Source organism: Celeribacter sp. PS-C1 (assembly GCF_019429625.1).
GTDB lineage: Bacteria > Pseudomonadota > Alphaproteobacteria > Rhodobacterales > Rhodobacteraceae > Celeribacter.
In genome coordinates this window covers 1-53,963 of the sequence record NZ_JAHXRW010000006.1, presented here as the reverse complement: position 1 = coordinate 53,963, position 53,963 = coordinate 1, and the positions used below count along the sequence as shown (strand labels likewise).

Genomic DNA, 53,963 nt, shown 5'->3' with positions numbered 1-53,963 from the left:
CGCATGTCGCCGATCTTTGAATATGCACCGCAGACCCAGATGTTCGTCATCTACATCGGTGCGACCACGGCCTTCTTTGCCGCCACCGTCGGTCTGGTGCAAAACGACATCAAACGCGTGATCGCCTATTCGACCTGTTCGCAGCTCGGCTACATGTTCGTGGCCGCAGGCGCGGGCGCTTACGGTCCGGCGATGTTCCACCTTTTGACGCACGCCTTCTTCAAGGCCATGCTCTTCTTGGGCGCGGGCTCGGTCATCACCGCGATGCACCACGAACAGGACATGCGCAACTACGGCGCGCTGCGTAAAAAGATCCCCTTCACTTTCTGGATGATGATCATCGGCACGCTGGCGATCACCGGCGTTGGCATCCCGCTCACGCATTTCGGTTTCGCCGGCTTCCTGTCGAAAGACGCGATCATCGAGAGCGCCTATGCGTCTGGTGTCGGCTACGCCTTCTGGATGCTGGTCATCGCGGCGCTGTTCACGTCCTTCTATTCCTGGCGTCTGATCTTCCTGACCTTCTACGGCAAGGCGCGCGGCGATCATCATGCGCATGACCATGCGCACGAAAGCCCGCTTGTCATGCTGGTGCCGATCGGAACGCTGTCCTTGGGCGCGATCTTTGGCGGCATGATCTGGTATAACAGCTTCTTCGGCGATCATGATAAATTCGTTGAGTTTTTCGCTCTGCCGCATCACGCGGAAGTCGAGATGGTCGATGGTCATGGCGAAGCTGCTGCGGATACGCACGGCGAAGCGGCGGACACTCATGCGGTGGCTGCTGATACGCACGGCGAAGAGGCCGCGCATGGCGAGGCTGGCATGGCTCCTCAGGGCGCGATCTTCCTCGCTGCCGACAACACAGTTCTGGACGACGCGCACCACGCGCCGACCTGGGTCAAGGTGTCGCCCTTTGTCGCTATGGTCCTCGGCTTCCTGATCGCCCTTTGGTTCTACATCTGGAAACCGGAAACGCCGCGCAAACTGGCCGAAAGCCAGCCCGTTGCTTACCAGTTCCTGCTGAACAAATGGTATTTCGACGAGCTCTATAACGCGATCTTCGTGCGTCCCGTTCTGGCCCTTGGCCGCTTCCTCTGGAAACGTGGCGACGAAGGCACCATTGACGGCGGGATCAACGGTCTTGCGCTTGGCATCGTGCCCTTCTTCACCCGCCTTGCTGGCCGGGCGCAGTCGGGCTTCATCTTCACTTACGCTTTTAGCATGGTTCTGGGGATTGTGATCTTGGTAACCTGGATGTCGATCGGCGGGGGGGCACACTGATGGAAAACGTGCTTTCTTTCGTCACCTTCCTTCCGACGGTGGCCGCCCTCGTGCTCGCGCTTTTCCTGCGCGGCGAGGATGCGGTGGCTCAACTCAACGCAAAACGATTGGCTCTCTTCGCCACTGTAATCACCTTTGTGATCTCTCTGTTCATCCTCTTTGGCTTTGATCCCGAAAACACCGGGTTCCAGATGGTCGAAGAGGCCGACTGGATCATGGGCCTCAAGTACAAGATGGGCGTCGATGGCATTTCTGTGCTCTTCGTGATGCTCACCACCGCGCTCATGCCGCTGGTGATCTGGTCCGCATGGGATGTGAAAACTCGCGTCAAAGAGTACATGATCGCTTTCCTTCTCTTGGAAACGCTCATGCTCGGCGTGTTCTGTGCTCTCGACCTGATGCTCTTCTACCTCTTCTTCGAGGCGGGCCTCATTCCGATGTTCCTGATCATCGGCATCTGGGGCGGCAAGAACCGCATCTATGCTGCATTCAAGTTCTTCCTCTACACCTTCTTGGGCTCCGTTCTGATGCTCGTTGCCATGGTCGCCATGTATATCGATGCAGGCACCACCGACATCGTGCAGCTCATGGCGCATGACTTCTCGTCGGAGACGATCCAGGTGCTGGGCTTCAACATCATCGGCGGGTTCCAGACGCTTGCCTTCCTCGCCTTCTTCGCCTCTTTCGCGGTGAAGATGCCGATGTGGCCGGTGCACACCTGGTTGCCCGACGCCCACGTTCAGGCACCGACCGCCGGTTCCGTGGTTCTGGCTGCGATCTTGTTGAAGATGGGCGGCTACGGCTTCCTTCGCTTCTCGCTTCCGATGTTCCCGGTGGCCTCCGCCAACCTCGCGGATTTCATTCTGATCCTCTCGGTCATCGCCGTGGTCTACGCGTCGCTCGTCGCCTTGGTGCAGAGCGATATGAAAAAGCTGATCGCCTATTCCTCGGTCGCCCACATGGGCTACGTCACGGCAGGTATCTTTACATTCAACCAGCAGGGTCTCGATGGTGCGATCTTCCAGATGATCTCCCACGGTTTCGTCTCCGGCGCGCTCTTCCTTTGTGTGGGTGTGATTTACGACCGGATGCACACCCGTGAGATCGACGCTTTCGGTGGTCTCGTGAACAAGATGCCGGCCTATGCGCTCGTCTTCCTGTTCTTCACCATGGCCAACGTCGGCCTCCCGGGCACCTCCGGCTTCATCGGCGAATTCCTCACGATCATCGGCATGTTCCAGGCCAACACCTGGATCGCTTTGGTCGCTGCCTCCGGTGTGATTTTCTCCGCCTGCTACGCGCTCTGGCTCTATCGCCGCGTCGTTTTGGGTGATCTGATCAAGGAAAGCCTCAAGACGATCAAGGATATGACCCCGCGCGAGAAATGGATCTTTGCGCCGCTCGTGGCGATGACGCTCCTCTTGGGCGTCTACCCGGCGCTGGTGCTCGATCTGATCGGGCCGTCGGTCTCTGCATTGATTGACAATTATCACGCTGCTCTGCCGATGATGGCAGACGTCGCCACCCACTAAAGGACACCGGGATATGACCTCTACTGACTTTTCCATCGTCCTGCCGGAAGTTCTCCTCGCCATCTACGGCATGGCGGCGCTCTTGTTCGCCGTCTACACCGGCAAGGACAAACTCGCGGCTCTGATCACCTGGGCGACCGCCGCTGTCTTCGTCATCATCGCGCTGATGATCGGCTTGGGCGGCGAGGGCTCTCGTGCTGCTTTCGGTGGCATGTTCATCGACGATGCCTTCTCGCGCTTCGGCAAAGTGGGCGTGTTGCTCGCGGGTGCTGCTGTGCTCGTGATGTCCTGCGACTTCTTGGACAAACGCGGCTTCGCCAAGTTCGAATACCCGATCCTCGTGCTGTTCTCCACGATCGGCATGATGGTCATGGTATCTGCAGGCGACCTGATGGCGCTTTATCTGGGCCTCGAGCTGATGTCCTTGGCGCTCTACGTCATCGCATCCTTCCGCCGCGACAGCGTGAAATCCACCGAAGCGGGGCTCAAGTATTTCGTGCTGGGCTCTCTGTCGTCGGGTCTGCTGCTCTACGGCTCGTCCCTGGTTTACGGCTTTTCCGGCACCACCTCTTTCGCGGGCATCATCTCTGTCGTGCAGAACGACGTGCCGGTGGGCGTGCTCTTTGGCCTCGTCTTCGTGATGACCGGCCTTGCGTTCAAGGTTTCCGCCGTGCCGTTCCACATGTGGACCCCGGACGTCTATGAAGGCGCTCCGACGCCGACCACCGCCTTCTTCGCCACCGCGCCGAAACTCGCCGCCATGGGCCTCTTCGCCCGCGTGCTGCACGACGCTTTCGGCGGCATCGTTGGTGACTGGCAACAGGTGCTCGCGGTCATCGCCGTGGCCTCCATGTTCTTGGGTGCCATCGCCGGGATCGGCCAACAGAACATCAAGCGTCTGATGGCCTATTCCTCGATCTCCCACATGGGTTTCGCGCTCATGGGGCTCGCGGCTGGCAATGCCGAGGGCGTGCAATCCGCGATGATCTACATGGCGATCTATGTGACGATGAACATCGGCACCTTCGCCTTCATCATGACGATGGAGCGTGATGGCAAACCGGTCACCGACATTTCCGCGCTGAACCTCTACTGGCGCAACTCGCCGACGAAAGCACTGGCCCTTCTGGTCCTGATGTTCTCGCTCGCGGGCGTGCCGCCGATGCTCGGTTTCTTCGGGAAACTGGCTGTGCTTCAGGCCGCTTGGGGCGCGGGTCTTGTCTATCTCGCCGTCTTCGGTGTGATCGCTTCCGTGATCGGTGCCTTCTACTACCTGCGCATCGTTTACTACATGTACTTCGGCGCTGAGACCGATCCGCTCGACAAAGTGTCTAGCCCGGTCACCTTCGCGCTCCTCACCATCTCCGCTCTCATCATGCTTGTCGGTATCGTCAACATGTTCGGGGTCGATGGTATGGCGGCGCTTGCGGCGGATGCGCTGGTCAAGTGAGCCCCGCTGACACACGTCATACATGGCCCGAAGGGGTAGGGCGGATCGTCCTCCCCTCCGTGGACAGCACCATGTCGGAGGCCGCGCGTATCGCGGCCTCTTCCACATTTCCGCAATGGATCATGGCCCAGACCCAGACGGCGGCACACGGTCGACGCGGGCGCCCCTGGACCATGCCGGAAGGCAACTTCGCCGCGACCCTGTTGATGTTCCCGCAGGAACGCCCCGAGTTGATTGCGCTGCGCAGTTTCGTGGCCTCTTTGGCGCTCTATGACGCCTTCGTCGCCGTCACTGGCCGCTCCGATCCCTTCTCTTTGAAATGGCCCAACGACGTGCTTTTGAACGGCGGCAAGGTTGCGGGTATCCTGTTGGAGCGCGGCCCTGCGCATCTGGCGATTGGCATCGGCATCAACCTCGCCGAAGCACCGCCCCTGTCAATGGTCGAAGAGGGGGCAACACCGCCCGTGTCCTTGGCGCATGAGACCGGCGCTTTGGTGGCGCCCGAAGAATTCCTCGACCAACTGGCGCTCAGCTATGCCCATTGGGAGGCGCAGTTCACCACCTACGGTTTTGGCCCGATCCGCGAAGCCTGGCTCGCGCGTGCGGCGCGTCTCGGCACAGAAATCCGGGCGCGCACCATGCGTGAGACGCATCACGGCACGTTCGAAACCGTGGACGCCTTTGGCAATCTCGTGCTTGCCACCTCCAAGGGCACGCTCACCATACCAGCCGCAGAGGTCTATTTCTGATGCTTCTCTGTATCGACACCGGCAACACCAACACTGTCTTTTCCATCTGGAACGGCAGTGAGTTCATCGCCACATGGCGCACCTCGACCGAGCACCAGCGCACGGCAGATCAGTATTACGTCTGGCTCTCGACCCTGATGAATTTTCAGAAAATCGAGGCGGATATTTCCGAGGTGATCATCTCCTCGACCGTGCCGCGTGTGGTGTTCAACCTGCGGGTTCTGGCGAACCGCTATTTCAATTGTCGCCCCCTCGTGGTCGGCAAACCCGAATGCCTCTTGCCGCATATGCCGCGTGTCGATGAGGGCACCACTGTGGGACCGGACCGCCTTGTGAACTCCGCCGGGGCCTTTGATCGCTTTGGTGGCGATCTCATCGTGGTAGATTTCGGCACGGCGACGACCTTCGACGTGGTGGCCGAAGACGGCGCCTATGTCGGCGGTGTGATCTCGCCGGGAGTGAACACCTCGCTCGAAAGTCTCCACCTCAAGGCCGCCGCTCTGCCGCATGTCGATGTCACCATGCCGGAGAAGGTCATCGGCACCAACACAGTCGCCTGTATGCAATCGGGGGTGTTTTGGGGTTATATTGGTCTCGTGCGCGAGACTTGTAACCGCATCAAGGCCGAATATGGCCGTCCGATGCAGGTGATTTCGACCGGAGGCCTTGCGCCGCTCTTCGATCAGGGTCACAAACTCTTTGACCATTTTGACGAATTTCTGACGATCCACGGCCTTGTCGTGATCCACAACTATAACAAGGACATGGGCAACACATGAGCGAACGTCTTCTCTATCTCCCTCTGGGGGGCGCCGGCGAGATCGGCATGAACTGCTATGTCTATGGCTACGGGCCTGCGGGCAATGAACGCTATATCGTCGTCGATCTGGGTGTCACTTTCCCCTCAATGGACGGCACACCCGGCGTCGATCTGATCTTTGCCGATGTTGCCTGGCTCGAGGAGCGCAAGGACCGCATCGACGGCATTTTCATCACCCATGCCCACGAAGACCACGTTGGCGCCGTTGGCCACCTCTGGCCGCGTCTCGATGCGCCGATCTATGCCCGTGCGTTTACCGCCCATCTGGCACGTCTCAAATTCGAAGAACACGGCCATGACGAGTTGCAGATCAAAACCGTCTCCGCCTGGCCCGAACAGATCAATGTCGGCCCCTTCACCGTGGGCTTCGTGCCGATCTCGCACTCGATCCCGGAATCCTCCGCGCTTGTGATCGACAGCCCGGCCGGCCGCGTGATCCACACCGGCGATTTCAAAACCGACGAAAACCCGGTGGTGGGCGAGCCTTTCGACCGGGCGCTGTTCGAAGAGATTTCCAAGAACGGCGTCAAAGCGCTGGTCTGCGATTCCACCAACGTCTTTTCTCCTATTCCGGGCCGCTCCGAGTCCGAGGTTATCGGCCCGCTAACCGATTTGATTTCCTCGCTCGACGGCATGGTGGCAGCGACCACCTTTGCCTCGAACATCGCGCGGGTGAAGACGCTGGCCGAAGCGGGGTCCAAAGCCGGGCGCTCCGTCGTCCTGCTGGGGCGCGCCATGCGCCGGATGATCACGGCGGCGATTGAGACCGGTATCATCTCCGATTTCCCGAAAACGGTTGCCCCTGAAAACGCGGCTGATCTGCCGCGTGAAAACCTGATGCTGCTGACGACCGGGTCGCAAGGCGAACATCGTGCCGCCACCGCCCAGCTGTCGCGCGGCAAATACCTTGGCCTCAAGATGGCCGAGGGTGACACGATGATTTTCTCCTCGAAAACCATCCCGGGCAACGAGGTCGCCATCGCCCGCATCCTCAATTCCTTCTCGGAAATGGGTGTCGATACGATTTCTGGCCGCGATGACATTCACGTTTCCGGTCACGCCAACCGGCCCGATCTGGCGCTGATGCATGAGATCGTCAAACCGCAGGTCGTGATCCCGATGCATGGCGAACACCGCCACCTGCGCGAACATGCGAAGCTGGCCGAGTCCAATGGTTTGACTGCGATTGTTGCGCCGAATGGCGTCGGCGTCGATCTCTCCGGCAATGCACCGCGCGTGGTTGAGTATGTCGAAACCGGACGTACCTATCTTGATGGGTCGATCCAGATCGGCGCGATGGACGGGATCGTGCGCGACCGTATCCGAATGGCGCTCAATGGCCTCGTCGTGGCCACTGTGATCATCGAGGATGACGAGCCGCTGGGCGATTGCTGGTGCGAGCTGCGCGGCCTCCCGGAAACCGGTCTTTCGCGCGCGCCTCTGATTGACGTGCTCGAAGAGGATGTGAACCAGTTCCTGATGCGCGCCAAGCCCAAGACCCTGTCCGATGATGACAAGCTCGAGGAAGAAATGCGCCGCATCATCCGCCGCACGACCCAAGAGGAAGTCGGTAAAAAGCCCGAGGTGCAGATCATCATCTCGCGCTTGTCGAGCTGATCTGAGCGCCTTGAGTGAGGCAGATTTCCTGCCGCAAACTCTTAAAAGAAAACCCGCGCTCTCAGGCGCGGGTTTTTCAATTCTGGTTCCGGTGGTTTAGACTTATCCCGCCTGACGCTCGTCAAAGCTCAGAGCAATGAAAGAGGGCAGGTGATCCCCAAGGCCCACGACCTTTTCATCCTCTTTACGGCCGCGACCACGACGATGTTGAGGTTTCTGGTCTGCGCTGTGGTCGGATTTGGGCTCCGGCTTAGGCTCGGATTTCGGCGGTGTGGTGCTGCGATCCTGTTGAGCCTCTTCTGCCTGATCCGCGGTTTTGACCTCATCCGATTTGTCGGACCGACGACGACGCGAGCGAGTGCGTTTCGGCTTTTCAGACGTTGCTTCGTCGCTTTCCGGGGTCTCTTCCGCAACGGTCCCGAGCGGGTTTTCCAGGCGCGGGATTTCCTTGGCGATCAGCGCTTCGACATCGGCGAAATTCTTTTCGTCGCGCGGCTCGCAGATCATGATCGCCTTACCGTCACGCCCGGCGCGGCCTGTGCGACCGATGCGGTGCACATAGTCCTCTGCATGGCCGGGCACGTCGAAGTTGAACACATGGGTCACGGAGGCCACGTCAAGCCCGCGTGCGGCGACGTCAGAGGCCACAAGGATCTTGATCTCGCCATTGCGGAATTTCTCCAGCGTGGCGTTCCGTTGGCTCTGGTCCAGATCGCCATGGATTGGCGATGCTTGATAGCCATATTTGTTCAAGGACTTGGAGACGATATCCACATCCGTTTTACGGTTGCAGAAGATGATGCCATTTTGCAGCTTTTCACCTTCGGCATCGATCAGCGCGCGCAGAAGTTTGCGTTTCTCAGAGGCCGCACGGTCGCGGCGCGAGCCTTTGAACATCACCACGCTTTGGGCGATGTTTTCCCCAGAGGTTGCCTGACGCGCCACTTCGATGCGTGCAGGGGCCGAGAGGAAGGTGTTGGTGATCCGCTCAATCTCCGGCGCCATGGTGGCGGAGAAGAATAGGGTCTGACGGGTGAAGGGGGTGAGGCCAAAGATGCGCTCAATGTCGGGTATGAACCCCATGTCGAGCATCCGGTCGGCCTCATCCACCACCATGACCTTCACGTCGGAGAGGATCAGCTTGCCGCGCTCGAAATGGTCGAGCAAACGACCGGGCGTGGCGATCAGCACGTCGACACCCTTGTCGATCAGCGCGTCTTGTTCCTTAAAGCTCACGCCGCCGATCAACAGCGCCTTCGTCAGCTTCATGTATTTGGTATATTGATCGAAATTCTCAGCCACCTGAGCCGCCAATTCGCGCGTCGGGCAGAGCACCAGAGAGCGGGGCATGCGCGCACGTGCGCGGCCACGGGCCAGGTTGGTGATCATCGGCAGAACGAAAGAGGCGGTTTTGCCGGTCCCGGTCTGGGCGATGCCCAACACGTCTTTCCCTTCGAGCGCGGGCGGAATGGCGCCGGCCTGAATGGGGGTTGGGCTCTCGTAGCCAGCATCTTCGATGGCTTTGAGAACCTTGGGGGCGAGATTAAGATCGGTAAACTTGGTCAAATTGTGCCTTTCACGATGTTACGGCTGTGAATTGGCCGCAAAACCCCGCGCGGCCCGCTCGGCCATATTGCCGATGCGTCTTTGGGCGCTCTATTACGCCTGATGAGGCAAAAGGTCAAGGAAAGCCGCTTTTTCACGGTTTAAGCGATTCAGGGAACCTTTCCGGCACGGTTTTCGTTAAGCTAAACACCTCTGCCTATGTATTTCAAAAAAAGGAGCCTCGCGATGATCAAGAAATATGGGACCGCAGAATGGAGCGGCGGATTGAAAGACGGCAAGGGCAGTGTTTCGACGCAAAGCGGTGCCCTGAAAGATCAGCCTTATGGCTTCAACACCCGTTTCGAGGACAAAGCCGGCACCAATCCGGAGGAGCTGATCGGCGCGGCACATGCCGGGTGCTTCTCAATGGCGTTTTCCAATATTTTGGGTCAGGACGGTATCGTGCCTGATAAAATCGAGACGCGTTCCACTATTTTTCTGTCAATGGAGGACGGCCCGAAAGTGGTCCGCGCCCATCTCGATGTGAAAGTCTCTGCCGAGGCGGATGCGGCGGCGATCAAGGCAGCGGCGGAGAAAGCCGAAACAGGCTGTCCTATTTCGCAGCTTCTCGATTGCGAGATCACCATGGACTTGGAAATTCTCTGATCAATCAAAACGAAAACGCCGCCCCACTGTGGGCGGCGTTTCAACTTTCGGCTTCGCGTGTTGCGCGGTCTCAGGACCCTGTAATTACAGCATTCTCAAGGACTGCTGCCTGCCAAGTTTCCGGATCGAACACCGGCATCATGTCTCCCTTGATGGTGACACGCGCGCCTTCCTCAAGACCTTGGATTGGGGTGTTCAGGCTGACTTGAACAGAGGCGCCGTGTTCGCCACTGCCGCAGAACGGGCAGAGCCCCATGTCGGACACAAGGATCAATTCGCGGATGTCATCGCCCGGAGTCAATGGCACGGCGTAGCCCGTCAGTTCCATGCCCGGCACGCCATTTTTCAACCGCTCGGGAAAGCCCTTTTTGACCTCATAGGTGGTTTCCGTCACCACCTCTTCAATCGTGACGCCTTTCAAAAGGTCCCAGCCCGGCGCCTCCGCGAAAACGGGGAGGGCGGCGGCGGACAGGCCTGCGGTCAAGGCGATACGGCTGACAGACATGAGGTCTCCTCGGGGCTTAAATTCTGTGTATTTTTGCGACAGCATAGCGAGTTGTGCCGCCTTCGCATCCCTAAAAATGCCTTTGGCAAAACTTTGCCATCCTCTTGCGTGTGAAAGGACTCTTAAAGCCCAAGGGCCAAAAGAACTGCGCCGGGGACAAGCAGTGCCAATGCCGCGATGATCCAGAGGCCATCACGCCCGGTGAGGCCGATGCCGAGGGCGATGAGCGGCAGCGAGAGAGCGACAGGCAAGCCGGGAATAAAGCCGACAAGGATCATGCCGAGGCCGCAAAGCGCTGTCAGAACAGCAAAGATGCGGGAGGGGCCGCGCCCGGTGACGAGACCCGTCAGGCGTTTGTGCACGAACGGCGCGAGTTTGGCTGCGAGGGTGTGGGCTTTCTGGCTTCCGCTCCGGAGTTTGTCGGTGGAGACGGTGCGGTCCCGCAACCAACGCGGCAACCACAGGCCGCGTTTGCCCCGAAGCGTTTGCGTGGCCAGTAGGATCAAAAGAACGCCCGCCACGGCAGGCAGACCGGGGATGGCGCCAACAAAGGTCACGAGCATGCCGGTGAGCACGTAGAACGGGCCGACGCCGCGCGATTCCATGGTTTTGACCAGGCTGCCGACAGACACTTTGCGTTCAACTGCGGTCAGCTTGTCGAGATCGCCGAACATCTCTGTCAACGTGTCTGTGTCATCTGGTAGTGCGCGCTTGGTCATGCCTGATCCTTCCGGGGACAGACGCATGAAAGCGCAAAAAGGTTCCCGAGAAAACCGGGAACCCTCTTGAAATCAGACCATCATCTCTTTCGTCGCCGAAAGCGTGAGCTCCGGGTAGTCGCGCTCGATGCGGTCGATGTCCCATTGCAGCCGGGTCAGGAAGACGGGATCGCCATCGTGGTCGTAGGAAATATGCTGTTTGTTCGCGTTGATAAACTTGTCCAATTCCAACTTCGGACCGGTCACCCAGCGCGCAGATGTGAATTGAGACGCATCAAATCGAACAGGCAGGCCGTATTCCAACTCGATCCGCGAGGCCAGTACTTCGAACTGAAGCGCGCCGACGACGCCAACGATGAACCCCGAGCCAATGGCCGGTTTGAACACTTTGGCTGCGCCTTCCTCGGCGAATTGCATCAGCGCTTTCTCAAGATGTTTCGCCTTCATCGGATCGCCCGCACGAACGCCCTGCAAAAGCTCCGGCGCAAAGGACGGGATGCCGGTTACGCGAATGTCCTCTCCCTCAGTCAACGTGTCGCCGATGCGCAACTGGCCGTGGTTTGGAATGCCGATGATGTCCCCGGCCCAAGCCTCTTCGGCCAGTTCGCGGTCAGAGGCCAGAAACAGTACCGGGTTCGAGATCGCCATCGGTTTTTTCGACCGCACATGCGTGAGTTTCATCCCACGTTTGAAATGTCCGGCGGCCAAACGCACGAAAGCCACGCGGTCGCGGTGTTTCGGGTCCATGTTGGCCTGCACCTTAAAGACATAGCCCATGACCTTGGTCTCGTCGGGGCTGATGTCGCGCGGCGTGGCCTTTTGCGGTTGCGGCACAGGGCCATAGGTCGCGATGCCGTCCATCAGTTCCTGCACGCCAAAGGAGTTGATCGCAGAGCCGAACCAAATCGGCGTCAACGTGCCGTCGAGGAAGGCTTGGCGATCAAACGGCGGGAGCAACTCGCGCGCCATCTCCAGCTCTTCCTTGAGCTGTTCCAATAGGTGCTCCGGCACATGTTCGGCCAGTTTCGGGTCGTCCAATCCTTCGATCTTGATGCTCTCGGCGACCTTGTTGCGGTCGGCGCGGTCCATCAATTCGAGACGGTCGTTCAACACATCATAACAGCCCAAGAAATCGCGGCCGACGCCGATTGGCCAAGAGGCCGGCGTCACGTCAATCGCGAGATTTTCCTGAATTTCGTCAATGATCTCAAGCGTGTCGCGGCTTTCGCGGTCCATCTTGTTACAAAAGGTCAGGATCGGCAGGTCGCGCATCCGGCAGACTTCGAACAGTTTCTGCGTCTGGCTTTCCACGCCTTTCGCGCCGTCGATCACCATAATTGCCGCATCCACCGCAGTCAGCGTGCGGTAGGTGTCCTCGGAAAAGTCCGAGTGACCGGGTGTGTCGACAAGGTTGAAACGATAGCCCGAAAAATCGAATGACATAGCAGAGGCCGACACGGAAATCCCGCGGTCTTTTTCCATCTGCATAAAGTCCGACCGCGTGCGTCGCGCTTCGCCTTTCGCGCGCACCTGACCGGCCATCTGGATCGCACCCCCGTACAACAGGAATTTCTCCGTCAACGTCGTCTTACCGGCGTCCGGGTGCGAGATGATGGCGAAGGTCCGGCGACGAGCAATCTCCGGCGGCAATTCGGGGGCGTTATGCGAGCGATCCAACATGCGCGTTCATATACGCGCGGGCGCGGGAGCGGGCAATGGGCAAACACGCGCCACAAATGTGATGTGGGCTTGCTCAGACCTTCGTCGCAGGAGAAATACTCAACTCCCCGACGCGGACCGCAACACATCCGCCGCCACTGAGGGCTCTAGCATCCCATCGCGCAGCTCGAAGGCCCGGGTTGTTTCTGCGACCGTGTGATCCGAGGAAAGTTGTGCCTGAATGTCGGCGGGGAAAAAGGATTTTACGCGCCCGTCCACGAACATGCTTTCTGCGGCGATGCCTTCGGCATAGATGATCTCATGGCTGTCGAATAGGATCTGGAAATAATCCACGAAACCGCCCTCGGCCTGGATGACATTTTGGCCGTTCACCAAGAGCTTGGCTTTGACCAACACCTCGGCGCGTCCGGCGCGCACGGCATCGCGGCGCTGATAGATAAAAATGCGGTGGTGCGGCGAGACCACCAGATCGCGGGCGTTGTTCAAAGCGCCCTTTTTGATCACGATGGGGGCGAAAGCCCCCGTGGCGCGCACGGTTTGCACCCCAATCCAACGGATTTCTTTGGGGCCATGGTCGCGCGTCAGAACCCGGTCGCCGATGGCCAGCTCTTCGATCGGCTTTTGCATGCCGTTCGCAAGCGTGATCTGCGTGCCACGCGTAAAGGCGACGCAGGCGACATCCGACAGGCGGGTGCGCGCCGTTTTGGTATCGACCTTCACCAGCGCATATTCGACGTCGGGGTTCAGCGGCGCGAAGGGCAGGAAAAAGGTCTCTTCAATCAAGCCGTTCTCATCGGTTTCGACCACCACCAGAACCTCAACCGTGTCGCCGGAGGCTGCCATGAAGGTCGCCACGCAATCGAGATGCAGTGCATGGTGCACGTGGCCCAGTTCGGTGCCGTGGGCGATGATGAGACTTTCGTTCTCGACCATAACCGACAAACGGCTCCGCCGCGCCTCGCCGCGCAGTTGGTAATTGTCGGCCAGTTCTATCTCCGAGGCATGCGATAGGCCGTCACCGAGATTCACCCCACTTGTCACACGAAAATCTTTCCCGCGGTAAACTGCAAAGCTTTGCAATGGCAAACCGGTCAGGTCACCCACCTGATTGGACATGGAAATCTGATTTCCCGTGGTTGCCATTCTACACTCCAAACCCCGTGCGAAGCCTCTCGTAAAACTCGATAGTTGGCTCGCCTATTCGTACTCAGTCCGATCACACCCGGATATCGCTGGGAAGGCAATATGCCGAAGTGCACAGTCCTTGTATAGTGATAGTGCGGTCAAACATCGGTTACAGGATGTTGATTTTTTACCTTTTCATTCTTCTTTCAAACAATGGCATGATTTGGGCGGAACTGGTTTGATTTACGGTGATTTTTGCACGTTACAGGCGAGTGGGCGGGCTTGTTCGAAAGGGAGAGGCAGACATGGCTGGCTCTCGGAAAAGATGCCCGCTACAAACGGTGTTCAAGGCATACGCTAACAGAGTCACAGTGTATCACACGCAATTGCGCACAGACAACGAGGAGACGGGAATGGATCTTGGTATCAAAGGCAAAAAGGCGTTGGTTTGCGCGTCGTCCAAAGGGCTTGGGCTGGGCTGTGCGCGGGCACTGGCGGAGGCAGGTGTCGATCTAGTGATGAACGCGCGTGGCGCCGAGTTGCTCGAAGCCGAGGCCCAGAAAATTCGCGACGAGTTTGGCGTTGCCGTGGTGACGGTTGCAGCCGATGTGACCACCGAAGAGGGCCGCGCAGCCATTCTTAAAGAGGCTGAGGGCGCCGATATTCTGGTGAACAACGCAGGCGGTCCGCCCGCCGGGATGTGGACCGATTGGGACCGTGACGATTTCATCAGCGCGCTCGATTCGAACATGCTGGCCCCCATCGCGCTGATCAAGGCGCTGGTGCCGGGGATGATGGAGCGTGGCTGGGGCCGGGTGGTCAACATCACCTCCGTCGCGGTGAAGTCGCCTCTGGGGCACTTGGGTCTCTCGAATTCGGCGCGTGCGGGGTTGACGGGCTATGTCGCGGGCACCTCGCGTCAAATCGCGGCCTCCGGCGTTGTGATGAACAACCTTCTGCCCGGCTTTCACGCCACGGATCGTATGACCGGCATGGACAAGACCTTGGCCGACAGCCGCGGCACCACGCCGGAGGAAGTCACCGCCGAGCGCGTCAAATCCGTGCCCGCCGGGCGTTATGGCACCATTGAGGAATTCGGTGCCACCTGTGCCTTCATGTGTTCGCAATATGCGGGCTTTATGGTCGGCCAGAACGTGCTGCTGGATGGCGGCCAATTCAATTCGACCTTCTGAGACGAGATAGGGGAGAGGGCCATGAGCCATGCGGATGTTCAGGACTATTACGGCAAGGTGTTGCAAGGGTCGCAGGATCTGAAAACCAACGCCTGTTGCTCGCCCGATGATCTGTCGGCGGAGTTGAAATCGGCCCTCTCCAACATCCACGACGAGGTGCTGAGCCGATATTACGGCTGTGGCCTGATCGCACCGGATGTGTTGGAGGGCGCTAGGGTGCTCGATCTCGGCTCTGGCTCGGGCCGCGATGTCTATGCTTTGGCGCAATTCGTCGGTGAAGACGGCTTTGTCGTCGGTGTCGATATGACCGAGGAACAACTTGCCGTTGCCCGCAGTCATCAGGCTTGGCATGCCGAACGCTTCGGCTATGCGCAGTCCAATGTGGCGTTTCATCAGGGTTACATCGAAAAGCTCGATGATCTGCCGCTGGACGACGCCAGTTTCGATGTGATCGTCTCCAACTGCGTTTTGAACCTCGCCATGGACAAGCCCGCCGTGCTGCGTGAGGCCTACCGCCTGTTAAAACCGGGCGGGGAGATGTATTTCTCCGATGTCTACGCCGACCGCCGGGTGCCGGAGGCGCTTCGGGCTGATCCGGTGCTTTATGGCGAATGCCTGTCCGGCGCGCTCTACTGGAACGATTTCGAATATATGGCCCGCGCTGCTGGCTTTGCTGATCCGCGTTTGGTGACGCATCGCGAGTTGACCGTCGAGAACCCCGAACTGGAGGCCAAAGTCGCGCCGATCAAGTTCATTTCCGCCACCTATCGGCTGTTCAAGCTCGATCTCGAACCGGAATGCGAAGACTATGGTCAGGCCGTGATCTACAAAGGCACTGTGCCGGGAGCACCGCATGAATTCGTGTTGGACGGTGGCCATGTGATCGAGACGGGGCGGGTTTTCCCGGTTTGCGGCAACACGTTCAAAATGCTGGCCGACACACGCTTTGCGCCGCATTTCGAGTTTATCGGCGATTTTTCCACCCATTACGGCATTTTCGCTGGCTGCGGCGGGACCAGTCCCTTTGATACGCTGTCGGAGAGCAGCGCGCCTGCGTCCTCCGGTGGCTGTTGCTAAGGGAGCGCTTGCCTGCTAGGGAAGTTGAGAATTTTCGTCAGACAAAGCTCCCGCCCGTGACCGATCCGCGCCTGGAAATCCGCAACATTCGCCGCCGTTTTCAGGGCCGTGATGTGGTGTCCGATGTCTCGCTCACGGTGATGCCGGGGCAGGTCACCTGTCTTTTGGGGCCGTCGGGCTGTGGCAAATCCACGACTTTGCGCATCATAGCGGGCGTCGATATGCAGGACGAAGGCGAGATCTATGTCGATGGGCATCTTGTCTGCGACACCGTGTTTCGGGTGCCGCCGGAACAGCGCTCCATCGGATTGATGTTTCAGGATTTCGCACTTTTCCCGCATTTGAGCGTGTCGGAAAACGTCAGCTTTGGCCTGAAAGGGCCAAAATCTGACAAACGCGCGCGTGTCGAGGAATTGCTTGAGAAGGTCGGGCTTTTGTCCGCCATCGACAAATATCCGCATCAGCTTTCGGGCGGCGAACAACAGCGGATCGCACTTGCGCGCGCCTTGGCGCCGCGCCCGTCGATCATGTTGATGGACGAGCCTTTCTCTGGACTCGATGAACGCCTCAAGGACGATATCCGCGACAGCACTTTGGACGTGTTGAAATCCGAAAACACGGCCGTTCTGCTCGTCACCCACGAGCCGCACGAAGCCATGCGCATGGCCGATGAAATCGCTTTGATGCGCGACGGAAAAATCGTGCAGCAAGGCGCGCCGTATAATATCTACAACGCTCCCGTGGACCGTAACGCTGCGGCGTTTTTCAGCGATATCAACGTGATCCGGGGCAGGGTGCAGAACCTTGCCGTGACCACCGCCTTCGGCGAATTTCTCTGTCCGGGGCAACCCGATGGTGCGGAGGTAGAGATCGTCATCCGCCCGCAGCACCTGCGCATCGACTTCGACCGCGAAGGCCGCGGCCCCAATCCGACGCCGCAATATGGCACGCCTGCGCGCGCGGTGGTGCAGCGGGCGCGGTTCATGGGGCGCGAGAGCCTTGTCGAGTTCAAAATGGAGTTTGACGGATCGGTTCTGAAGGCCACGGTGCCCTCGGTGTTCCTGCCGAAACCGGGGACGGCGATGTGGCTGATGATGCGCCGGGACCGGTGTTTCGTGTTTCCGGTGACCGGCGCCTAACTCTTTTCTTCGACGGGTTTATTGTCTTTCTGAAAGGCGATGAAATCGGCCAGTGTTTTGCCCGGTTCATCTTTGAATTGCGCGCCTGTGTCGATCACAGTCTCGATCCGATCGACCCGAAACGTGCGAAAGCCTTCGCGTTTCTCGCACCAGGCGCTCATGGTCCAGACCCGGCCCCAATAGTCCAGCTGTAAGGGTCGTACGAGCCGTGTCGAGCTGTCGCCCGACAGGGAGAGATAGGTGATGCGGAGCACTTTGCGTTCGCGCACGGCCTGGCGCAAAAGCGGCATGTGCTGAAATCCCGCGCGGGCGTCGGCGAAGGCAAAGGGATGCACCGCGTGGCCCCAACCGGCAGCAGGCGGGCCGGTATTCTCCGGCAGGACCGCATCGATCTTGGCCGCCAGATTTTGCGCATTTTCAGACAGTTCCGGGTCCGTCGCTTCGCCCAGAATGGCCACCGCGAGGTGTAGCGCCTCTAACTCTCCCATCGTCAGGTTCATTGGTGGCAAGGTGATCGGTGCGGTGATCATATAGCCGACGCCGCGTTCGCCCTCGACGGGCACGCCGGAGGCCCTGAGCGTCGCCATGTCGCGCCAGATCGTGCGCTCGGACACCTCCACGCGCGCGGCCAGATCGCGCGCCTTGTGCAACTTGCCGTCACGTAGAATCTTGATGAGATCGAACAGGCGGTCGCTGCGCCGGATGCCGGTTTGTTTGCGACCGCCTGCCATGACTTACGCCACCATCTCTGTCACGCTGCGATGGAGCGCGACTTTTGCATGGGACATTTTTACGCTCTCGCGGGAGACCAGAGCCATGAAGGCCTGCGCCTCGGGCGCCGCCATAAAGCCCGCGTCGGCTGCCTTGGCGGCGGCCTCATTGGCCCAGACGTAATCCTCGCGCCAAAGCCCTGTGTTATTGCAGGAGAGGGTGCGCGTGCAGAGCCCCACGCAGCGGTCCAGATAGCCGTCGAGGCCGCGTGCCGCTGTCATGAAATCTGCGTCGCTCACGCCCTCATTCAGACGAAAGGTAACAGTTTCAAGTATTTGAATGTCAATCATCGTATATCTCCGATTCGGTTTCGATGATCTGGGAATGGCGCGCTTCAACTGACATAAACCTGTCAGTTGAAGATTTCCAGCTTCTCAACCCGCGCCAATGTTGTGCAACGGGGCCGCTGATGCGATTTTGCGCTTTTCCTCCCCGAGCGCGCGCCCTAATCCTATGGTCCGAGAGTTGTGACGGGCCTTCTGCGTCCGTGAAAAATGGAGAGACACATGCTCAACAACATCGGCCTTCCGGGCCTCCTGCTCATCGCCGTCGTGGTTCTGGTTCTCTTTGGCCGCGGCAAAATCTCTGGCCTCATGGGTGAGGTCGGCAAAGGCATCACGTCCTTCAAAAAAGGCGTGGCCGAGGGCACCAAAGAGATTGAAGACGAAGCTGCCGAAGTCGCCAAAGACGTCACGCCCGAGGACGAAAAAGACAAGGTCTGAGACCTATTTTCCTCATTTGGGTTGGGGCCATCGGCCCCTGTGATTGTGGCACTTAGACAAGGCGGTGCGAGATGTTTGACATCGGCATGTCAGAACTATTGATCATCGGGGTCGTGGCGTTGATCGTCGTCGGCCCCAAAGATTTGCCGGGCATGTTCCGCACACTCGGGCGGTTCACCGCGCGGGCGAAATCCATGGCGCGCGAGTTCTCCCGCGCGATGGAAGCGGCGGCGGATGAAAGCGGCATGAAAGAGGCGGCTGACGCGCTCAAAGGGGCGTCGAACCCGAAGAAATTCGGTCTCGACAAGCTGAATGAGGCGGCAGACACCTTTGAAAAATGGGATCCGATGAAGGCTGCTGACGGCAAGGCGACACCCAAGACGGACAAGCTTCAAAAAGACGAACTCAGCCCGGATCGCGCCGAGGCGGCAAAGAAGATCTCTGACGCGGCAGCGAAAAAAGCGACCGAGCGGCTTCAGGCCGAATTGGACGCAGAAGCGGCAGACAAGAAGGGCGACGAGGCATGAGCGACAGCGATATCGAAGACAGCAGCGCGCCGCTGATCGAGCATCTGGCGGAGCTGCGCACGCGGATCATTCGCGCCGTTTTGGCCTTTGTCGTCGGTATGGTGATCTGTTTCGCCGTCGCCAGCCCGATCCTCGATTTTCTTCTGGTTCCGATCGAAAAGAGCATGCGCGCGTTGGGCAACCCGAACCCGGTGATGCAATACACCGCGCCTCAGGAGTATTTCTTTACATTGATCCGCATTTCCATGGTGGGCGGTCTGGCGATCTCCTTTCCGGTCATAGCCTATCAGCTGTGGCGCTTTGTGGCGCCGGGGCTCTATCGCAATGAAAAGAATGCGTTTTTGCCCTTCCTGATCGCCTCTCCGGTGCTTTTCCTGATGGGCGCGGCCTTCGCGCAATATGTGGTTGTGCCGCTGGCGATGACCTTCTTCTTGGGGTTTGCCGATCTTCCGTCTTTCGTGGGGGCGCTGGTTTCCAATGGCGGTGATGTGGCGGCTGCCTCGACAGACACCGGCATCGACATCGTCTTCAACGGCAAGGTCAATGAAAGTCTCGATATTACGCTGAAAATGATCGTGGCCTTCGGGTTGTGTTTCCAGCTTCCGGTGCTTTTGACCCTGATGGGCAAAGCCGGTCTTGCGACTGCGCGGGGCCTGAGGGCGACCCGGAAATACGCCGTCGTGGGCATCCTGACTGTCGCCGCTTTGGTGACGCCGCCGGATGTGACGACCCAGCTGATCCTCTTTGTCGTGGTCTATGGTCTCTACGAGGTCTCGATCTTCCTCGTGGCGCGTGTAGAGAAAAAGCGCACCGAAGAGCTCCGCGCCGCCGGTGTTCTCGACGAGGACGAAGACCTGTTTGCCGAGTTCGACGAAGATGACAAGTAAGACCCTGAAACGGATCGCCGAGGCCCTCGAACGGATGGCCCCGGCACCTATGGATGCGCCCGATTTCGACAGCGCGGAGGCCTATGTCTGGCACACCGAGCCAGATGCGCTGCAGCCGGTCAAAACGGTCTCGCGTGTCGATATTTCGCTGCTCGTTGGTGTGGATCGGTCACGAGACACGCTTCTGGAAAACACGCTACAGTTTGCGCGGGGGCTTCCGGCCAACAACGCGCTTTTGTGGGGCGCGCGCGGGATGGGGAAATCCTCTCTGGTCAAATCCGTCCATGCGGCGGTGAATGCTCAGGGCCTGCCGCTCAAGATCGTCGAGATGCAGCGCGAAGACCTGCCTTCAGTGGCGCGTCTTCTGAACCTGCTGCGTGGCTCAAAGCATCGCTTTTTGCTGTTCTGTGATGACCTGTCGTTCAGCCATGACGACCAGCACTATAAGTCGCTCAAAGCCGTTTTGGACGGCGGCATCGAAGGCCGCCCGGACAACGTGCTGTTCTACGCCACCTCCAATCGCCGCCACCTGATGCCGCGCGACATGATCGAGAACGAGCGCAGCTCTGCGATCAACCCGTCAGAGGCGACTGAGGAAAAGGTCTCGCTTTCGGATCGCTTCGGGCTCTGGCTCGGCTTCCATCCTTGTTCGCAGGACGAGTATCTGGAAATGATCCGAGGCTATTGCCGGGAATATGGCGTCGAAGTTGACGAAGAGACGCTGCGGGCCGAAGCCATCGAATGGCAGGCGACGCGCGGCTCGCGTTCGGGCCGTGTGGCCTGGCAGTTCTTTACCGATCTTGCGGGTCGCAAGGGTGTCAAGCTGGGCTGACCCGGCGCGGCATGTCTCTGTAACTTTGAATAGAAAAACGGGGAGGTCGAACCTCCCCGTTTTTCTATCAGAATACTCAAATCCCGTCAGTTCAGGTAAGGCGTAGGGTCGACCGTCTGGGTGCCTTTGAATACCATGAACTGCAAGGCATTGAATTCGTTGGCGGTTACCTTGGCAATTGTCTGGCCGCGTTTCACGCTGTCGCCTTTTTTCACTGCGATGTCGTCAATGAAGCTGTAGGCCGTCTGCAAGCCGCCGCCGTGATCCACGACCATGATTTTCACCCCGTCGGCATTGGTGGAGATCAACTTCACGGTGCCGTCTTTCGCGGCCTTCACCGGGGTTCCGGAGGTGGCGGCGAAAAGGATGAATTTGGATTTGGTCTTGTCGTAATCGCGGATGATCGCGCCGGAGACGGGTTTGGCCATTTCCGAGGTAGTCGAGCTCTGCGTCGCGCCGAGATCCGCTGCCGGTTTGGTCGTCGCCGGTGCGGGGGTGGCCGTGTCAGGGTCGGGCAGGGGCTCCGACGCGGACGGCGGGGTGGGGGTCGGCGAACCTTGGCCCGGTTGAGTCTCTGTCGTCTGGACAGTCACTTCGGAGGCTTTGACCGGGATCAGGAGATAGCGGCCTTCCTCTACGGAGAGGTCGGAACCGAGGCCGTTCCAATCCGCCAGTGCCCGCACGGAGATGCCGTAAGTGCGCGCGATGGAATAGGCGGTTTCGCCGCGTTTCACTTGGTGGCGCACCGGTTCCATGCCTTCAATCGGGGTGGAGGCTTGGGCTTGGGTCATCGTCGTGGTCGTTTGGCCGCCTTGCGCGTTGCTCAGGCCCTCTTCGGCCAGCGCGGTGATGTCGATCCGTTCGCCCGAGGCGATGGTGCCGGCCCGGGTCGTGCCGCCATCGACACGGCGCGGGAGCGCGATCACTTCGCCTTCGCGCAGGGTCACGTCATCCGTGATGCCATTGTAGCGCGCAAGTTCATTGACCGAGAGGCCGGTGCGGTTCGCCACATCGGCGATGGTGTCACCGCGTTTGGCGACGGCGACTTGGTAATTCGGGTAGGAGATGATGCCCTGAGCGTTCGGCCTCGGTTTCGAAATGGTCTTGGCTTCTGAGGCCGCAGGGGCGGTGGAGAACGCATCCGTCACACCGCGCAGATCGAAATCGATCGGCTTGTCACAGGCGCTCAGCGCCAGAACGGCACAGCCCATCATCGCAAGTCCGGCTCGGCGGGTCTCAAACGTCGAAAAAATCGTCATCTCACTCTGTCCTCAATGGCGGGGGCTGGTCCCCTTCGGTCCCTCTCTGACGGAGGTGTTTAAAATCGGTCACTCCTGACCCATCCCCTCGACGAGGGGCACGAAACGCACGGCGCGCAGTTCTTCGTAGTCGAAACCATTCTCCAGCCGCGTCACCTTGATCAGGCTTTGAACGGCATCGGACTGTCCGACCGGCAAGACCATGATACCGCCAGTTTTCAACTGCGCCAAGAGGGGGCCCGGAGGGTCCTCTGCGGCGGCGGTCACAAGAATGCGATCAAAAGGCGCCTGATCGGGCAGGCCAAAGGAGCCATCGGCGGACATCGAGGTGATGTTGACGATGCCCAGACGGTCAAAGACACTCTGTGCTTCGCGAACCAGACGGGGGTAGCGATCTACGGTGTAAACCCGGCGGGCAAGCTGGCTCAGCACAGCGGCCTGATAGCCCGATCCCGTGCCAACCTCGAGCACCTTGTCTCGCGGCTGCACATTGAGCGCCTGGGTCATCAGCCCCACCACGGAAGGCTGCGAAATGGTCTGGCCGCAGGCAATGGGAAGCGGCATGTCCTCATAGGCGCGTTCCGCAAAGAGGCCTTTGACGAAATCGCCCCGGTCGATTTTTTCCATGGCCTGAAGCGTGCGAACATCCATCACGCCCTTGGACCGGAGCGTGAAGAGGTATTGCATTTTTGCTTCAGGGGTCATGGCCATCAGAGGGCACGCTCCAGATCTTTGATCATGTCATGTGCGGTCAAATCGGCGCGCATCGGCGTCACCGAGATATGGCCTTCGAGATTGGCGGTGACGTCGGTGTCGGGACCAGTGTCGACGGATTGTTCCGAGCCACGCACCCAAAGAAAACGCCGCCCGGTGGGGGAAACCTGCCCCTCCATCACGAAGCCCGGGGTTTTGCGGCGACCTTGACGCGCAACGGTGATGTCTTTCACGTCAGCGGCCGGGATCGGTGGGAAATTCACGTTGTAAAACAGACGGTAAGCGTCATCTTCGCCCCAAGGTGCATTGTCCAGAAGATGCTGGATCACGCGGGCGCCGTGGACGGCGGACGCCTCGAACGGGTCTTCGGCCTCATAGTTGCGCGGGCCCAAGAACTGCGACAGAGCGATGGCTTTCACGCCCTGCAATGCGGCCTCCATGGCGCCGCCGATGGTGCCGGAATACATCACGTTTTCGCCCGCGTTGTTGCCGCGATTGACACCGGAAAGCACCAGATCGGGGCGTGCGGGCAGGATGTCGTGCAGGCCAGCCAAGACGCAATCCGCAGGCGAACCCTCGGCGGCCCAGCGGCGCGGGCCCAGTTCGGAAATCATTGTGGGGCTCGCGTAAGAAATGCAATGGCCGACGCCGGATTGCTCAAACGCCGGCGCGACCACCCAAACTTCGCCCTCGGGGCCTGCGATCTGGGCCGCGATGGCCTCTAGCGTTTTCAGACCCGGCGCGTTGATGCCGTCGTCATTGGTGATCAGGATGCGCATGGCCAGACTTTCCTCGGACTTCCCCTTGTGTTGCCTATGTCCTTAAAGCAGGCTGGGAATCGCGGCAAGTCGCCCGCCGGATCTGAGAGGAAAAACCTATGGGAAAACCCGTTTTGGACGCCGTTGCGGTCACTGCGACCGATATGAAGCGGGCGATGGCGTTTTATACGCTCTTGGGGTTTGATTTCGAGGGCGGTTTTGTGACCGAAGATCACGTCGAGCCAGTGCGCGCCCCCGGAGAGCCGCGTTTGATGATCGACCACGCCAGCCTGATGGAAAAACTGACGGGCGAAGCGCCACGGGCGCCGAACCATTCCTGTTTTGCGCTTCTGTGCGAGAATCCGGCCGAGGTAGATGCCTTTGCCAAGACGATCGAAGAGGCTGGCTTTTCGGTGCTGACCCAACCATGGGACGCGTTCTGGGGGCAACGATATGCAACCGTGGCGGACCCGGATGGCTACCGCGTCGACCTTTTCGCACCGCTTTGAAAGATGCGAGAGGTCTGTCTTATTTGGCCTTTTACTCTGCGTCGCCCAAATAGTCTTGATAAGTTTTAAAATCCTCCGGACGTTCGGAAAGCTTCGGGGCTGCCTTCTCGTATTCTGTTAAAAATAGCGCGGGATCGTCATGCGAGAGAGCGGCTATATCATGCGCGTCATAGCGCCACCAACGACTGGCCTGCATTGCCGTGCGAATGTCCTCCGAAAAGCGATAACGAATGATCTTCGCTGGCACGCCTGCGACGATCGCATAGGGCGGCACATCTTTGGTTACGACGGCCCCAAAGCCTATCACTGCGCCATCTCCGATGGTAATTCCCCCTTTCAGGACGACTTGGTCGCCGATCCAGACATCATTCCCGATAGTGATCGGCCCATACTTTTCCCGAAAACGGCGTTTGAATGGTGGAGCTTCACCGATGAAGCGATTGTATCGTCCCCTGTTGTAAAATATCGGATTTGAACTGACCCAATCGGTTGGATGCACGGCCCCCATGGAGCAAATTTTCGACCCCATTGAACAGTAACGTCCAACAGATGAAACATTCGACAGATACGACTGACTGTAGCTGTAGGCGCCGAGAGGCATAAATCCCTCAGGAGAGTGCTGCGTTCTGGCCTCAAATCTGGCCCCGTCGCCCGCCATCTCTTTGCCCGGGCGTGGCCTAGGAAAAATCCGGATATGGTGCTCATTATACATCTGGGCGAGCTGCGGGCGCGATAATGTCGGCATGTCTATAACTATCTTGAGAAATCTTCCGGTTTGCGAAGTGCTTCGTCTAGTCTGAGCCTAATTGCTGCTTAGATCACTCCGGCCTCTTTCAACAGGCGCGGCGCCTCATCACGCGGGTGGCTGAGCGTCGTTTTGTCCTCGCCCGGAAAGAACCGAGCGCGGGTGGCGGTGGGCATGGCTTTCGGCGACAGGATGTGGACGCGCGGGGCTTTGTCCATCGTGGCTGTCTCGGCCTGCCAGCTTTTCGCCATGGCGATCTGCGCGGCTTTCGAGGCACCATAGGCGCCAAAGAATTTCTCGCCCGCGTGGTTGTCCTCGAAAAACAGCGCTTCGCCCGGCGTATCGCCCATGGTCAAGAGCGGTGAGATCATCGGGATCAGCTTGCCGGTCGCGATGACGTTGGTGTTCATCGTGCGGTCGAAATCTTTCGGGTCCATGTGATCGGCGGGGGACAAAAGTTGCGCATAAATAGCGGCATGCGCCCAGAGGTCCAAGTGTCCCCAACGGTCGTAAATCCCGCGACAGAGATGCGCCATGGCGTCCGGGTTGGTGACATCCATCGGCGCCAAAGTGGCCTGACCGCCCTTGGCTTTGATCAGGTCATCAAGCTCTTCGAGCGCGCCGGTGGTCTTGGCGACGGCGACGATGTGATAGTCGGGCGCCAGAGCCTCGGCGAGGAAAAAGCCAAGGCCGCGTGAGGCGCCGGTGATGAGGGCGATTTTAGTGTTCTCTGTCATGAGATTTGTGTGGCGTTTGACCAGCGCGGCGTCAAGGGGATTTGAGAGCAGTGCGCTCAAGCGCCCCGGAGGCCTCGTATAGATCGAGGAGTTGATCCAGTGAGATGTCGCGGACCCCCTCGAGCGTTGCAACCGGACGTTCTGTACCTTCACCGAAGTCGAGCGTCACAGGCGCTTCTTGTCTGGCGAGCGGCATAAGGTCGTTGGCCAATGATGCTAGCGTCGTTTCCGGCACCGCACCGCCGTCCATTAGCTCAAGATAGGCATAGAAGACCGCGTGCGGCACCTCGACCCAGAGCGCCACCATCAGCGCCTCTTCAGAGCCGCGCACGGGCAGGGCAAGCGTGGCGCACAGAAAGCGCCGGTCGTTGAGGCGGCACAGTTCAGAGGCCAGTTGATCGTCGCCCGCTTTGACAAAGGGCGCCTCGCCCCGCGCCTCATGCGGCCAGTTGGAGGGATGATCGAAACCAATGTCGATCAACCCGCCAAACGCCCCCTCAGGGTCCATGAGCGCGCGCCAGCGCGGGTCGAGATCGAGAAGCGATGCCAAGGCTCAGCTCGCCAGCGAGGTAGAGGTCTTCTCCACGCCCTTGTCTTTCATTTTCTCGCTGACGCGCGAGGACGTTTCCAAAGAGGCGAGGTATTCCGGCGAAACGCCCGTGACATATTCCCCGTTGAAACAGGAGCAATCAAATGCCTCGATGTCAGGGTTGCCTTCTTTGGCCGCCCAGACGAGGTCTTCGAGCTTTTGATAGATCAGGCCGTCCGCGTTGAGATAGTCGCAAATCTCTTCAACGCTCCGATTGTTGGCGATCAGCTCATGTTTCGTGGGCATGTCGATGCCGTAGACATTGGCGTATTTCACGGGCGGGGAGGCAGAGGCGATGTAGACCTTTTTTGCACCCGCTTCGCGACACATCTGAACGATTTTCTTGATCGTATTGCCGCGCACGATGCTGTCATCGACCAAGAGGATGTTGCGCCCCTTCATCTCAAGTTCCATGGCGTTCAACTTGCGACGCACGGATTTCTGACGCTCGCTCTGGCCCGGCATGATGAAGGTCCGGCCCACATAGCGGTTTTTCACCAAACCCTCGCGGTAGCGAATGCCGGTGATGTTGGAGACCTCAAGGGCTGCAGGGCGTGCACTGTCCGGCACCGGGATGATTGCGTCGATCTCAAACCCGCTGTTGAGGATTTGTTGTGCCAGCGTCTGGCCCATGCGGAGCTGCGTTTTGTAGACGGAGATGCCGTCAAGCATGCTGTCGGGACGGGCGAGGTAGACATACTCGAAGATACAGGGCGTCAGCTTGCCCTCGACACATTGACGCGTGTGCATGTTGCCGTCGAGATCAATCAGGATCGCCTCACCGGGCTTCATATCGCGGATTTTCTCGAAGCCGTTGATGCCAAAAGCAACGTCTTCGGAGGCAAAGGAATATTCATCGCCTGCATCGGTTTCGCGTTTGGCGACGGAGAGCGGGCGGATGCCATGCGGATCGCGGAAGGCCAGAAGCCCGACACCTGCGATCAGACAAATCACGGAATAGGCGCCCTGCACCCGCTCCATGGTCATTTTGACACCGGCCAGAATGTTGCGCACGGGATCGTCGGTGCCATTCACTTTAATGGCGTCAGAGACCTTGTCGGCCAGCACGTTCAACAGGATTTCACTGTCCGAGGTGGTGCGCAGATGGCGGGAATATTTGCCGACCACCTTGGCGCGCTGCTCTTCGGTGTTGGTGATGTTGCCGTTGTGCACGAGGTAGATGCCATAGGGCGCGTTGACGAAGAACGGCTGGGCCTCGGCGGCAGAAAGCGAGCCCGCGGTGGGGTAGCGCACATGGCCAAGTCCGAGACGGCCAAGAAGGTTCGGCGCATCCTGCGGGCCGAACACGTCTTTCACGAGGCCGGAGCCTTTGCGTTCGCGGAAAAACTCGCCGTCATAGGTCACGATGCCCGAGGCATCCTGACCACGATGCTGAAGCATCAAAAGACCGTCGTAGAGCTCCGCAAAGACATCGTTCGTCCGGCTCGCGATCCCAAAAATCCCGCACATATCAGTCGCTCCAATTCGTCGTCGCTGCGATCTCTGCCGTCATGGTCAGAGAGGCCAATGGGGCAGGGCCCCGGTCATTAGTGAGTTGAGAAGGTCTCAGTTGAGAGGGTGCACCTGTTCCGACGCAATCCAATACGCCAAGCTCAAAGGTATAGGTCTGGGGCGAAAGGCGCATCCAGCCGGGCTCCGAATCCTGTCACGAGTGTCTTGCCCCTCCTTTAAGGCCTATCAAAGCCAGTGTCACGAAAGGATCACATAAAGCGTTTCTTAAAAATTGCAGGGGCGTGTTGATCGACAGGGTGCAAAGAAAAAGGCGACCCGAAAGGCCGCCTTTGTAAGAGTGTTTCGCTGCGCTTACATCGTGCAGGTGGAAACCAGCGCCTCATAGCGCTGCGTGATCCAATCCGGCGCATCGTCCGGCAGGCTCTCGTCGATCTTATCCTGCGAGCGGGCAAAGACCTTGGCCGTGCGGGAGTTTTCCAACACTTCGATCGGATCGCCGGTGGAGACGCGGTCCACCACGACCAGAGCGATGGCGACCAAAACGATGCCGCGCAGCACACCGAACAGGAACCCAAGCCCCTGATCGATCCCGCCCAGAGCGGAGCGTTGAACGGCGGAGGAAAACAGCGGTGTGAAGACCGACACCACGATGAGCGCCAGCGCGAAGACCGCAAAGAAGCCAGTGATCACGGACAATTCGCAGGAGCCGGTGATGTAGTCGCCCAGGTAGGGAACTTCTTTCACAAGCGGCACGGCTTTGGGCGCAAACATATAGCCCAGAATGGCCGCCACGATCCAGCCGGCGATTGCCATGCCTTCGCGGACAAAACCGCGGCTATAGGCAAGAATGGCCGACACGATGATGACCAGCGCCACGATGCCGTCGATGATAGTAAAGCCTTCCATGGCACATGTCCTTCATTCTCATTTCCCGCAGGGGGTCGCGGATGAAGAACCAAGTTTTGCAATCTGTTTCAACCTCTTTTCCCGCGCTTGCGGGTAAAAAGGTGGAGAGTGAGGCGTTTAGGTCTTGGTGTTCTGCACCGTTTTTACCCGATTTCCCGGCTTACCCGGCGCCAAAGACTTCGCCTACAAAGCCTACGAGATCGCTCATCAACCGCATTTCCATGCCGCTTTTCTCGCCCGCTTTCGATTGCGCAGGCGCGATGGCGGAGGCAAAGCCGAGTTTCTTAGCCTCTTTCAAACGGTTCTCCGTCTGGCCCACCGGGCGCAGACTGCCGGAAAGGGACAGCTCGCCGAAAACCACGCAGTCCTTCGGCAAAGCCGCATCCTCGCGCGCCGACAAAAGGGCTGCGGCCACGGCCAGATCGGCGGCGGGTTCGGAGACTTTCATGCCGCCCGCCACGTTGAGATACACATCGAGCCCCGCGAAGGGGATGCCACAGCGCGCTTCCAGCACGGCAAGGATCATCGCCAGGCGTGAGCCGTCCCAGCCCACGACCGTGCGCCGCGCCTGCGCATGGGGCGAGGGGGCGACAAGTGCCTGAAATTCCACCAATACGGGTCTCGTGCCTTCGATGCCTGCAAAGACCACCGAGCCGGGCGCAGGTTGATCGCGTTCCGACAGAAACAGCGCCGAGGGGTTCGTCACCTCCGACAATCCATCGCCGGTCATCTCGAACACACCGATCTCATGCGCCGGGCCGAACCGGTTCTTTACGGCGCGCAAGAGCCGGAACTGATGCCCGCGCTCGCCTTCGAAATAGAGAACCGTGTCGACCATATGCTCGACCACGCGTGGCCCGGCAAGCTGGCCTTCCTTGGTCACATGGCCCACAAGCACCACGGAGACGCCGCGCGTTTTAGCGAATGTTGTCAATTCATGCGCCGCCGCGCGCACCTGCGATACCGATCCCGGTGCGCTTTCGACATTGTCGGCCCACATGGTCTGGATCGAGTCTATGATCACCAGATCCGGTTCTTCCTTTTCCAGCGTCGTCAAAATATCGCGCAGGTTGGTCTCCGCGCCCAATTGCACATTGGCCTCGGCCAGCCCCAGACGTTGCGCCCGCATCCGCACCTGCGCGCTGGCTTCCTCGCCGGAAATATAGATGACTTTCAGACCTGCGCCCGCGAACCGTGCCGCGGCCTGCAACAAAAGCGTCGATTTGCCGATCCCCGGGTCGCCGCCCACCAAAATGGCAGAAGCAGGGACCAAGCCGCCGCCCAACACCCGGTCGAATTCCTCAAGTCCAGACGAGGTGCGCGGCGGCGGGCTTTCCTTGGTCGAAAGCTTCGAGAGCGGAATTTCCTTGCCCCGCATCCCGCCCAGCGTCTTTTTCGCAGGCCCCGCAGCAGAAAGCGGCTGTTCCTCGACAATCGTGTTCCACTCTCCACAGCCATCACAGCGCCCCGACCATTTGGTCGTCACCGCTCCGCAATTGGAGCACACGAAATTCTTCTGCGCCTTGGCCATTCTGCTGCTCCTGAATTGTTCTTGCTTCGTTCTAATCTGCCGCGCGGGGTCTCCGCAAGCACTCAGATCTTCTTCTTGGCCAAAATACTCAAGCCGAGGCTCACAAGCACGCAAAGCGTAAACAGATAAAGCCCCCAGCCCACTTCAAGCCGTCCAACCCCGATGCCTTTCGCGACCGTGATATAGATTGCGATCAGGAACACATCGGCCATCGCCAACCGCCCAAGGTGATAAAGCCAGGGCTTCACGCGCTCTGAAAGGCGACCGGACAACAGGCCTTCCATCGCTAAGACTTTCCCGATCGGTGCCAAAATTGCAAAAAATACCACGATAAGCGCTAAAAACTTGTCCTTTTCCCACAATGCGGCAATTCCCGAGAGAACCGAGATTTCCGACAGGGAAAACAGCGGCAAAAGTCCGGCCTTCATCAACGGCGCGGCCCAAGCGATAGGGAAGAGGATCAAAAGCGACAGGTTGAGAAGGCGCAGCTTGCTCATCGCAGCGTTTCAATCGGCCCCTCTGCGGAGCCGGTGATGAACTGTTTGAGATAGGGATCATCCGCGCTGTCCATCTCGGCCACAGGCCCGAACCAGCGGATTTTGCCCCGGTGCAACATCGCGACCTTATCGGCAATCGCGCGCACGGAGGTCATGTCATGGGTGATCGTCACGGCGGTCGCGCCCATTTCCACCACGATCTCGCGGATCAATTCGTTGATCACCCCCGCCATGATCGGGTCGAGGCCCGTCGTCGGTTCGTCAAAGAAAATGATCTCAGGATCGGCGGCGATGGCACGCGCGAGGCCGACGCGTTTCTGCATCCCGCCCGACAGTTCGGCGGGGAAAAGATCAGCGACGTCGGGGCCAAGACCCACGCGGCGCAGCTTTTCGATGGCGATCTCGCGGGCTTCGGCTTTGGGTCGTTTCAACGAGCCGCGCAGTAGGCGAAAGGCGACGTTTTGCCAGACCGGAAGACTGTCAAACAGCGCAGCCCCTTGAAACAACATACCAAATCGCGCGAGGAACGCATCGCGGTCGCCGGTGGCGGTGATATCCTCGCCACCAACCTTGATCGTGCCTTGGTCCGGCTTGATCAGCCCAAGAATGCATTTCAGCATCACCGATTTCCCGGTGCCCGAGCCACCGATGATCACACAGCTTTCGCCGCGGGCGACATGGAGGTCGACGCCGCGCAAAATCTCTTTGGAGCCAAAGGCTTTATGGACATTTTCTAGGCTGATCATGTGGTGAAAAACGCCTGCGTCAAAAGGAAGTTGGCCGCGAGGATCAGAACGGCGGCTGCGACCACGGAGGATTTCGTCGCCCGGCCCACACCTTGTGCGCCGCGACCGGAATTCATCCCGAAATAGCACCCCATCAGCGTTGCGATCACGCCAAAGGCAGCACCCTTAACCAGAGAGGAAATGATGTCGGAGGCCTCAAGGAAATCGACCGTGTTCTTAAGGTAGGTCGCTGCATTGAAGCCCAGAGATTGCGTCGACACGAACCAGCCGCCGAACACGCCAATCGTGTCGCCCACCGCAACCAAAAGCGGCACGGTGACGAGACCGGCAAACACGCGCGGCGCGGTGAGATATTTCATCGGATCGGTCGAGAGCGTGACCAAAGCGTCGATCTGTTCCGTGACCTTCATCGTCGCGATCTCGGCGGCAATCGACGAGGTTACCCGCGCGGCCATCATCAGACCGACCATCACGGGCCCCAGTTCGCGGACAACACCCAAAGCGACGATCTGTGGCACGACCTGTTCGGCTGAGAAGCGCGAGCCACCTGCATAAATCTGCAATGCCAAAGCGCCGCCGGTGAAAATCGCGGTCAGGCCGACCACGGGCAGCGACAGATAGCCCACAGTCATCAAAGCGTGCAGGAATTCGCGGCCATAAAATGGCGGCGTCAGAATGTGGCGAAAGGCCGAAAGCGCAAAAAGCGCCACCCGCCCGACGCTGGCCAAGGCGGCCAGCACCGTCGCCCCAAGCGCGGCCAGAGGGCGGGTCACAAGCGCGGTCATCCGATATACCGGCGGTGATACCGCGCGCCAAGAGACGTCAGGATTTCATAGCCGATGGTCTGTCCGATGGTGGCCAGATCATCAGGTGTCTGATGCGCGCACAACAGATCAAGCGCGTGAGGCACATGATCGAGGTGGGTGATATCCACGGTGATCAGGTCCATCGACACACGGCCCACGAGCGGGCAGGGGATCGATCCGTCGAACAGAACCGCCTTGTTGGAAATCAGCCGTGTGATCCCGTCGGCATAGCCCGCCGAGACGGTGGCGATGCGCGATGGCACGTCTGCGGTCCAGCTGTTCGAGTAGCCGACCGTTTCGCCGGGCATGACATCGCGGGTCTGGATCACCGGGCATTCGAGTTTCACGACCGGTTTGCCGTCCTCATACGGGAAGCCGCCATAAAGCCCGATGCCGGGACGCACGAGGTCGAAATGGTAGTCTGGCCCCAACAACAATCCGCCTGTCGCGGACAGAGCGCGGGGCACCCTGACCCCATCGGTCATCGCGCGAAACGCCGCCAATTGCTGCGCATTCATCGGATGATCCGGCTCGTCGGAGCAGGCCAGATGGCTCATGATCAGATCGGGGTTTGCCTTGAGCACCAAAGCCTTGACCGCATCCCATTCGGCGGCTTCAAGGCCAAGCCGGTTCATGCCTGTGTCGAGCTGAATGCCGAAAGGCGCGCCGGGCAGGGCTTCGAAATGTCGGGTGATTTGGTCGAGCGAGTTGAGCATCGGCACCAGATTCATGTCGCCGATCATATCCGTGTCGCCCGCCATGTGACCGGAGAACACCCCGATCCACGGCGTTGGACCTACGGCTTGGCGCAAAGTCACGCCTTCTTCAGCGGCGGCGACGAAGAACTTTTTGACACCCGCTTTCATCAAGGCGCGCGCGGCTTTCGCGACACCCAGCCCATAGGCGTCGGCTTTTACCACGGCGGCGGTTTCCACAGCCTCCGAGGAGAGCTTGTCGAGGGCGCGCCAATTGTCGGCCAGTGCCCCGAGATCGATTTGTAGAACTGAAGTACCCATGTCGATGTATTTGACGGCGCGCGCCGAGAGTCGCAAGGCGAAAGGACGCGGGCCTAACCTTTTACACGTTGAATTTATTCGTAATCGTAGTTGTTGTAGCGGTCGGCGGCGAGGTTGCCAAAGCGGGTGAACTCCGCTTCGAAGCTCAACTCGACCGTGCCAATCGGACCGTGACGCTGCTTGCCGAGGATGACCTCGGCCTTGGCGTGCAGGCGTTCCATATCGGCCATCCACTTCTCCATCGCCTCGAGGTTGTCGTCATCGGGCTTCTCGCGCTCTTTATAATATTCGCCACGGTAGACGAACATCACCACGTCGGCGTCCTGTTCGATGGAGCCGGATTCACGCAAATCCGACAGCTGCGGGCGTTTGTCATCGCGGGATTCCACCGTCCGCGAGAGCTGCGACAGCGCGATCACCGGGATGTTCAGCTCTTTGGCGATGGCCTTGAGGCCCATGGAAATCTCGCCGATCTCCTGCACCCGGTTGCCTTCGGTCCGCGAGGTGCCGCGCACAAGCTGGAGATAGTCGACGATCAACAGATCAAGCCCATGGGTCCGCTGCAACCGCCGGGCGCGTGCCGCAAGCTGCGAGATCGGGATCGAGGGGGTGTCGTCGATATAAAGCGGACAGCTTTCCAAGGTCTTTGCGGCATCGACGAAGCGGCGGAATTCCTCCTCGGTCATGTCACCTTGGCGGATCTTGTGCGAGGAAATCTCGGAAGCCTCGGCCAGAATACGCGCGGCCAATTGTTCGGCGCTCATCTCCAGCGAGTAAAAGCCCACGACGCCGCCCTCGACCGCACCTTGGCGACCGTCGGGCAGCTGGCCCTTTTTGTAGGATTTCGCGATGTTGAAGGCGATGTTGGTCGCCAGCGAGGTTTTCCCCATCGAGGGACGCCCCGCGAGAATGATCAAGTCAGAGGGGTGCAGGCCACCCATTTTCTTATCGAGATCAATGAGTTTCGTCTCGACCCCCGCCATGCCGCCGCCACGTTCGTAGGCGGCGTTGGCGTTCAAAACGGCCTGGGTGACGGCGGAGAGAAACGAGGTAAACCCGGTTTCGCCCTTGCCCTGTTCGGCGAGGCCATAGAGGCGCTGTTCGGCGGCAACGATCTGTTCGCTCGGGTCGCGGGTGTCAGACCCTGAGGAGGCCGCGCCAGCGATTTCATTGCCCAGCTCGATCAACTGACGGCGCAGGAACAGGTCGTAGATCAGCTGCGCATAGTCACGCACCGCGTAGGTCGAGATCGCCGAGGCCGCCAAACGCGCAAGATAGGCCGGACCGCCGAGTTCTTGGAGGCCGACATGGTCCTCCATATAGGCCTTGAGCGTCACCGGCGAGGCCAGCATGTTTTTCGAAATCCGCTCGGAGGCTTTCTCGAAAATATCCTTGTGGACCGGGTCATAGAAATGCTCGGGCGCGATGATCGACACGATCTTGTCGAAGACATCGTTGTTGGTCAGGAGCGCGCCCAGAAGCTGTTGTTCTGCTTCGATATTGTGCGGAACGGCGCCGGCGTATGAGGTGATGATAGAGCCTTTGGTGTCACCCGTAGCCGTGCTCGATGACGCATCAGTGCCGGAGGTTTTCTCACCGCGATGGCTCTCGAGATTGGCGATTTCACTCATATCATTCTGCCCTCTTTTTATGACCCGCGAGTCGCGTCCCGCTCTCGGATTGGAGTGTCTTAGACCACTCGGGCGGGCCATCGCAAAGTGTATATTTTGTGGATAACTCTGCGCGTCGGGCTAAGCCTGCGGGATGCAACGAAAAACGCCGCCCTGACAGGCGGCGTTCAAATTTTGTGCATTTATCCGTCAGGTTAAAAGACGGGACATCACTCAGGATTTCTTATGCTTTTCCTGCCATGCGCGCGGCGCGCCGAGGAAATGTTCGACCTCGGCCAATGTGGTCTCGTTGAAAATCTTCTGTTGCTTTGCTTCGGCCAGAACGTCCCACCAGGTGCAAAGGCTGATCAGTTTCACCCCGTGATCTCCAAGCGTCTTTTCCGTCTCCGGGAAGATGCCGTAGTAGAAGATCACCGCTGTCCAGCTACAGCTGGCGCCGGTCTCACGGATCGCATCGACGAAGGAAAGTTTTGAGCCGCCATCAGTGGTCAGATCCTCGACCAAAAGTACGCGCTCGCCCTCGGTCATCGCCCCTTCGATCCGGGCGTTGCGACCGTAGCCCTTGGGTTTCTTGCGCACATAGGACATCGGCAGGCCAAGACGGTCGGCCACAAGTGCGGCAAAAGGAATGCCAGCCGTTTCACCACCCGCTACGTTGTCAAAGGCCTCAAATCCCGCTTCGCGCATGATCTGGATCGCCATGAAATCCATCAGCGTCGAGCGGATGCGCGGGTAGGAGATCAGCTTGCGGCAGTCGATATAGGTCGGCGAGGGCAGGCCGGAGGCGAGGATATACGGGTCCTCGGGGCGGAAATTCACCGCGCCGATTTCCAACAGCATACGGGCCGTCAGGCGGGCGATTTCGGTCTCATCGGGGAAGGACGAAGGGATCATGGTCAGTCTCTCTTAAGCCTCGACGCTCCAGTGGAGCGGCATTTGCGGGTCGAACACCGTCACCGGCCCGTTGGCCGTGTCGATTTTCGCGGGATATTGCACCGGGTTGCCTTTGCGCAGGGTGATGGTCGCTTCGTTGAGCGGCAGACCGTAGAAATTCGGCCCGTTCATCGAGGTGAAGGCCTCAAGCTTATCAAGTGCGCCCTCGGCCTCGAACACTTCGGCGAGGATCGACATGGTGTTGGTCGCGGTGAAACAGCCGGCACACCCGCAGGCGCTTTCCTTGTCGCCATCGAGATGCGGCGCGCTGTCGGTGCCAAGGAAATAGCTCGGATCGCCCGAGGTCGCGGCCTCAACCAAAGCCAAACGGTGCGTTTCGCGTTTCGCCACCGGCAGGCAGTAGTAATGCGGCTTGATCCCGCCCACGAGGATGTGGTTGCGGTTGATCACCAGATGGTGCGTGGTGATCGTCGCGCCAAGGTTTGCGCCGCCTTCGCGTGCATATTCTGCACCCTCTTTCGTGGTGATATGCTCCATCACCACCTTGAGGTCTGGGGTGGATTTGCGGATCGGGTCCAGCACCGTGTCGATAAAGACCTTCTCGCGGTCGAAAATGTCGATATCGCCATGCACCACCTCGCCATGGACGCAGAGCGGCAGGCCGATCTCGGCCATTTTTTCCAGCACCGGCCGCACTTTGTCGAAATGCGTGACCCCGGACGCGGAGTTGGTCGTCGCACCTGCCGGGTACAGCTTTACGGCTTTGACCAGACCGGATGCATGGGCAAAGGCCACGTCCTCGGGGTCGGTTTGCTCCGTGAGATAAAGCGTCATTAGCGGGTCGAACTGACCCTTGCGCGGGTTCGCTTTGAGAATGCGTTCGCGGTAGGCGCTGGCGTCGTCGCTCGTGACCACCGGCGGCACGAGGTTCGGCATCACGATGGCGCGGGCGAAATGGCGCGTGGTTTCGGGCAAGACAGCTTCCAACATCGCGCCGTCGCGCAGATGCAGGTGCCAGTCGTCGGGGCGGCGGATGGTGAGAGTCTCGGTCATGAGGTTGAATTACCTCTTTCCTGACAAAAGCGCCAGAGAGACCGACAGTCTCGCGTGCGCTTATTTTTTGAGCGGTTGGTCGGTTTTTGGGAGCTTCCATGTCTGATGCGCCGGATGTGGGATTGAAGCTGGTCGCTCGGTGCCGCTAGTCTCGGGACGACTTGGAGGACCCCGATGCTGGACACACGGCGCACAGATGAGACTTTACAGGCGGCTGCGCCTGTGGCCGCGACACCTGTGATGCAGCGTGTGCGAGGCCGCGCGCATGTGGTTATGGGGCCCAAGGGATTAAGAGATTTGCACCAGTCCGGCTCCGCTAAGGCGATGATGCCAAAGGTGCATTCCGCTGTGCCGGAGGTGGTTTTTCTCAATACATCCGGTGGGTTGACCGCAGGAGATCGGCTGGACTACCGGCTCGAGGTCGAAAGCGGTGCGCGTCTCATCGGCACCACACAAACCGCCGAGCGGGCCTATGCCTCTGTCGAAGGCGGCGCCGATGCCGAGGTCTCCGTGTCCTTGGTGGCAGGGGTGGGGGCGTCGCTGGAGTGGTTGCCACAGGAAACCATTCTGTTTGAGAAATCCCGCCTGTCGCGCCGGACGTCTGCTGAGATTGCCGGCGACGCGCGGTTTTTGTTCGTTGAAAGCCTCGTTCTGGGTCGCGCCGCCATGGGCGAGGTGATCGAGACGCTGCACCTGACAGATCGCCGCGATATTCGCCGCGCCGGACGGCTTGAATTTCTCGAGCCTCTCGAGATCGACGCGGGGCTCTTGGCCACCCGTGATCACGCCGCCACGCTTTGCGGCGCGCGGGCCATTGCCACCATCGGCCTGTTCGATCAAGGTGTAGAGGGGCAGGCCGAACTGATAAAACAGATCACCCAAGACGGCGTGACGGCGGGGGTGTCCGGCTGGAACGGCAAGCTGGTGATCCGGGCGATGGCCGGAGATGGCTATCCATTGCGCCGCTACGTGGCGCGTGTGTTGAAACAAATCAGACAGGCGGAACTGCCGCGGGTCTGGCAAGTCTAACGCTGCATTTGTGCGGCAAAACGAGGGACGACGATGAACCTGACGCCCAGGGAAAAGGACAAACTTTTGGTTTCGCTCGCCGCCATGGTGGCGCGGGGGCGATTGGAACGTGGTGTGAAACTGAACCACCCGGAGGCGATCGCTTTGATCACCGATTTCGTGGTTGAGGGCGCGCGTGACGGCAAAATGGTGTCCGAGTTGATGCAGTCGGCGGCGCATGTCGTGACGAAAGACATGTGCATGGACGGCATCGCTGAGATGATCCACGAGGTGCAGGTCGAGGCGACCTTCCCTGATGGCACCAAACTTGTCACCGTTCACCACCCCATTCGCTAAGGAGCAGGCCATGATTCCCGGAGAATACTTTGTCCAAGACGGCGAGATCGAGTTGAACGCCGGCGCCGAGGTGACGACGCTGACCGTGTCCAACACGGGCGACCGTCCGGTGCAGGTCGGCTCGCATTACCATTTCTACGAGACCAACGTGGGGCTCGAGTTCGACCGTGAGGCGGCCAAGGGCAAACGCCTTGATATCGCGGCCGGGACTGCTGTGCGGTTCGAGCCAGGCCAAACGCGCGAGGTGGATCTTGTCCCTCTGTCGGGTGCGCGTGAAGTTTACGGCTTCAATCAGAAAGTGATGGGCCCGTTGTGATCCGCACGGCCTTCATATCTCTGGCCATGATGGCGCCACTTGCGGCGTCAGCACAGGAGTTGGATTGCGAAAATGCGATGACGCAATCCGCCATGAATGCTTGTGCACACCAAGGTTGGGTGAAGGCGGATGAAGATCTGAATGACACCTACACATGGGCCATGGCGCGCGCACGTCAGAGCGGCGATCCGGTCGCCGAGGCGCTGCGCACCGCTCAACGGGCCTGGATCCCCTATCGTGATGCCGCCTGCGAGGCCGAAGGCATCCTGTTCGAGGGCGGCACGATCCAGCCGCTGATCGTCTACACCTGTTTGGAACATTTGACGCGCCAGCGCACGAACGAGATGCGCGCCGTCTACGAAATGAATTGAGAGGTTTAACACATGCCTGCAAAGATTTCCCGCGCGACTTATGCTGATATGTTCGGGCCGACCACCGGCGACAGGGTTCGTTTGGCGGACACCGATCTGATCATCGAGGTCGAAAAGGATTTGACCGGACCCTACGGCGAAGAGGTCAAGTTCGGCGGCGGCAAGGTGATCCGTGACGGCATGGGGCAGTCGCAGAAATCGCGGGCCGAGGGCGCCGTTGACACGGTGATCACCAATGCGCTGATCTTGGATGTGACCGGCATCTATAAGGCCGACATCGGTCTCAAAGACGGACGCATCGCGGGCATTGGTAAGGCGGGCAACCCGGACACCCAGCCGGGCGTGGACATCATCGTCGGGCCGGGGACCGAAGCGATTGCGGGCGAGGGCCGGATCATCACCGCGGGCGGTTTTGACAGCCACATTCACTTTATTTGCCCGCAACAAATTGAAGATGCACTGCATTCTGGCCTGACCTGTATGCTGGGTGGCGGCACAGGGCCGGCGCATGGCACGCTTGCGACCACCTGTACGCCGGGGCCTTGGCACATCGGCCGGATGTTGCAGGCGCTGGACGGCGTGCCGATGAACATTGCTCTGGCTGGCAAAGGCAACGCCAGCCAACCGCAGGCTCTGGTCGAAATGATCAAAGCGGGCGCCGCCGCGATGAAGCTGCACGAGGATTGGGGCACGACGCCGGGCGCGATTGATTGTTGTCTGTCGGTGGCCGATGACATGGACGTTCAGGTGATGATCCACACGGATACGCTCAACGAGAGCGGCTTTGTGGAAAACACGCTGGCCGCCATCAAAGGCCGCACAATCCATGCCTATCACACCGAAGGGGCGGGCGGCGGTCACGCGCCGGACATCATCAAGGTGGTTGGCCATGAGAACATCCTGCCGTCCTCGACCAACCCGACGCGGCCCTTCACGCAGAACACGCTCGAAGAGCACCTCGATATGTTGATGGTCTGTCACCACCTCGACAAATCGATCCCCGAGGACGTGGCCTTTGCCGAAAGCCGCATCCGTAAGGAAACCATTGCCGCTGAAGACATCCTGCATGACATGGGCGCGTTTTCGGTGATTTCGTCGGACAGTCAGGCGATGGGCCGTGTGGGTGAGGTGATCATTCGCACATGGCAGACAGCCGATAAGATGAAGAAACAACGCGGGCGTCTGTCGGATGAGACTGGCGACAATGACAACGTGCGGGTCAAGCGCTATGTCGCGAAATACACGATCAACCCGGCGATTGCGCATGGCATGAGCCAGCATATCGGCTCCATCGAGGTGGGCAAACGCGCCGATATGGTGATCTGGTCGCCGGCATTTTTCGGGGTGAAACCGGAGATGGTTTTGCTGGGCGGTTCGATCGCCGTGGCGCAGATGGGCGATCCGAACGCCTCTATCCCGACGCCGCAGCCGGTCTATAGCCGTCCGATGTTTGCCTCCATGGGCCGCGCGGTCGAGAATTCCGCTGTGCTCTTTGTCAGTCAGGCCGCGCAGGCCGAGGGCGTGGGCAAGGCGCTGGGCCTTGCGAAACAAACCGTCGCGGTGGAGAACACTCGCAACATCGGCAAATCGTCTATGGTGATGAACAATGCGACGCCGGAGATCGAGGTGAACCCGGAGACCTATGAGGTGCGGGCGAATGGCGAGTTGCTGACTTGTGCTCCCGCCACAGAGCTTCCGATGGCGCAGCGCTACTTCTTGTTCTGATGGTTCTGCGAGCAGATTTCCCGCTCGATGCGGCTTTTCGCGGCGTCGTGCGGCTTTTGGCGTGAGTGCGTCGGGTGTTGCATTGTTTGTTCACCGCTTCGGCCTATCGTAGAGATGTAGGGAGGAAACCGTCCATCAGAGAGGTTTCCAGACATGCAGCATGTCGCAAATATCGCCATTCTCACGCCAAGCCTGCGGGCACGTCTCGATTTGTTCTTTGTCACATTGGGGCAGGGGGTGAACGCCTATGCCGTTCGGCGCAAACGCTTGGGCGAACTTGCGCGTCTCGACGCGTTGAGCGATGCCGAGTTGCTGAAACTCGGGATCACACGAGACCGCATTCCACACTACGTGTTTCGCGACCTGTTTTCGGTCTAGAGGGTGCTGAAACGCGGCGAACAGGATCGGTGCGACAGACGTCGTCGGTCGCACCGTGTTCAAAGGTGATCGAGAGCCTGAAACTCTTCAGGCCCGCCGAGCAGGATTACGGCGTCGCTGTCGTCGCGCTCTTCTATACGGATAGAGGTGACGTGTTTGGTCGCGTAATACCGGTCGTCGTTCAGGATGTGGTGCGGCAGCTTGGAGATGTCAAAAACCTGATAGGCGGTGCGGGATACCACGACATCACAGGTGAACCCGGGGAAACGGCCGGTGTCATTTCCTTCGATGAAGCGCGCTTCAACCGCTGCCTCGCGGGCGCGCAGTTCCGCGATTTTCGCGCGCAGGGTCGCGAGTTCATCAACCGGCGAACGGGTCATATACATCGTGTCTCTCCTTCTGGATCGAGTTGGCGCCAATCGAGGGCGTTGAAGCGAGTGTTCTGCGTGGTTCAGCTCTCCCCGCCACCCACGGAGATGCGACGTGATGAAAATGCGGTGGACGGCATGAAGTTGCTGTCGTCGAAATCGCTTGCCTTGAAATCGGGGGCAGAAGCGGCGAGTGGGGCCGTGGCCATATCTGCAGACAGGTCAGCAAGCTGGTCCGCCTCCGCCTCAAGTGCCCGTGCCTTCTCCAACGCGTCTGGCAGGCTTGCCGGTGCGAGTGTCGCCTCGCTTTCGATGATCATCTGCGCCACATCTTCATCGGGTAGGCCTGCGAGGGGCTGCAGATGGGCATGTTCCTTTGGCCGCAAATCCTTGGGTGTTTTACCCTCTTTGGCGCCTCGCGCATCGATCATCGGCATCTCCGGCGTTGGAGTGTCGCTCTGTGAGGCAGAAGATTTTAGGCCGAAAGGGTCGTCTGCACTGACGAAGGCATCAGACTCAGTTTTCGCTGCAGGCGTAAGGGTGTCGACGGAGGTGTTCTCATCGGGTGCCTCCAGAGCCGACGCGCCGCAATCGTCCCCTGTTACGTCCGGAGTCACATGTATGGAAACAGGCGTGCTGAGAGAGGGCTGCGCCGCTGCGGGTCGTGGCCAGAGTAACACCACGGTTTCTTCCTCGGCGGCGAAAAAATGCGGGTCTTTCAGGATCGCAGGTGGCAGTTTCGACGGATTGATCCGCGAGGGCATCCGGGTTTCGATGACCGCGACACGGGCGGCGCCAAAAACCTTTTGTCCACCGTTTTCGGTCGCAAAGCTGCGGATTTCATCGCAAAGTTCGGCCTCGAGATCGCGCAGCCGAGCCATTTGCGCGCGCAACTCAAAGAGCGCATCGACTGCGTCAAATGGGGTGTGATCATGGATGGACGTCATGGGCAAGGTCTCCTTGCCTTACATTTGGGGGCGAGTCGGTTAAGAAAGTCCCAATTCCTGACAGGAGGAGCAAAATGAGCAAAAAAGCCTATGAGATTTGTAAGGGCTGCGGGGCCGAGGCCGAGGATTTTGTGGCGCTGACATATGATCAGCGGCTGCTGCGTCGCAAAAAGCTGACCACTGAGGCGGGGGCTTCGATCTTTGTCGACTTGCCGCAGACGGTTTCTATCGTCGAGGGCGACGGGTTTACTTGCGAAGACGGCACGGTGATCGGCGTGCGCGCCGCAGAGGAAGAGCTTTACGCCATCACGGGCGAGACGGTGACGCGTTATGCTTGGCACATCGGCAACCGGCATACGCCCTGTGAAATTGCGTCGGATCGGCTTGTTATCCAACGCGATCCGGTGCTCAAAGCGATGCTGGAGCAGCTGGGTGCGGAGGTCTCCGAGATCATGGCACCGTTCAGTCCCGAAGGTGGGGCCTATGGGCATGGCCGGACGATGGGTCATGATCATGGGGGGCAGGATCATGGAGGGCACGGACACAGCCACGATCATGGTCATCACCATGACCACAGTCACTCCCATGAGCACTCCCATGATCATTCACACGATCACTCACATGGGCATTCCCACCACCATCATCACCACGACTGAGACATCATGACCGATCCGCATGCACTCCTGACGCTGACCCAATGGCTCTCGCCCTCCTTTCCCTTGGGCGCGTTTGCCTATTCGCATGGGCTGGAACTGGCGATCTCCGACGGCCATGTGCGCGATGCGGCGGGGCTGGAAGGCTGGCTTCGTGTGATCCTGACGCGCGGCGGCGGGCATGTGGATGCCTGCCTTTTGGCGATGGTCCTTCAAGGTGCTGATGCGCAAGAGATGGGCGATCTGGCGGAGGCTCTGGCGGGCTCGAAAGAGCGCTGGGCGGAGACCTTTGAACAGGGGCAGGCCTTTGTCACAACAGTGACCCAGATGGGCGGTCCAGCGCGACCCGCGCGGGCCTTGCCGGTCGCGGTGGGCGAGGCGGCACGGGAACTGGACCTGCCGGCCAAAATCGTGATTACGCTTTATCTTCATAGTTTTACCTCGAACCTCGTCTCGGCTGGCGTGCGGTTTATCCCGCTCGGACAGGCGGCGGGGCAGACCGTCCTGTCACAGCTTCACACAGAGATCGAACAGGTGGCCGAGGCGGCGTTGGCCGCCACGCCCGAAAGCCTCACCACCGGCGCTTTTGCCGCCGATTTGAACGCGGCGCGCCATGAGGATATGGACGTCAGAATATTCAAGACCTGAGCAGACAGGAGAAAAACATGGCTTCACCAAACGGACCTTTGCGAGTGGGCATCGGCGGCCCGGTGGGCGCCGGGAAAACCACATTGACGGGGGTGCTGGCCAAGGCGCTCTCAGAAAAATACTCCATCGCGGTCATCACCAATGACATCTACACGCGTGAGGATGCCGAGGCGCTCATGCGCCAGCAAATCCTGCCGATGGAGCGCATTCGCGGCGTCGAAACCGGCGGTTGCCCGCATACGGCGATCCGCGAAGATGCCTCGATCAACCTCGCAGCCGTCGCCGATCTGTCGGAAAAGTTTCCCGATCTGGATGTTATCCTGATCGAATCCGGCGGCGACAACCTTGCTGCGACTTTTTCGCCGGAATTGGCCGATTTGACGATCTATGTGATCGACACGGCGGCAGGACAGGACATTCCGCGCAAACGGGGTCCTGGCGTGACGCGCTCGGACATGCTGGTGGTCAATAAGGTCGATCTGGCGCCCTATGTGGGGGTGGATCCTGTGCTCTTGGAAGAGGACACGAAACGCGCACGTGGCGCGAATGCCTATGTCATGGCGGCGTTGCGCCATGGGACGGGTGTCGATGAGGTCGTGCGTTTTGTCGAGGAAGAGGGCGGGCTCGCCTGAGCCCGCTCCGACGTTACGTCGTTTCGATCTTGGCCTTTGCCGCCGGTTTCGCAGGAGGAAGGGTTTTGCCCTCGCTTTCCAGCGCTTCCATTGCGATATTGAGGGCCCGGCGGAAGCGGGGGGCATGGCGACGCTGGTTTAATACGTAACGGCAGAAAAAAGCCGTTTGATAGGGGCGGGATTTCGGCGCGAGTTCCGCCAGCAGACGGCGCTGATAGCCCTGATGGGTGCGTCTTTTGCGAAGCTCTTGGGTGATTACGCGTTGCGTGAGGCGGCTTTCCATCGCGGCCTCAAGGATCGGGTCGAGAGCGTCGATCTCCATGATTTCATATTCCGGATCGACACCGAACAGGCGGCAAGGCACGCGGGAGATATGCGGTGCGTTGAAGAGGGCGGCGTGCATCGCATCAGCCTCGACCTTGGGGTCGTAGAGCACATAGGCCTTTTCCGCGCCCTCCAACATATCGGGTGCAAAGCCGTAGCGCGTGGTGAAATCCATGCGCCTGGTTTTCGGGAAACGAGAGTCCCAGGAGGCCAGACGCCCGTTCAGTGTGGCCTGAGGTGCGATGGTGATCACGGTGGCGCCGGGGGCCACGACGGAAAAGGCGGCGGCGGCGTAGCCACAGGCGCCAGCGCCGTAAAACACCACCTGATCGAAATCTTCGAAAAAGCCTTCGTCCACCAGCCGGTCGAAATAGCCATAGATGTGTTTGGAGCGGAACCAGTCTCCGGTCTCGTCGGGGCCGTGGGAGAGCAGCGTCAGAGAGGACCAGCCATGTTTGCCAGCCAAAGACATGCCGACCGGATAGCCTTTGCGCGTGCGTTCCGTGGTGCGCTCATAGCTCTCAAACGTGACGAGAAGTCGGGGTTTTTCGTCGAGGAAGGCCACGCTGTGATGGTCGCCCAAGGTCTGGTAATAGCCAAGATCCGTGCTCAGTTCCTCAAGCGCTTCGCACCATTCGTCACGCGCGAAATCGGAAATGTCCTCAATCCCTTGCATGGCTTTTTGAAGTTCCGTCTCCTGCTCGCTCATCTACCATCTCCCCAACTCGTTGTGCGTCACGCGCCTTCACCAAAATGGCCTTCTTCGTTGCGCGATCGTGATCGCCGCGCTGAAACGGATGACACTCAAGAAGGCTCTAATTGGTTAATCACCTGTTATCCAAATAGGGCTTTTGCGCGGCAGGCAAAAGGATTTCCAGCGTTTCTTTTGCGACTGTCTCTCGCGGGGAAACGATGCGCGTTTCTCCGCCTGTTTGATGTGAAAGAACGGCAATTTTTCGCGAAGTGAATCGGTCTTATGTGTGCTTATTCGGGAGATGAGGGGCCCCTGAGTCGGAGGCGCCTTGCGCGTCGTGTCAGCCGAGAATGATCCCGATGGTGACAGCCCCCAGACCCATGGCGGAGACCAAAAGAGCGACGAGGTTGAGGGCGACGACCTTTTGAAGACGCGCGCGGATCTCTTCATCCGTGCCGCCGGCTTTCTTGGCCTTCAGTGCAGCCATGATGCAGTAGCCCAACAGAGCCACCCCCGCCAAAGTCAGCGCCACACCGCCCCAGATCAATGCGTCCATTGTCAGTCCCTCGTTTCCATCAACCTCCGCTTGATACAGAACTCACAGCTTCAGGCAAGCATTTGCGGTGCTGTTTTGTGGTCTTTGCGCGATGAGGGGGCTTTCTCGCGTCCAAGTCATTGAAAATTGGCGCAGGGTTTGGAATGAGTATCGGACGCATGCTCCCCAAAGGCTCCAAATGACCGTCGATCAGATGAACCAGATTTCGACATCGCAGAACGGCGGTCCGGAGATTTTGCCTCTGGGACGCGATGGGTGGCTGGTGCGCTTTTCTCTGACGCCCGAACCTTGGGCGATTGCGGCGGTGCAGAAACTGCATGCTTTGGGCGAGGCCGCCGCACTCAATGGGGTAACCCGTGTCGCGCCGAGCCTGACCTCAGTGCTGTTTTCCTATGATCCCGCATGCACCGACCGCGCAGCCTTGCGGGCAAAGATCGTGCGGATTCTTGAGGGTGAAGACTGGCACCATGCCACGCCTGAGCCTGCCAAGCGGGTTTGGCACGTGCCGGTGGCGTTCGGCGGGGATCATGGCCCCGATCTGGCGGAGGCGGCTTCGATGACGGGGCTAAGGCCCGAACATCTCATTGACGAGATCGTTCAAACGCCGCTTCGGGTCTTGGCCATTGGCTTCGCGCCCGGCCAGCCCTACTTGGGCCTCTTGCCAGAGGTCTTCGATCTGCCGCGGATGACGGCCCTCAACCCGCAGGTGCCGCAGGGCGCGATTGCTTTGGCTGTGCGCCAGCTCGTGCTCTTTGCCAATGCCTCGCCGACCGGCTGGCGTCAGGTCGCGCGCACGGCGTTTCGGGTTTTCCGGCCCGACAGCGACATGCCTCTGCCGCTCAGCGCAGGTGATGAAATGCGACTGGTCCCGGTGTCAGGGGCAGAGATGGACGGGCTTTTGGACTCTGGCGACCCAACCGGCGGCGCCAAGCTTGAAGTGCGGTCATGAACGCGTTGATCATTCAAAAAGCGGGCCCGGGCCTGACCGTGCAAGACCTCGGGCGCCCCGACATGGCCCATCTGGGCCTGTCGCGCGGCGGGGCGGCTGATCCTGTCGCGCTTTATGAGGCGGCGGCGTTGTTGTCGCAGAGCACTCCACAAGCCGTCCTCGAGATGGCCGGGATAGGCGGCACGTTTGAAGTCACTATGCCCACGCGCATCGCACTCACCGGCGCGCCGATGCGGGCCAGCGTCGGAACGCAGGCGCTGCGCTGGAATGCGACGCATCTTTTGTCCCCCGGTGAGAGCCTGACCATCGGAGCCGCGGAGCGCGGCAGCTACGGCTATCTCAGTTTCGCGGGCGGAATTCTCACGCCGGAGACACTTTCCAGCCGGTCGACTCATGTTACGGCGGGCCTCGGTGGACCGCTCAAGGACGGCACGCGCCTTCCTTTGGGGGAAGACGCTGATCCAGGTGCCGCTTCCGTTGGCTTGCCGCTCGAGACACGCTTCTCCGGTGGCGACATCCGGTATATCGCCGGGCCGCAGACAGGGCTGTTCGCCCCTGACGTTCTATCTCGTTTCGCTGACACGACCTTTACCCGCTCCGTCACCGCCAACCGTCAAGGCGTGCGGCTGGAAGCCGACGCGCGGTTCCCCTCGCAGGCCCCCTCCGGGTTGGCCTCGGACTTCATCCTTGAGGGGGATCTTCAGATGACCGGCGACGGGTTGCCCTATGTTCTGTTGTGCGAATGCCAAACCATCGGCGGCTATCCCCGGATCGGCACGGTGATTGCGGCGGACCTGCCAATGGTGGCGCAGGCGGGGCAGGGGGCGGAGCTGTGGTTTCGTCAGATTACCTTGGATGAGGCCGACCGGATCGCCACCGCACATGACGCGCGACTGAAGGAGTTGCGCCGCAAGGTTCAGCCGCTCATTCGCGACCCGTCGACGATCCACGATCTTTTGAGCTATCAACTGATCAGCGGCGTGACTGCCGGTGATGACCTCGACGACTAGGAAGGATACCCCATGCTGAAAGCCGATTTGAATTCCGACATTGGCGAGGGCTTTGGCGATTGGACCAAGGGTGACGATGCCGCGCTGATGCAGGTGATCACCTCGGCCAACGTCGCCTGTGGCTTTCACGCGGGCGACCCGGACGTCATGGCGCGCACCATGAAGCTTGCGGTGGACAACGGCGTCGGCATCGGCGCGCATCCGGGATTTGCCGATCTCAAAGGCTTCGGTCGGCGGCGGCTACCGCTGAGCCATGCGGAGATCGCCAATCTGGTGACCTATCAACTGGGCGCGGCACAGGCGATGGCGCGGGCGGCGGGCGGTCAGGTGCGTCACCTGAAACTGCACGGGGCGCTGGCGAATATGGCCTCTGAGGATGCAGATCTCGCGCGGGTCTGTTTCGAGGCGGCTCTCAAGGTTCAGCCCGACATTGTAATCATGGTGCTCGCCGCCACCGCGATGGAACAAGCCGCGCGCGACCTCAACTGCACTTGGGCGGGCGAGATTTTTGCTGACCGCGCCTATAATGATGACGCCACGCTTGTGGATCGTCGTCAGCCGGGGGCGGTGCTGCACGATGCCCAAGCGATCTCCTTGCGCATTCTCGAGATGCTCAAAGCGGGCGCGATCATCACCGAAAGCGGCAAGCATATCCCCTGTAAAATTGACACGATTTGCGTGCACGGCGACACCGAAGGGGCATTGACCATGGCCTCGGCCCTGAAGACCGGTTTGCAAGAAGCAGGCGTCGAGATTGCTAAGCTCTGACCTCGTGAAACCCGTTGGCGGAAACCCCGCGCATTCGACGGGGCCGAGACTTGCCATGGCGTCGCCCGACGGGTAGGGATCAGGGCTTGAGAAGAGCAAAAAATATTCCAATACCCCTGAGGAAGGTTTCCCCATGATGGACGACGATATCGAATCCGGCCACGCTTCTGGCCCCGACGCCTCCTACCGCGTGACCGCCGACGAGCTGCGCCAGTTTGTGGAACGGTTCGAGCGGCTTGAGCTTGAGAAAAAAGACATCGCGGATCAGCAAAAAGAGGTGATGGCCGAGGCGAAAGGCCGTGGCTATGACACAAAGGCGATGCGCAAACTCATCGCATTGCGTAAGAAAACTGCCGATGAGATTGCCGAAGAAGAGGCTATTCTCGATATGTATAAGGAAGCTCTCGGCATGCGCTAAGGCGCGTGTTTCGAGCTTTCTGAATGCGCTCCCGCACCCGTCATCGCCTTGCCCTTTCCGCCTTGGCGCTTGCCTTGGGGTTCGGGCTTGGGCTGATGCTCTTGGGATTGGCGCCGGTTCTGGCCGGTGTCTGCCCCGGGTGTTTCGGGTTCAAAAAAGTGGCGCCGCAGGTCTATTCCGAACTGCGGGGCCCGACCACCTCGAAAGAGATGCTGCGCCGTCTGGCTCTGGCCGAAGAGCGCGTTGAGGCCGTCTTTGGCCCACAAGACCGTCCCCGTATTTTGATCTGTTTTACAGAGACCTGTCACAAGGTCATGGGGGGCATGACTGCGCGCGCGATGACCTATGGCACTCATCTGTTCTACCTGTCTCCGCACGGCCATGACACGGAAATCATCGCCCATGAGCTGACCCATGTGGCGCTGCACCGGCAGATCGGGCTGCGCGCCCAGCGGCAATTCCCGGCCTGGGTCGATGAGGGCATCGCCGTTTGGGTCTCCCGCGATCCGCGTTTTGATCTCAATCCCGATACCTGTGATCCGGGGGCAGAGCAATTGCCGATGCAAGCGCACGATTGGCGCCATTCCGCGGCTGCCCGCGACGCCAGCGCCTACGCACAGGCCGGGTGCCGCGTGGCGCAATGGGCCAGAGCGCATCCGGTGAGCGGGGTCGAGGGATTGATTGCGGGGGCACTGGAGTAACGGGACGCAGGCCCCGACCCCATTTTACGGCATGATAAAGCGCACGCCTTCCATCTCTTCGATCCGCTCAAGGTCTTCCTCGTAGGCTTCGGTCAGCCGCGAGACCAGAGAGTCATCCCAGCCGGGCAGGTCGATCTCTTCTTCCAAAGCATCTTCGTCGAGATACTTGTCCAAAAACGCCTGAAGAATGCGGCGGCGCTGTTCTTCGGTCTGGGGGTGGTGGGTGTGCAGATAGGTGCGCAGCCGTTTCATGCCCTCGCGCTTCATGATCGTCGCCAGAATATCGAGCCCGCCGGACATGGGTACTGAGGGGGCGACCCCGGTCATGTCGCGCATCACCTGCGACCAGGTGAGCGGTGTGTCCTCATAGGCGAAGCACGTGATTTTGGCATCCGGACAGACCGTGCCGATGCGGAGCAGCAGGTCGGACCAGCGGAGCGCCTCAAGGTCGGCCCCATTGAGAAACCCCTCGAATGTCACGCTTGGCCCGCAAAAGGAAAAGGCTTCCGGCACAAAGGTCGCCGGGTTGCGGATCCCGATGAAGAATTCCATCTCGTGGTCCGCAAAGACATTGCGCAGCCACGGCAGTTTGAAATTCGCCTTTTCATAGAACCCGCCCTTATCGAAGATGAATGGGTGCATGCAGATCACGTCCTCATAGCTCAACACCACGCGGGCGCAGTCGTCGAGGTCGAGCATGTGGTCGAGCAAGATTTCCTGCGTCTCGGGGCTGGCGCGTTCGCTTTTCACCTTCTTCATGACCTGCGGAAGCATATCGCGATAGTAGGCGAGGGGCGGGACCGCGACTCCCTGTTCGGCCAGCACGGCCTTATTCTTTAAAAGCCCGCGCATGAGCTGCGCGCCATTGGTGCAATGGGCGCCGATATGCATTGAGATGATCATGGTCGGGTCTTTCTCTGGCCTGCCTGCGCAACTGTTCGGTGCCCCTTATGCCTTTGTGCGACGTGAAGGTTAAGGGTGTTTTACCATATGTGCTTTTGTCCGCTGAGCAAGCGCGCTCTCGAGGCGCGGGGGCGACGCGTGGCGCGCATTTGGGGCGCGGGTTTCTCTTCACCTCAGCCGCAAAAGTCTCTATGTCGAAAGAATGACCGACCAAATCTCTCAGACACCGGCCTGCGAGGCCTCTGGTGCCTCAGGTGCCGCGCGCCGCCATGGCCGCTTGGCCCGCGTGTCGCGGCTGTCGCCTTGGTCTGCGGGGGCTTTTGTGATCGCAGGTCTCGTGTTGATGCCGCTGATCGCCGTGGTCTGGATTGCCTTTCACCCGAGCGAAAACATCTGGCCGCATCTTCTGGCCACCACCTTGCCGCGCTATATGACAACGACGGCCTTGCTGGCCTTTGGCGTTGCGGGGTTGGCGGCCTGTGTCGGAACAGGCTCGGCGTGGCTGGTGACCATGTATCGCTTTCCGCTCTCCAAGGCGCTGGAGTGGCTGTTACTCTTGCCGTTGGCGATCCCGGCCTATGTCGGCGCATATGCTTTGGTGGATTTTCTCGAATATGCAGGGCCTGTGCAGGGCGGCTTGCGTCAGCTCTTTGGCTGGCAGAACGCGCGCGATTATTGGTTCCCGGAAATCCGCTCGCTTGGCTCCGCCATCGTGGTTCTGGCCGCGGCTCTCACGCCTTATGTGTTCCTTTTGACCCGCGCCGCCTTTCGTGAACAATCGGGCTCCGTCTATGAGACCGCCCGTGCGCTGGGTGCTGGGCCTTTCGAGCGTTTCTGGCGCGTTGGCTTGCCGCTCGCGCGCCCTGCGATTGCCGCGGGCACAGCGATCGTGATGATGGAGGCCGTGTCGGATTATGGCACCGTCTCCTATTTCGCCGTGCAAACCCTGACGACCGGTATTTTTTCCACCTGGCTCGAAGGTGGGAACGCGGGGGGCGCCGCGCAGATCGCCTCCGTGGTTCTCGTCGTCGTGCTGTTGTTGGTCGCTTTTGAAAAAGTCTCGCGCGGTCGGGCCCGTTTTCACCAAAGTGCACGCCAACTCCGCCCCGTCGAGCCTATTCGCCTCACGGGCTGGCAGGGGCTTTTGGCGCTGGCGCTTTGTGCCGTGCCCTTCCTTGTGGGGTTTGTCTTGCCGGTCTCGGTGATCTCCTATCACGCGCTGGGTGAGCCGGAGCAGTGGGCTGTTCCGGGGCTTGTGTCTGCGTTGAAAAACACGCTCACCGTGGCAGGGAGTGCGGCGATCCTGACGGTTCTTGCGGCGCTGTTCATGGTTTACGGCGTGCGTCTGACGGGCCGTAAGCTACCGCGTCTGATCCTGCCGTTTACGACCTTGGGCTATGCCGCGCCAGGGGCCGTTCTGGGCCTCGGTATCCTGTTCCCGCTCGCTGGACTCGACCATGTCTTGGCCGACACCGTTGAGGCGCTGACCGGCTTCGATCCGGGCCTTTTGCTCACTGGCTCGGCCTTTGCGATCATCCTCGCCTATGTCGTGCGCTTCTTCGCCATCGCCCAAGGCGCGACCGATGCCGCATTGGGCCGCGTGTCGCCGTCTCTGCCTATGGCGGCGCGGTCTTTGGGGCAGACACTCGGTGGCACGCTCCGTCGGGTCTACGTGCCCTTGATCCGCGGCTCCGTCGGCACAGCACTTTTGCTGGTCTTCGTTGACTGCGTGAAAGAACTGCCCGCCACCCTGCTGCTGCGCCCGTTCAACTACAACACGCTGGCGACACGGGTGTATGACAAAGCCTCGCTGGAACAGCTCGAACAAGCCTCCCCTGCTGCGCTTCTGGTGATCGGCGTCGGTCTGGTTGCCGTGGTCCTTATGGCCCGTTCCGAGAACGCAGCTGACCTCAGCTAATTGCGCGCAGTTCGGCGAAGGGTAGGATCGCGCGGATCTGAAGTTCGCGCTTCACAAAGCACTTGCAAGCACGATCTTCACCGCGTAAATGACGCCCGAGTGCCCCTATAGCTCAGCTGGTAGAGCAACTGATTTGTAATCAGTAGGTCCGCGGTTCGAGTCCGTGTGGGGGCACCATAACCTCAGCTAAAGCATTGGTTTTACTCCAGTTTACAGCAACTGTCTGGAGCCGTAGACCATGTCGGAGACCATTTTACCCACATTCACCTTCGTGAAAGCTGGTGTTTTCTACTTTAGCCGCCGCGTCCCCAAATCGCTGCAACACCACTACACGTCCCCCCGCATCGTGCATTCACTGAGAACCCGCAGTGCCAGAATCGCGGAAGCGAGAGCCAGACGTGCAGCCGATCAGCTGGACGAGTATTGGTATCATTTGAGATCGCAAGACACGCAGCTGCCTGGTCAGCACATGCTCAGAGAGGCCGCAAACCTTCCACGGGTGTCCAGCCCTGCAGCGGAGCCAACGGTAACTCAGTCGTCCTCAGTGACTCTCTCCGAAGCCGTGGGGATCTACCTGCGCCTCAAAGGGCAGGGGAGGGCCAAAACCTTCCACACGATGGCGCATCGCGCATGTGGCTATGTCTTGGACATTTGTGGAGACAAGCCCTTGGACACCTACACTAAGATGGACGCTAACACTTTTCGCGATCAGCTCATTGAACGTGGTCTCGCTGGCAGTAGCTTGTCCCGCATCTTCGGGACCATACGCGCTGTGACCAACTTTGCCGCAAGTGAGATGGGTCTGGAGTTCACCAATCCTTTCTCGAACGTGTACTTCGACAGGCAAGCAGGTGTCTCTAAGCGTCAGCCGGTATCGCAGGATTCGCTGGGCAAAATCGCTGAGGGTTGTCTGAAGCATGACGACGAACGGCGCTGGTTAATCGCTTTGGTGGCTGACACGGGTCTCCGCCTCGCCGAAGCTGCGGGTATATTGCGTGAAGACATCAAGACAGATGCAGACGGGTCCATGCATGTGGTGATTCAGCCCCATCCGTGGCGGAGCCTCAAGACCAAGGGCAGTGAACGCATCGTGCCGTTGGAAGGGCTGTCGCGGTGGGCCGCAGAGCGTGTCCTTGCGCAAGTCTCAGGCTCTCAATTTGCCTTCCCCAGCTATAACCGAGGCGAGACAACCAGCGCTAACTCCGCAAGCGCCGCACTAAACAAATGGATCAAGACATTGACGGGCGAAACGATCACCATGCACGGCTTCCGCCACGCGATGCGTGACAGGCTGAGGGCCGTCGAATGTCCTTCCGATATCGTGGATCAGATTGGAGGTTGGCAGACGGGCGGGATCGGCCACAGCTACGGTTCAGGTTATCCTTTGGAAGTCATCAGGAAGTGGATGAAGGCAATCTGTGGTCCGACATGGTCTACGGCTCCAGACAGTTGCTGTAAACTGGAGTAAAACCAATGCTTTAGCTGAGGTTATGGTGCCCCCACACGGTTGGCTTTTTAGTTAGCTTCCCGTTACAGGCACTGCCTCAGCTGGTAACTCCAGTAAAACAAGGGGTATCAGCGACAGCCCGCCCAGGTCAACAGGCACCATCTGGTC

Annotated in this window: 58 protein-coding genes, 1 tRNA gene and 1 pseudogene (1 of these 60 running past the window's edge); 32 read left to right on the top strand and 28 right to left on the bottom strand. The window is 59.7% G+C overall.

Translation table 11 applies throughout. The features are described from left to right. The 6 genes in view from nuoL to J5Y17_RS10380 are tightly spaced (at most 44 nt apart) and all read left to right on the top strand, a layout consistent with a single transcriptional unit that may run on beyond the window. On the top strand, window positions 1-1,284 hold the 3' portion of the coding sequence (nuoL, locus tag J5Y17_RS10405) for an NADH-quinone oxidoreductase subunit L (RefSeq protein WP_219785190.1). Its footprint begins 828 nt before the window's first position; only the last 1,284 of its 2,112 coding nucleotides appear in the window; its start codon lies beyond the left edge, outside the window; it ends in the stop codon at window positions 1,282-1,284. Continuing rightward, window positions 1,284-2,816: an NADH-quinone oxidoreductase subunit M gene (locus tag J5Y17_RS10400; RefSeq protein WP_219785189.1), complete on the top strand. Its 1,533-nt coding sequence runs from the start codon at window positions 1,284-1,286 to the stop codon at window positions 2,814-2,816. The genes nuoL and J5Y17_RS10400 overlap by 1 nt, the downstream gene beginning before the upstream one ends. 13 nt (window positions 2,817-2,829) lie before the next feature. Further along, window positions 2,830-4,266, top strand: coding sequence for an NADH-quinone oxidoreductase subunit NuoN (gene nuoN / locus J5Y17_RS10395; protein WP_219785188.1), 1,437 nt, complete (start codon window positions 2,830-2,832; stop codon window positions 4,264-4,266). A 44-nt stretch (window positions 4,267-4,310) separates the two neighbouring features. Further along, the gene (locus J5Y17_RS10390) at window positions 4,311-5,015 is read left to right on the top strand and encodes a biotin--[acetyl-CoA-carboxylase] ligase (RefSeq protein WP_370628927.1); all 705 of its coding nucleotides are present in this window, start codon (window positions 4,311-4,313) and stop codon (window positions 5,013-5,015) included. Beyond that, window positions 5,015-5,794, top strand: coding sequence for a type III pantothenate kinase (locus J5Y17_RS10385; protein WP_219785186.1), 780 nt, complete (start codon window positions 5,015-5,017; stop codon window positions 5,792-5,794). Before J5Y17_RS10390 ends, J5Y17_RS10385 begins: the two co-directional genes overlap by 1 nt. After that, a complete protein-coding gene (locus J5Y17_RS10380; RefSeq protein ID WP_219785185.1) occupies window positions 5,791-7,452 on the top strand; it encodes a ribonuclease J in 1,662 nt (553 codons plus the stop codon). The genes J5Y17_RS10385 and J5Y17_RS10380 overlap by 4 nt, the downstream gene beginning before the upstream one ends. A gap of 102 nt (window positions 7,453-7,554) precedes the next feature. Here the strand turns inward: J5Y17_RS10380 and J5Y17_RS10375 are convergent, their stop codons facing one another. After that, on the bottom strand, window positions 7,555-9,018 hold the full coding sequence (locus tag J5Y17_RS10375; RefSeq protein WP_219785184.1) for a DEAD/DEAH box helicase: 1,464 nt from the start codon (window positions 9,016-9,018) through the stop codon (window positions 7,555-7,557). 225 nt (window positions 9,019-9,243) lie between these two features. Here J5Y17_RS10375 and J5Y17_RS10370 point away from each other — a divergent pair, with 225 nt between their 5' ends. After that, a complete protein-coding gene (locus J5Y17_RS10370) occupies window positions 9,244-9,663 on the top strand; it encodes an OsmC family peroxiredoxin (protein WP_219785183.1) in 420 nt (139 codons plus the stop codon). Between the two features lie 70 nt (window positions 9,664-9,733). On the opposite strand, the gene J5Y17_RS10365 is transcribed toward J5Y17_RS10370, so the two are convergent. From J5Y17_RS10365 to J5Y17_RS10350, 4 genes are all read right to left on the bottom strand, one after another. After that, window positions 9,734-10,168: a hypothetical protein gene (locus J5Y17_RS10365; protein WP_219785182.1), complete on the bottom strand. Its 435-nt coding sequence runs from the start codon at window positions 10,166-10,168 to the stop codon at window positions 9,734-9,736. Between the two features lie 122 nt (window positions 10,169-10,290). Next, window positions 10,291-10,887, bottom strand: a complete 597-nt coding sequence (locus J5Y17_RS10360) for an exopolysaccharide biosynthesis protein (protein ID WP_219785181.1) — start codon at window positions 10,885-10,887, stop codon at window positions 10,291-10,293. A gap of 72 nt (window positions 10,888-10,959) precedes the next feature. Beyond that, window positions 10,960-12,567, bottom strand: coding sequence for a peptide chain release factor 3 (locus J5Y17_RS10355; protein WP_219785180.1), 1,608 nt, complete (start codon window positions 12,565-12,567; stop codon window positions 10,960-10,962). Between the two features lie 99 nt (window positions 12,568-12,666). Next, the gene (locus J5Y17_RS10350) at window positions 12,667-13,710 is read right to left on the bottom strand and encodes a Hint domain-containing protein (RefSeq protein WP_219785179.1); all 1,044 of its coding nucleotides are present in this window, start codon (window positions 13,708-13,710) and stop codon (window positions 12,667-12,669) included. A 395-nt stretch (window positions 13,711-14,105) separates the two neighbouring features. Here J5Y17_RS10350 and J5Y17_RS10345 point away from each other — a divergent pair, with 395 nt between their 5' ends. Genes J5Y17_RS10345 through J5Y17_RS10335 form a run of 3 tightly spaced genes read left to right on the top strand, consistent with a single transcriptional unit; the run spans window position 14,106 to window position 17,101 of the window. Continuing rightward, window positions 14,106-14,885 (top strand): SDR family oxidoreductase, encoded by a 780-nt coding sequence (locus J5Y17_RS10345; RefSeq protein ID WP_219785178.1) that lies wholly within the window; start codon window positions 14,106-14,108, stop codon window positions 14,883-14,885. A gap of 21 nt (window positions 14,886-14,906) precedes the next feature. Then, window positions 14,907-15,962, top strand: coding sequence for a methyltransferase domain-containing protein (locus J5Y17_RS10340; RefSeq protein WP_219785177.1), 1,056 nt, complete (start codon window positions 14,907-14,909; stop codon window positions 15,960-15,962). A gap of 56 nt (window positions 15,963-16,018) precedes the next feature. Continuing rightward, window positions 16,019-17,101: an ABC transporter ATP-binding protein gene (locus J5Y17_RS10335; protein WP_219785176.1), complete on the top strand. Its 1,083-nt coding sequence runs from the start codon at window positions 16,019-16,021 to the stop codon at window positions 17,099-17,101. Here the strand turns inward: J5Y17_RS10335 and J5Y17_RS10330 are convergent. Both J5Y17_RS10330 and J5Y17_RS10325 read right to left on the bottom strand, forming a co-directional pair. Beyond that, complete coding sequence (locus J5Y17_RS10330) at window positions 17,098-17,832, bottom strand: YafY family protein (protein ID WP_255572024.1); 735 nt, start codon at window positions 17,830-17,832, stop codon at window positions 17,098-17,100. The two genes, J5Y17_RS10335 and J5Y17_RS10330, sit on opposite strands and share 4 nt — an antisense overlap. Before the next feature lie 3 nt (window positions 17,833-17,835). Beyond that, window positions 17,836-18,162: a hypothetical protein gene (locus tag J5Y17_RS10325; RefSeq protein WP_219785175.1), complete on the bottom strand. Its 327-nt coding sequence runs from the start codon at window positions 18,160-18,162 to the stop codon at window positions 17,836-17,838. A 216-nt stretch (window positions 18,163-18,378) separates the two neighbouring features. Between J5Y17_RS10325 and J5Y17_RS10320 the strand changes: the two genes are divergently transcribed. From J5Y17_RS10320 to J5Y17_RS10305, 4 genes are all read left to right on the top strand, one after another. Further along, a complete protein-coding gene (locus J5Y17_RS10320; protein WP_219785174.1) occupies window positions 18,379-18,594 on the top strand; it encodes a twin-arginine translocase TatA/TatE family subunit in 216 nt (71 codons plus the stop codon). Window positions 18,595-18,665: 71 nt separating this feature from the next. Further along, a complete protein-coding gene (gene tatB / locus J5Y17_RS10315) occupies window positions 18,666-19,121 on the top strand; it encodes a Sec-independent protein translocase protein TatB (RefSeq protein ID WP_219785173.1) in 456 nt (151 codons plus the stop codon). After that, a complete protein-coding gene (gene tatC, locus J5Y17_RS10310; RefSeq protein ID WP_219785172.1) occupies window positions 19,118-20,008 on the top strand; it encodes a twin-arginine translocase subunit TatC in 891 nt (296 codons plus the stop codon). Before tatB ends, tatC begins: the two co-directional genes overlap by 4 nt. Continuing rightward, window positions 19,998-20,840 carry an ATP-binding protein gene (locus J5Y17_RS10305; RefSeq protein ID WP_219785171.1) on the top strand — a complete coding sequence of 281 codons (843 nt, stop codon included), beginning with the start codon at window positions 19,998-20,000 and terminating at the stop codon, window positions 20,838-20,840. Before tatC ends, J5Y17_RS10305 begins: the two co-directional genes overlap by 11 nt. A gap of 86 nt (window positions 20,841-20,926) precedes the next feature. On the opposite strand, the gene J5Y17_RS10300 is transcribed toward J5Y17_RS10305, so the two are convergent. From J5Y17_RS10300 to surE, 3 genes and pseudogenes are all read right to left on the bottom strand, one after another. Next, a complete protein-coding gene (locus tag J5Y17_RS10300; RefSeq protein ID WP_219785170.1) occupies window positions 20,927-22,099 on the bottom strand; it encodes a LysM peptidoglycan-binding domain-containing protein in 1,173 nt (390 codons plus the stop codon). A gap of 69 nt (window positions 22,100-22,168) precedes the next feature. Further along, window positions 22,169-22,820: pseudogene (locus J5Y17_RS10295) on the bottom strand (protein-L-isoaspartate(D-aspartate) O-methyltransferase). Further along, on the bottom strand, window positions 22,810-23,592 hold the full coding sequence (surE, locus tag J5Y17_RS10290) for a 5'/3'-nucleotidase SurE (RefSeq protein ID WP_219785168.1): 783 nt from the start codon (window positions 23,590-23,592) through the stop codon (window positions 22,810-22,812). Before surE ends, J5Y17_RS10295 begins: the two are co-directional and overlap by 11 nt. 98 nt (window positions 23,593-23,690) lie before the next feature. Here surE and J5Y17_RS10285 point away from each other — a divergent pair, with 98 nt between their 5' ends. Beyond that, the gene (locus tag J5Y17_RS10285) at window positions 23,691-24,080 is read left to right on the top strand and encodes a VOC family protein (protein ID WP_219785167.1); all 390 of its coding nucleotides are present in this window, start codon (window positions 23,691-23,693) and stop codon (window positions 24,078-24,080) included. A gap of 31 nt (window positions 24,081-24,111) precedes the next feature. Here the strand turns inward: J5Y17_RS10285 and J5Y17_RS19315 are convergent, their stop codons facing one another. The 13 genes from J5Y17_RS19315 to pyrC all read right to left on the bottom strand — a co-directional run bounded on the left by J5Y17_RS19315 (window position 24,112) and on the right by pyrC (window position 36,704). Then, on the bottom strand, window positions 24,112-24,825 hold the full coding sequence (locus J5Y17_RS19315) for a CatB-related O-acetyltransferase (protein WP_370628916.1): 714 nt from the start codon (window positions 24,823-24,825) through the stop codon (window positions 24,112-24,114). A gap of 68 nt (window positions 24,826-24,893) precedes the next feature. Next, a complete protein-coding gene (locus J5Y17_RS10275; RefSeq protein WP_219785166.1) occupies window positions 24,894-25,562 on the bottom strand; it encodes an SDR family oxidoreductase in 669 nt (222 codons plus the stop codon). Window positions 25,563-25,593: 31 nt separating this feature from the next. Beyond that, on the bottom strand, window positions 25,594-26,112 hold the full coding sequence (locus J5Y17_RS10270; RefSeq protein WP_219785165.1) for a DUF2199 domain-containing protein: 519 nt from the start codon (window positions 26,110-26,112) through the stop codon (window positions 25,594-25,596). Window positions 26,113-26,115: 3 nt separating this feature from the next. Beyond that, entirely contained in the window at window positions 26,116-27,621 is a 1,506-nt protein-coding gene (gene purF, locus J5Y17_RS10265; protein ID WP_219785164.1) for an amidophosphoribosyltransferase, read from the bottom strand. A 354-nt stretch (window positions 27,622-27,975) separates the two neighbouring features. Further along, window positions 27,976-28,530, bottom strand: coding sequence for a CvpA family protein (locus tag J5Y17_RS10260; RefSeq protein WP_219785163.1), 555 nt, complete (start codon window positions 28,528-28,530; stop codon window positions 27,976-27,978). Between the two features lie 160 nt (window positions 28,531-28,690). Then, on the bottom strand, window positions 28,691-30,061 hold the full coding sequence (gene radA, locus J5Y17_RS10255) for a DNA repair protein RadA (protein ID WP_219785162.1): 1,371 nt from the start codon (window positions 30,059-30,061) through the stop codon (window positions 28,691-28,693). 62 nt (window positions 30,062-30,123) lie between these two features. Then, window positions 30,124-30,558: a paraquat-inducible protein A gene (locus J5Y17_RS10250; protein WP_219785161.1), complete on the bottom strand. Its 435-nt coding sequence runs from the start codon at window positions 30,556-30,558 to the stop codon at window positions 30,124-30,126. Beyond that, window positions 30,555-31,304 carry an ABC transporter ATP-binding protein gene (locus tag J5Y17_RS10245; RefSeq protein ID WP_219785160.1) on the bottom strand — a complete coding sequence of 250 codons (750 nt, stop codon included), beginning with the start codon at window positions 31,302-31,304 and terminating at the stop codon, window positions 30,555-30,557. The genes J5Y17_RS10250 and J5Y17_RS10245 overlap by 4 nt, the downstream gene beginning before the upstream one ends. Continuing rightward, window positions 31,301-32,089: an ABC transporter permease gene (locus J5Y17_RS10240; protein WP_219785159.1), complete on the bottom strand. Its 789-nt coding sequence runs from the start codon at window positions 32,087-32,089 to the stop codon at window positions 31,301-31,303. Before J5Y17_RS10240 ends, J5Y17_RS10245 begins: the two co-directional genes overlap by 4 nt. Continuing rightward, the gene (alr, locus tag J5Y17_RS10235) at window positions 32,086-33,126 is read right to left on the bottom strand and encodes an alanine racemase (protein ID WP_219785158.1); all 1,041 of its coding nucleotides are present in this window, start codon (window positions 33,124-33,126) and stop codon (window positions 32,086-32,088) included. Before alr ends, J5Y17_RS10240 begins: the two co-directional genes overlap by 4 nt. Window positions 33,127-33,200: 74 nt before the next feature. Further along, window positions 33,201-34,757, bottom strand: coding sequence for a replicative DNA helicase (locus J5Y17_RS10230; protein WP_219785157.1), 1,557 nt, complete (start codon window positions 34,755-34,757; stop codon window positions 33,201-33,203). 213 nt (window positions 34,758-34,970) lie between these two features. Continuing rightward, complete coding sequence (locus tag J5Y17_RS10225) at window positions 34,971-35,651, bottom strand: orotate phosphoribosyltransferase (RefSeq protein ID WP_219785156.1); 681 nt, start codon at window positions 35,649-35,651, stop codon at window positions 34,971-34,973. Window positions 35,652-35,663: 12 nt separating this feature from the next. After that, a complete protein-coding gene (gene pyrC, locus J5Y17_RS10220; RefSeq protein WP_219785155.1) occupies window positions 35,664-36,704 on the bottom strand; it encodes a dihydroorotase in 1,041 nt (346 codons plus the stop codon). A gap of 174 nt (window positions 36,705-36,878) precedes the next feature. On the opposite strand from pyrC, the gene J5Y17_RS10215 reads away from it, so the two are divergent. The 6 genes from J5Y17_RS10215 (at window position 36,879) to J5Y17_RS10190 (ending at window position 40,859) form a co-directional block, all read left to right on the top strand. After that, complete coding sequence (locus J5Y17_RS10215; RefSeq protein ID WP_219785154.1) at window positions 36,879-37,733, top strand: urease accessory protein UreD; 855 nt, start codon at window positions 36,879-36,881, stop codon at window positions 37,731-37,733. 33 nt (window positions 37,734-37,766) lie between these two features. Further along, window positions 37,767-38,069, top strand: a complete 303-nt coding sequence (locus J5Y17_RS10210; protein ID WP_219785153.1) for an urease subunit gamma — start codon at window positions 37,767-37,769, stop codon at window positions 38,067-38,069. Window positions 38,070-38,079: 10 nt separating this feature from the next. Beyond that, window positions 38,080-38,385 (top strand): urease subunit beta, encoded by a 306-nt coding sequence (locus J5Y17_RS10205; protein ID WP_219785152.1) that lies wholly within the window; start codon window positions 38,080-38,082, stop codon window positions 38,383-38,385. Next, window positions 38,382-38,756, top strand: coding sequence for a lysozyme inhibitor LprI family protein (locus J5Y17_RS10200; RefSeq protein ID WP_219785151.1), 375 nt, complete (start codon window positions 38,382-38,384; stop codon window positions 38,754-38,756). The genes J5Y17_RS10205 and J5Y17_RS10200 overlap by 4 nt, the downstream gene beginning before the upstream one ends. Before the next feature lie 12 nt (window positions 38,757-38,768). Continuing rightward, window positions 38,769-40,481, top strand: a complete 1,713-nt coding sequence (gene ureC, locus J5Y17_RS10195) for an urease subunit alpha (protein ID WP_219785150.1) — start codon at window positions 38,769-38,771, stop codon at window positions 40,479-40,481. 153 nt (window positions 40,482-40,634) lie between these two features. After that, window positions 40,635-40,859 carry a hypothetical protein gene (locus J5Y17_RS10190; protein WP_219785149.1) on the top strand — a complete coding sequence of 75 codons (225 nt, stop codon included), beginning with the start codon at window positions 40,635-40,637 and terminating at the stop codon, window positions 40,857-40,859. Between the two features lie 59 nt (window positions 40,860-40,918). Here J5Y17_RS10190 and J5Y17_RS10185 read toward each other — a convergent pair whose 3' ends face one another. Both J5Y17_RS10185 and J5Y17_RS10180 read right to left on the bottom strand, forming a co-directional pair. Beyond that, a complete protein-coding gene (locus tag J5Y17_RS10185) occupies window positions 40,919-41,245 on the bottom strand; it encodes a hypothetical protein (protein WP_219785148.1) in 327 nt (108 codons plus the stop codon). 65 nt (window positions 41,246-41,310) lie between these two features. Next, window positions 41,311-42,174, bottom strand: a complete 864-nt coding sequence (locus tag J5Y17_RS10180; RefSeq protein ID WP_219785147.1) for a hypothetical protein — start codon at window positions 42,172-42,174, stop codon at window positions 41,311-41,313. Between the two features lie 74 nt (window positions 42,175-42,248). On the opposite strand from J5Y17_RS10180, the gene J5Y17_RS10175 reads away from it, so the two are divergent. From J5Y17_RS10175 to ureG, 3 genes are read left to right on the top strand one after another with little or no spacing between them, the layout of a single operon-like run. Beyond that, on the top strand, window positions 42,249-42,830 hold the full coding sequence (locus J5Y17_RS10175; protein ID WP_219785146.1) for an urease accessory protein UreE: 582 nt from the start codon (window positions 42,249-42,251) through the stop codon (window positions 42,828-42,830). Between the two features lie 6 nt (window positions 42,831-42,836). After that, window positions 42,837-43,475, top strand: coding sequence for an urease accessory protein UreF (locus J5Y17_RS10170; protein ID WP_219785145.1), 639 nt, complete (start codon window positions 42,837-42,839; stop codon window positions 43,473-43,475). 17 nt (window positions 43,476-43,492) lie between these two features. Beyond that, entirely contained in the window at window positions 43,493-44,107 is a 615-nt protein-coding gene (gene ureG, locus J5Y17_RS10165) for an urease accessory protein UreG (protein WP_219785144.1), read from the top strand. A 13-nt stretch (window positions 44,108-44,120) separates the two neighbouring features. On the opposite strand, the gene J5Y17_RS10160 is transcribed toward ureG, so the two are convergent. Further along, window positions 44,121-45,140: a phosphoadenosine phosphosulfate reductase gene (locus tag J5Y17_RS10160; protein WP_219785143.1), complete on the bottom strand. Its 1,020-nt coding sequence runs from the start codon at window positions 45,138-45,140 to the stop codon at window positions 44,121-44,123. 325 nt (window positions 45,141-45,465) lie between these two features. After that, window positions 45,466-45,681 carry a hypothetical protein gene (locus tag J5Y17_RS10155; protein WP_219785142.1) on the bottom strand — a complete coding sequence of 72 codons (216 nt, stop codon included), beginning with the start codon at window positions 45,679-45,681 and terminating at the stop codon, window positions 45,466-45,468. A 178-nt stretch (window positions 45,682-45,859) separates the two neighbouring features. Here J5Y17_RS10155 and J5Y17_RS10150 point away from each other — a divergent pair, with 178 nt between their 5' ends. The 5 genes from J5Y17_RS10150 (at window position 45,860) to J5Y17_RS10130 (ending at window position 49,527) form a co-directional block, all read left to right on the top strand. Beyond that, a complete protein-coding gene (locus J5Y17_RS10150; protein ID WP_219785141.1) occupies window positions 45,860-46,630 on the top strand; it encodes an allophanate hydrolase subunit 1 in 771 nt (256 codons plus the stop codon). Beyond that, complete coding sequence (locus J5Y17_RS10145; protein ID WP_219785140.1) at window positions 46,627-47,640, top strand: biotin-dependent carboxyltransferase family protein; 1,014 nt, start codon at window positions 46,627-46,629, stop codon at window positions 47,638-47,640. The genes J5Y17_RS10150 and J5Y17_RS10145 overlap by 4 nt, the downstream gene beginning before the upstream one ends. A gap of 12 nt (window positions 47,641-47,652) precedes the next feature. Beyond that, window positions 47,653-48,408: a LamB/YcsF family protein gene (locus tag J5Y17_RS10140; protein WP_219785139.1), complete on the top strand. Its 756-nt coding sequence runs from the start codon at window positions 47,653-47,655 to the stop codon at window positions 48,406-48,408. A gap of 136 nt (window positions 48,409-48,544) precedes the next feature. Next, window positions 48,545-48,826 carry a DUF2312 domain-containing protein gene (locus J5Y17_RS10135; RefSeq protein ID WP_370628926.1) on the top strand — a complete coding sequence of 94 codons (282 nt, stop codon included), beginning with the start codon at window positions 48,545-48,547 and terminating at the stop codon, window positions 48,824-48,826. Between the two features lie 23 nt (window positions 48,827-48,849). Further along, the gene (locus J5Y17_RS10130) at window positions 48,850-49,527 is read left to right on the top strand and encodes a DUF4157 domain-containing protein (RefSeq protein WP_219785137.1); all 678 of its coding nucleotides are present in this window, start codon (window positions 48,850-48,852) and stop codon (window positions 49,525-49,527) included. A 24-nt stretch (window positions 49,528-49,551) separates the two neighbouring features. On the opposite strand, the gene J5Y17_RS10125 is transcribed toward J5Y17_RS10130, so the two are convergent. Beyond that, window positions 49,552-50,430 (bottom strand): hypothetical protein, encoded by an 879-nt coding sequence (locus tag J5Y17_RS10125; protein ID WP_219785136.1) that lies wholly within the window; start codon window positions 50,428-50,430, stop codon window positions 49,552-49,554. Window positions 50,431-50,773: 343 nt separating this feature from the next. Here J5Y17_RS10125 and J5Y17_RS10120 point away from each other — a divergent pair, with 343 nt between their 5' ends. The 3 genes from J5Y17_RS10120 (at window position 50,774) to J5Y17_RS10110 (ending at window position 53,816) form a co-directional block, all read left to right on the top strand. After that, window positions 50,774-52,348, top strand: coding sequence for an iron ABC transporter permease (locus J5Y17_RS10120; protein WP_255572041.1), 1,575 nt, complete (start codon window positions 50,774-50,776; stop codon window positions 52,346-52,348). A gap of 101 nt (window positions 52,349-52,449) precedes the next feature. Continuing rightward, window positions 52,450-52,525: transfer RNA gene (locus J5Y17_RS10115), tRNA-Thr, on the top strand. 61 nt (window positions 52,526-52,586) lie between these two features. Continuing rightward, on the top strand, window positions 52,587-53,816 hold the full coding sequence (locus tag J5Y17_RS10110; protein ID WP_219785134.1) for a DUF6538 domain-containing protein: 1,230 nt from the start codon (window positions 52,587-52,589) through the stop codon (window positions 53,814-53,816). Window positions 53,817-53,963 lie beyond the last annotated feature (147 nt).

Excerpts from the sequence above, each read along its gene's own strand:
- J5Y17_RS10155 (WP_219785142.1), bottom strand. The coding sequence starts at position 45,681 with ATGGACGCATTGATCTGGGGCGGTGTGGCGCTGACTTTGGCGGGGGTG.
- J5Y17_RS10180 (WP_219785147.1), bottom strand. The coding sequence starts at position 42,174 with ATGACGTCCATCCATGATCACACCCCATTTGACGCAGTCGATGCGCTC.
- J5Y17_RS10360 (WP_219785181.1), bottom strand. The coding sequence starts at position 10,887 with ATGACCAAGCGCGCACTACCAGATGACACAGACACGTTGACAGAGATG.
- J5Y17_RS10170 (WP_219785145.1), top strand. The coding sequence starts at position 42,837 with ATGACCGATCCGCATGCACTCCTGACGCTGACCCAATGGCTCTCGCCC.
- J5Y17_RS10140 (WP_219785139.1), top strand. The coding sequence starts at position 47,653 with ATGCTGAAAGCCGATTTGAATTCCGACATTGGCGAGGGCTTTGGCGAT.
- J5Y17_RS10275 (WP_219785166.1), bottom strand. The coding sequence starts at position 25,562 with ATGACAGAGAACACTAAAATCGCCCTCATCACCGGCGCCTCACGCGGC.
- J5Y17_RS10215 (WP_219785154.1), top strand. The coding sequence starts at position 36,879 with ATGCTGGACACACGGCGCACAGATGAGACTTTACAGGCGGCTGCGCCT.
- J5Y17_RS10345 (WP_219785178.1), top strand. The coding sequence starts at position 14,106 with ATGGATCTTGGTATCAAAGGCAAAAAGGCGTTGGTTTGCGCGTCGTCC.
- J5Y17_RS10230 (WP_219785157.1), bottom strand. The coding sequence starts at position 34,757 with ATGAGTGAAATCGCCAATCTCGAGAGCCATCGCGGTGAGAAAACCTCC.
- J5Y17_RS10185 (WP_219785148.1), bottom strand. The coding sequence starts at position 41,245 with ATGTATATGACCCGTTCGCCGGTTGATGAACTCGCGACCCTGCGCGCG.
- nuoN (WP_219785188.1), top strand. The coding sequence starts at position 2,830 with ATGACCTCTACTGACTTTTCCATCGTCCTGCCGGAAGTTCTCCTCGCC.
- J5Y17_RS10210 (WP_219785153.1), top strand. The coding sequence starts at position 37,767 with ATGAACCTGACGCCCAGGGAAAAGGACAAACTTTTGGTTTCGCTCGCC.
- ureC (WP_219785150.1), top strand. The coding sequence starts at position 38,769 with ATGCCTGCAAAGATTTCCCGCGCGACTTATGCTGATATGTTCGGGCCG.
- J5Y17_RS10350 (WP_219785179.1), bottom strand. The coding sequence starts at position 13,710 with ATGGCAACCACGGGAAATCAGATTTCCATGTCCAATCAGGTGGGTGAC.
- J5Y17_RS10370 (WP_219785183.1), top strand. The coding sequence starts at position 9,244 with ATGATCAAGAAATATGGGACCGCAGAATGGAGCGGCGGATTGAAAGAC.
- J5Y17_RS10355 (WP_219785180.1), bottom strand. The coding sequence starts at position 12,567 with ATGTTGGATCGCTCGCATAACGCCCCCGAATTGCCGCCGGAGATTGCT.
- J5Y17_RS10250 (WP_219785161.1), bottom strand. The coding sequence starts at position 30,558 with ATGAGCAAGCTGCGCCTTCTCAACCTGTCGCTTTTGATCCTCTTCCCT.
- J5Y17_RS10330 (WP_255572024.1), bottom strand. The coding sequence starts at position 17,832 with ATGGCAGGCGGTCGCAAACAAACCGGCATCCGGCGCAGCGACCGCCTG.
- J5Y17_RS10245 (WP_219785160.1), bottom strand. The coding sequence starts at position 31,304 with ATGATCAGCCTAGAAAATGTCCATAAAGCCTTTGGCTCCAAAGAGATT.
- J5Y17_RS10260 (WP_219785163.1), bottom strand. The coding sequence starts at position 28,530 with ATGGAAGGCTTTACTATCATCGACGGCATCGTGGCGCTGGTCATCATC.
- tatB (WP_219785173.1), top strand. The coding sequence starts at position 18,666 with ATGTTTGACATCGGCATGTCAGAACTATTGATCATCGGGGTCGTGGCG.
- J5Y17_RS10225 (WP_219785156.1), bottom strand. The coding sequence starts at position 35,651 with ATGATCCCTTCGTCCTTCCCCGATGAGACCGAAATCGCCCGCCTGACG.
- J5Y17_RS10130 (WP_219785137.1), top strand. The coding sequence starts at position 48,850 with ATGCGCTCCCGCACCCGTCATCGCCTTGCCCTTTCCGCCTTGGCGCTT.
- J5Y17_RS10120 (WP_255572041.1), top strand. The coding sequence starts at position 50,774 with ATGCCGCTGATCGCCGTGGTCTGGATTGCCTTTCACCCGAGCGAAAAC.
- J5Y17_RS10125 (WP_219785136.1), bottom strand. The coding sequence starts at position 50,430 with ATGATCATCTCAATGCATATCGGCGCCCATTGCACCAATGGCGCGCAG.
- J5Y17_RS10160 (WP_219785143.1), bottom strand. The coding sequence starts at position 45,140 with ATGAGCGAGCAGGAGACGGAACTTCAAAAAGCCATGCAAGGGATTGAG.
- J5Y17_RS10380 (WP_219785185.1), top strand. The coding sequence starts at position 5,791 with ATGAGCGAACGTCTTCTCTATCTCCCTCTGGGGGGCGCCGGCGAGATC.
- J5Y17_RS19315 (WP_370628916.1), bottom strand. The coding sequence starts at position 24,825 with ATGCCGACATTATCGCGCCCGCAGCTCGCCCAGATGTATAATGAGCAC.
- alr (WP_219785158.1), bottom strand. The coding sequence starts at position 33,126 with ATGGGTACTTCAGTTCTACAAATCGATCTCGGGGCACTGGCCGACAAT.
- J5Y17_RS10325 (WP_219785175.1), bottom strand. The coding sequence starts at position 18,162 with ATGATTGACATTCAAATACTTGAAACTGTTACCTTTCGTCTGAATGAG.
- pyrC (WP_219785155.1), bottom strand. The coding sequence starts at position 36,704 with ATGACCGAGACTCTCACCATCCGCCGCCCCGACGACTGGCACCTGCAT.
- J5Y17_RS10190 (WP_219785149.1), top strand. The coding sequence starts at position 40,635 with ATGCAGCATGTCGCAAATATCGCCATTCTCACGCCAAGCCTGCGGGCA.
- J5Y17_RS10285 (WP_219785167.1), top strand. The coding sequence starts at position 23,691 with ATGGGAAAACCCGTTTTGGACGCCGTTGCGGTCACTGCGACCGATATG.
- J5Y17_RS10320 (WP_219785174.1), top strand. The coding sequence starts at position 18,379 with ATGCTCAACAACATCGGCCTTCCGGGCCTCCTGCTCATCGCCGTCGTG.
- J5Y17_RS10400 (WP_219785189.1), top strand. The coding sequence starts at position 1,284 with ATGGAAAACGTGCTTTCTTTCGTCACCTTCCTTCCGACGGTGGCCGCC.
- J5Y17_RS10205 (WP_219785152.1), top strand. The coding sequence starts at position 38,080 with ATGATTCCCGGAGAATACTTTGTCCAAGACGGCGAGATCGAGTTGAAC.
- tatC (WP_219785172.1), top strand. The coding sequence starts at position 19,118 with ATGAGCGACAGCGATATCGAAGACAGCAGCGCGCCGCTGATCGAGCAT.
- J5Y17_RS10240 (WP_219785159.1), bottom strand. The coding sequence starts at position 32,089 with ATGACCGCGCTTGTGACCCGCCCTCTGGCCGCGCTTGGGGCGACGGTG.
- J5Y17_RS10145 (WP_219785140.1), top strand. The coding sequence starts at position 46,627 with ATGAACGCGTTGATCATTCAAAAAGCGGGCCCGGGCCTGACCGTGCAA.
- J5Y17_RS10300 (WP_219785170.1), bottom strand. The coding sequence starts at position 22,099 with ATGACGATTTTTTCGACGTTTGAGACCCGCCGAGCCGGACTTGCGATG.
- ureG (WP_219785144.1), top strand. The coding sequence starts at position 43,493 with ATGGCTTCACCAAACGGACCTTTGCGAGTGGGCATCGGCGGCCCGGTG.
- purF (WP_219785164.1), bottom strand. The coding sequence starts at position 27,621 with ATGTGCGGGATTTTTGGGATCGCGAGCCGGACGAACGATGTCTTTGCG.
- J5Y17_RS10340 (WP_219785177.1), top strand. The coding sequence starts at position 14,907 with ATGAGCCATGCGGATGTTCAGGACTATTACGGCAAGGTGTTGCAAGGG.
- surE (WP_219785168.1), bottom strand. The coding sequence starts at position 23,592 with ATGCGCATCCTGATCACCAATGACGACGGCATCAACGCGCCGGGTCTG.
- radA (WP_219785162.1), bottom strand. The coding sequence starts at position 30,061 with ATGGCCAAGGCGCAGAAGAATTTCGTGTGCTCCAATTGCGGAGCGGTG.
- J5Y17_RS10110 (WP_219785134.1), top strand. The coding sequence starts at position 52,587 with ATGTCGGAGACCATTTTACCCACATTCACCTTCGTGAAAGCTGGTGTT.
- J5Y17_RS10305 (WP_219785171.1), top strand. The coding sequence starts at position 19,998 with ATGACAAGTAAGACCCTGAAACGGATCGCCGAGGCCCTCGAACGGATG.
- J5Y17_RS10175 (WP_219785146.1), top strand. The coding sequence starts at position 42,249 with ATGAGCAAAAAAGCCTATGAGATTTGTAAGGGCTGCGGGGCCGAGGCC.
- J5Y17_RS10150 (WP_219785141.1), top strand. The coding sequence starts at position 45,860 with ATGACCGTCGATCAGATGAACCAGATTTCGACATCGCAGAACGGCGGT.
- J5Y17_RS10385 (WP_219785186.1), top strand. The coding sequence starts at position 5,015 with ATGCTTCTCTGTATCGACACCGGCAACACCAACACTGTCTTTTCCATC.
- J5Y17_RS10365 (WP_219785182.1), bottom strand. The coding sequence starts at position 10,168 with ATGTCTGTCAGCCGTATCGCCTTGACCGCAGGCCTGTCCGCCGCCGCC.
- J5Y17_RS10135 (WP_370628926.1), top strand. The coding sequence starts at position 48,545 with ATGGACGACGATATCGAATCCGGCCACGCTTCTGGCCCCGACGCCTCC.